The organism is Mesorhizobium sp. B1-1-5 (assembly GCF_006443065.1).
GTDB lineage: Bacteria > Pseudomonadota > Alphaproteobacteria > Rhizobiales > Rhizobiaceae > Mesorhizobium.
Genome location: NZ_VFWS01000016.1, coordinates 1 through 57671, shown reverse-complemented (window position 1 = coordinate 57671; position 57671 = coordinate 1). Strand labels below are relative to the sequence as shown.

Below are 57671 nucleotides of genomic sequence, written 5' to 3'. Positions count from 1 at the left end.
GCGGCCGAACTCCACCGTGCCGAACAGCACCAGCAAGAGCGGCAGCGAAAGCAGGGCGAATTCGACCGCATTGGCGCCGGACCGGTCGCGGATGAACGGGATCAAAGACTTCGCCGCAAAGCGCTCCAGGACGTGTCTCATTGCGGCTGCACCATGGCCCGGACGGTGATGTTGCCGCTGTTCACGACGTCGAAGCCGCCGAACAGCGGCGAGAAGGACCGGCTTGCGCTGATGGTGACGAACTTGCCGCCGATGCCGCCGGCCGGACAGGTCGAGCCGCAGGTCACCGCCGAACCCCAGGTGACGCTGGCCGCGCTGCCGGTCGGGCAATAGCAGAGATCGGCGTTGGATACGGTGCCGGTCTGGGTCGCTGTGCCGTTGCTCGTGTTGTAATTGACTGTGGCGCCGTTGTTGACGACGACCTGGACGCTGCCGCCGGCGTTGCCCAACCCGTTCGCCACCACCGCCAGGATGTTGCCGGCAAGCGTGCCGCCGCCGGCGGAGTTGACCTTGTCGGCGCCAAGCAGCGCGTAGTTGGAGCCGGCCGAGATCGCCGAGGAAAGGTCGAACTTCGCCTTCAGCGACGCGCCGATGTCGACCAGCCCGGCAAGGATCAGGATCAGCACCGGACTGATCAACGCGAACTCGACGGCCGATGCGCCGCTCGTCTCGCGGCGGAGAAAGCGGGCGAATGCTGGGCTGATTTTGAAACGTGGCATCACTGGACGAGGCTCACCTTGCTGCTCGTGGTAGCGCCGGTGGCGGCGACGCATTCCGACGTGGCCGCCGTGCCGCCTGACAGGGTGATCAGGGAACCGATCAGCTGCAGGCACTTGGTCGTATCGGTGTTCGAACCCAGGATGCTGGAGCCGCCATTCATGATGATCGGCCCGTAAGGGAAATAGAACGCGCCGGAGATCTGCGCGTTGGAACCGCCTTCGGCAAAGGTTGCGCCGGCCGTGACCGAGGTCGACGTCGGTCCGATCACGGCAAGCTTCGCCGTAGCGCCCGTCTGCGGCGCGGTCAGCACGATGTTGCTGTAGCCGGCGGCCACGCAGAAGATATAGCCATTGCAGCTTCCCGAGTTCGACTTGGTCTTGCCCGATAGCACCAGCGTTACGTTGTTGCCGCTGACGCTGATCGTCGAGCCGCCGCAGCTGGCGCTGCCGCCGCCGCTCCCGCCCAGCGCGAAGTAACCGTCGATCGTGTAGACGCCGGCGCCGAGCAGCACCGCGCCCGAGGCGATGAAGTTGCCCTCGATGTCGTGCTGGGCGGTGGCCGGGACGACGAAGCAGCTGCCGCCCCCGCCGCCGTTCACATCGCCGACGACCTGGAACACGCCCGAGCTGGTGGCGTCGGCCATGATCGTGATGGAGCCGCCGCCGAGCGTGATGGCATCGCCATTGCCGCCGGGACCGATCTTGTAGCTGTTGGAGGTGCCCGAGCCGAAAGTCAGCGTGGCGCCGCCGGCGTTGTTGATGCCGCCAGGCAGCTCGAATGTGCTGGGCCCGCCGAAGGAGAGCGTGCTGGTGTTGCAGAGGCTGACGCGCGCGATGCCGCCGCAGCTATTGTCGCTGATGCCGATCTTGAACGTGCCGGCGCCGAAGGCCGTGGTGCCGTAGCCGGTCGTCAGCCCCTTGCTGAAGTTGAAAGTGCCGGCACCGAATGCGGTAGTCCCGGTGGTTGTCACCTGCTTGCCGAAATTATAGGTGCCGGCGCCGAAGGTGGTGGTTCCGGCCGTGGTCAGCTTGCCCGCGAAATTGTAGGTGCCCGGTCCGAACTTGGTGGTGGCGCTGGTCGTGAGATCGCCGGAGATGTTGTAGACGGTCGTCGCCGCGCCCGTGGTGGCGAAGTTGAGGTTGATACCGCCGCCGATCGTGATGGTGCCCAGGTTGACCGTGGTCTTGCTGCCGCAATTCAGCGTCCAGGTTGATGACGACGATGCCCAACTGGCGGCGCAGCCCAGCGCATTCGCCTGGCCTTGGGTTGACCCCTGGGTCCAGCCGAAGTCGATATTGTTGCCGCTCGGGGTGGTCGGCGCTGCTGGCGCGGCGGTTGGCGAGAGCGCCGCCACGGTGGCAAAGCGGGCGACGGCGGCCGCGACCGCGGAATTGCCCGCCAGCGGATCGGGAGTCGACTTCTTGGTGATCACCGCCGCCGTCCCGTTTGGTCCGGTGATGCCGTTGCAAGGCTGGCTCGGGGCCGTGGCGGAATTGTAGTTGACGCCGATAGCCGAGATGCCGGTGCCGCACGGAACGGTGATCGTGTTATTCGACGAGACCGTGCATTTGGGGGCGTTGACGGCCGTGCCGCCTGACAGCGTGATGCCCGTCTGGGTGCCGTCCAGTGCCAGCATGCAACCCGGTGTCGACGGCTGCGCGCCGAGCTCGGCGACGGAATTGGCGTAGATCTGCAATTGCTGGCGATTGTCGAGGACGCGCGCAAGCAGCAGCTGCTTCTGCGTGCGGATCGATACGGAGACCGCGTTCACGCCGGTTGTCTTCGGCGAGGTGACCAGCGTCGCCGACACATCGGCTGCCGGAACGCCGTTGAGCGTGGCGACATTGATCGCCGCCGCGGTCATCCGGTCGGTCGACTGTGTCTTGTTATAGGCAAGCGCGCCGGCAAAGGCCGCGAGATCGGCGGTACGCTGGTTGCTGGCGCGCTCGACCAGCGCGCCGCCATATTCGGTGACCAGCGCCGCCATGCCTACGAGCAGCGGCAAAAGCAGCGCGGACATGATGAGGACGTTGCCGTCACGGTCACGCACGAACCGGTGGAAAATTTGCATCGATGAAGACCCCGACACCCCTAAACGCGCGAGCAATCAAGCACGCCCTATTCATCAGTAAGCGCGGATATCTTAAAAAATATTGTCCGACAAATGCCGCAACGATCGCGGGCGTTTAACCGAAGGCGCTGATTTTGTTGAGGAATTGCACAAAGTTTAGGCAGTCGGTTGAAGCTGTAGGGCAGGGTTGCCCATGGAGCAGCACGCTTGGCTAGAACATGATCCCGAACCGAAGGTCAGCGAATGCAAAAAGTGGGAACCGGCTTTCGGAGAAGATCATGCTCCAACTAGTTCCCCGACACAGGGATTTTGAAAGGTTGTCTTGGTGCAAGATCTTCCGTTCATTTCCGTGAAATCAGCGCAAACGCCGGGGATTGGCTGAAGCCGCCCCCACCTCGTCATTCTATGGCGGAGCAAGGAGCGCAGCGACGCGCGCAGACCATAGAATCCATTCCGTGACTTGGAAGCGCCGCCTCGGTGCAGAATTCTGCTCCGTTGCACGCCTTGGCGAAGGTAACGGCATGGATTCCAGGGTCTTCGCGACGGAGCTTCGCTCCTGCTCCGCCCTGGAATGACGATCGCGATGGGCGTTTCGGCCAATCTCCAAGGCATGCCGCCTGTCAACGCAAACAGAGCCGACCGGTCAAAATCCCTGTGCCACTAGAGCGCGATCCCGAAAGTGGGAACCGGTTTCGGAGAAGATCATGCTCCAACAGAGAGTTAGATCAGGATGGCGATTCAACGAAACGTCATCCTATCTACGCTCCTGGGCCGCGCAACGAGAAAGGGCGGCATCTCTGCCGCCCTTTCCGTGTGTTAGCCAAATCGGCTGGATTAGAGACCACTCAAGCCCGCTTGCGGGCTTGAGCAAGCTTATGGACTTCTTAGAAATCCATGCCGCCCATGCCACCCATGCCGCCGCCGCCCATGCCGCCAGGCATGCCGCCGCCAGCCGACTCCTTCTTCGGAGCTTCGGCGATCATGGCTTCGGTGGTGACGAGCAGGCCGGCGACCGAGGCCGCGTCCTGGAGAGCCGTGCGAACGACCTTGACCGGATCGACGATACCCATGGCGATCATGTCGCCATATTCGCCGGTCTGGGCGTTGTAGCCGAAGGTCGGGCCCTTGTTCTCAAGGATCTTGCCGGCAACGATCGATGCTTCCGCACCGGCGTTGGACGCGATCTGACGGGCCGGAGCCTGCAGGGCGCGACGCACGATGTTGATGCCAGCGGTCTGGTCGGAGTTGGCGCCGGTTGCCTTGATGTTCAGCGAAGCGCGCAGAAGCGCGACGCCGCCGCCGGGAACGATGCCTTCTTCGACGGCCGCACGGGTCGCGTTGAGAGCGTCATCGACGCGGTCCTTCTTTTCCTTGACCTCGATCTCGGTCGCGCCGCCGACGCGGATCACCGCGACGCCGCCGGCGAGCTTGGCCAGACGCTCCTGCAGCTTCTCCTTGTCGTAGTCCGAGGTGGTCTCCTCGATCTGCTGCTTGATCTGGGACACGCGGCCCTGGATCTCGGCCTTCTTGCCTGCCCCGTCGACAATGGTGGTGTTCTCCTTGGAGATCGACACCTTCTTGGCGCGGCCGAGCATGTTGAGGCCGACATTCTCGAGCTTGATGCCGAGGTCTTCCGAGATGACCTGGCCACCGGTGAGGATGGCGATGTCTTCCAGCATGGCCTTGCGGCGGTCGCCGAAGCCCGGCGCCTTGACGGCGGCGATCTTCAGGCCGCCGCGCAGCTTGTTGACGACGAGCGTGGCCAGGGCCTCGCCTTCGACATCTTCCGAGATGATGACCAGCGGCTTCGAGGTCTGCACGACAGCCTCGAGGATCGGCAGCATGGCCTGCAGGTTGGAGAGCTTCTTCTCGTGCAGAAGGATGTAGGCGTCTTCCAGGTCCGCAACCATTTTGTCGGCGTTGGTGACGAAGTAGGGCGACAGGTAGCCGCGGTCGAACTGCATGCCTTCGACGACTTCGAGCTCGGTCTCGGCGGTCTTGGCCTCCTCTACGGTGATGACGCCCTCATTGCCGACCTTCTGCATCGCTTCGGCGATCATCGAGCCGACCGAGGCATCGCCATTGCCGGCGATGGTGCCGACCTGGGCAACTTCTTCCGAGGTCTTGATCTTCTTGGCGTTCTTGATCAGCGTCGTGACGACGTCGCCAACGGCGAGGTCGATGCCGCGCTTCAGGTCCATCGGATTCATGCCGGCGGCAACCGCCTTGTGGCCTTCCTGGACGATCGACTGCGCCAGAACCGTTGCGGTCGTGGTGCCGTCGCCGGCGATGTCGTTGGTCTTCGAAGCAACTTCGCGGACCATCTGCGCGCCCATGTTCTCGAACTTGTCCTCAAGCTCGATTTCCTTGGCGACGGTAACGCCGTCCTTGGTGATGCGCGGGGCGCCGAACGACTTGTCGATGACGACGTTGCGGCCCTTGGGGCCGAGGGTGACCTTCACCGCGTCGGCGAGGATGTTGACACCGCGCAGCATGCGCTCACGGGCATCGCGGGAGAATTTTACGTCTTTGGCAGCCATGTTTTAGCTCCTGGCAGGGGCTCGGGAAGAGCCCGAAGATGAAGATTCAGGTGAGGCCGATGATCAGCCGATGATGCCCATGATGTCGGATTCCTTCATGATCAGAAGGTCTTCGCCATTGAGCTTGACTTCAGTGCCCGACCACTTGCCGAACAGGATGCGGTCGCCGGCCTTGACGTCCAGCGGCACGAGCTTGCCGCTTTCGTCGCGGGCGCCGGAGCCGACGGCGATGATCTCGCCTTCCTGCGGCTTTTCCTTCGCCGTATCCGGGATGATGATCCCGCCGGCGGTCTTGGATTCGGATTCGACCCGGCGAACGACCACGCGGTCATGAAGCGGGCGGAACTTGGACTTTGCCATGTTATCTTCCTCGAATGAGAACGGTGAGAACTGTTCCTCCATCCGGCGAGGCCGCCGGATATAAGTTAGCACTCACCAAAGGCGAGTGCTAACGTGGCGCTGAGATAGGCCGCTGGGTAGCCGGAGTCAAGGCGCGCGCAAGGGGGCGACGACGCGAAATTTTTCTCCTGCGAGACGCCAGGCCGAAATGCGCCGGCCATCGCGAGGCGCCGACGAGCAACCCCGCCCGTCAGTCCAGGCGCTTCGGCGAACGCAGCACCAGCAACGGGCAGCGTTCGAGCGCTGCACCCGTCATGTCTCGCCGCAGAGCCTGGTCAAGGGCGACGACACCATCCGCCGCGAGGCGGTGCCCGTGCCGGACGAGCTGCGCGCGCTGCGGCGCCAGCTTGGCTTCGATTACGGCAAGTTCGACTTCGTCATGCATGAGGGCAGGGCGGTGCTGCTCGATGCCAACAAGACCCCTGGGCGGGCCAGGAACCTGTCGAGCTTCATCGCCGCCGGCAATGCCAATCTTGCCGACGGCTTCGAAGGACTGATCCGGCAGGTCAAGTGACCGATCGCCTAGATATTCATGCCGCCCGACACCTCGATGCGCTGGGCGTTGACCCACCGATTGTCCTCGGACAGCAGCGCGGCGATCATCGGGCCGATGTCGTCGGCGACACCGGCGCGGCCGAGCGCCGTCATGCCGGCCACGACGCGATTGATCTCGGCGTCGTCGCGCACATGGCCGCCGTTGAAATCGGTGGCGATCGCGCCCGGCGCCACCGTGTTGGCGGTGATGCGCCGGGCTGCCAGTTCCTTGGCGAGGTAGCGCGTGAACACTTCGACGCCGCCCTTCATCATCGCATAGGCGGCGGAGCCCGGGACCGAGAAGCGCGCCAGGCCGCTCGAGACGTTGATGATACGGCCGCCATCGTTGATCAGCGGCAGCAGCGCCTGGGTGAGGAAGAACACGCCCTTGAGATGGATGTTCATCAACGTGTCGAACTCCTCTTGCGTCGTCTCGGCGATCGGCTTGCGCAGACCGGTGCCGGCATTGTTGAGGAGATAATCGAAACGGTCGCGTTGCCAGGTCTCGTGAAGCGTCTTCTTCAACGCTTCAACGAAAGCCGGAAAGCTGGCGACGACCCCGGCGTCGAGCTCAAGCGCGGCAGCCCGGCCGCCGGCCGCCTCGATCTCGGCGATTGCCGTCTTCGCCTCGTCGGCGCGCGAGCGATAGGTGAGGACGACGTCGACGCCCTTGCGGGCGAGGTTGAGCGCGGTGTTGCGGCCGAGGCCGCGGCTACCGCCGGTGATGAGAGCGATGGGGCGGGTGGTCATGGCGAAATCTCCTTCTATCTGGATGGAGATGCATATACTCGCCCGGTGGGCCGATATAATCGGCCATGGATTGCCAACACTATTCAGAATGTGCGAACAATCAGCGATGGACCGATTCGACAGCATGCGGCTCTTCACCCGCGTCGTGGAACGGCGAAGCTTCACTGCGGCCGCCGCCGATCTTGCCCTGCCGCGCTCCAGCGCCACCGCCGCGATCAAGCAGCTCGAAGAACGGCTCGGCGTGCAATTGCTGCGCCGCACCACGCGCCACGTCACGACGACGCTCGACGGTGAAGCCTATTACCAGCGCTGCATCGGCATCCTGGCCGACATCGAGGATGCCGAAGGCGGCTTCGGCGCGCACGAGGTGCGGGGAAGGCTCAGCGTCGACGTCAACGGCCACATGGCGCGCACCTTCCTGCTGCCGGAATTGCCGGCGCTGCTCACCAGATATCCGGGCCTGACCGTGCATATCGGCGAAGGCGACCGCCTCGTCGATCTCGTGCGCGAGGGCGTCGATTGCGTCATCAGGGCCGGCATGCTGCCCGACAGCGACATGATCGTGCGGCGGCTCGGCATCGCCCGCGAAATCACCGTCGCGAGCCCCGCCTATCTCGAACGCCACGGTGTGCCGCGCACGCCGGACGATCTGGCCGGCCATATGATGATAGGCTTCGTGTCTTCGCGCACGAGACAGGTGATGCCGCTGGAATTCACCGTCGACGGCAAGGTTCGCGAAATCACCCTGCCGTCGCGGGTCACCGTCGCGAACTCAGACACAAGTGCCGCGCTGGTCCGGCTGGGGTTCGGGCTGTTCCAGGCGCCAAGGCTCCGCTATGCGGACGATATCGCTGCCGGCCGGCTGGTCGAGGTGCTTCCCGATTTTCCGCCGACGCCGACGCCGATCTCCGTGCTCTATCCGCCGAGCCGCCAGTTGTCGCCACGGGTGAGGGTGTTTGTTGATTGGCTGGTGGAAATCCTGGGGCCGAAGCTGGATCCCTGATCGCGCTCAGAGAAACAAGCGCAACTGCGTGTGGATGATCGAACGATAATCTTCGATCGTGCGCCGGCCCTCCGCCTCGTCCTGCGTCAGCGCCAGCCGCACGACGCCGCCGGCGAGCTGGAAGATCAGGAACACGACACGTCCGAACGCCTCGCGCTGCTCCGCTTGGAGCATCGGCCCGACCTTGTCGCAGAACATATTCGCCTGTTGCCTCGTCTCGGCGATGTCGAGATGCTGCAGCGCCTTGTCGGCCTGGATGGCGTTCTGCAGGTCCTGGATGGCCGGGTCTGCGGCGACACGGGCATGATAATCGTCGAGCAGGCGGTCGGCCGCGGCGGTCACGTCATCCAGCCGGCCTATCCCGGCGATGATCGCGCCGAATCTTGCACGGCTTTCCTCGGAGAACCGCTCATAAAGCATCGCCAGGATCGCCGACTTGCTGGGGAAGTAATGATAGACGGTAGCGATCGGCCCGCCGGCCAGCGCGCCGACTTCCTTCATCGTCACCGCGTCGATGCCTTTCTCGCCGATCAGCCGCATGGTCGTGGCGAGGATCGCGTCGATGCGCTCGCGGCTGCGCTCCTGCTTCGGCCTGCGCCGCGGTTCCGTCGCCGTTCGCCTTGTCTGCGTCATGCGCCAAATCTCGTGAAAGCCGCGAATTCGCGGTTGACAAGAAACATGATCAAGTATCAGTTCCGTCAAATGCTGACAACTTGTCAGTTTTTCGATCGGGCTGCAAGGGAGAGCGCCTCGTGACTGCATCGCAAGCCGCGCAAGCGGAAAATGGCGATTGGCTTGTCGGCAACCCGACGGGCCTGCAGCTGGCCTCGGCGCTGTGGATCGGCTCGGTCGGTCTCCTCATCCTCGGACTGCAGCCGGTGCTGCTCGGTGCGCTCTACAGCGAAGGTCACGTCACCGGCGACGAGCTGGCGCTGGTCGCCACCGCCGAGATGATCGCGATAGCCATCGGCTCGGGCGTGGTGGCGATGCTCTTGCCGGCGCGCAACATGCGCTGGAAGAGCACGGTGCTGCTCGTGCTGCTCGCGCTCGCCAATGTCTGGACCGCCTATGCCGGCAGCCCCAATGCGCTGATCGGCGCGCGCACGCTGGCCGGCCTCGCGGAGGGCGGGCTTGTCGCCGTCGCGACCGAGCTGATCGCCCGCTCGCGCCGGGCCGAGCGCATCGGCGGCTATTTCGTCACGCTGCAGACCTTGGCGCAATGCGCGCTGGCGCTGATCCTCGCACTCTTTGCCGTGCCGAGGGCGGGCTCCGCCGGCGGCTTCATCGCGCTCGGCATCGTCTGCCTGCTTTCGCTCGTCGTGGCCTGGACCGTGCCGGACGACTATGCCGACCTGCCCAAGCAAGAACAGTCCGCCAACGTGGCGACCGTGCCGGCGATCGCCGCGCTGCTGTCGATCTTCTGCTATTTCATGTTCTTCGGCGCCGTCTGGGCTTTTCTCGAGCCCATCGGCGCGCAGTTCGGCATCGATGGCCGCACCGTCGGCTTGATGGTTTCGGCGAGCCTTGCCGCGCAGGTGCTCGGCGCGATGACCGCGACAAGCTTCGAGGCGCGCATCGACTATCGTTTTGCCATCACCGTCATCGGCATCGTCGCGGCGATCAGCTCGCTACTGCTTGCGTCCGGTCCGGGTCTTTCGATGTTCTGGGCCGTGGCGCTGGTGATGGGCTTCATCCTGCTCTTCATCGTGCCTTACCAGATCCGGCTGGCGATCACCGCCGACGAGACGCGCACCGCGGTGCTGCTGGTACCGGCCGCCCAACTCTTCGGCCTCGCCATCGGCCCGGTCGCCGCCTCGCTGCTGATCGACGGCGCGGACTTCCGGCCTGTGCCCGAATTCGCCGCTGCCGCCGCTTTCGCGAGCGTGCTTTTGCTCGGCATTTTCGTGCTGGTCGCGCGACAGCGCGGCCGGGTCTGAGCAAAGGGGTGAAGATGGCAAATCCCTGGAGCAACTGGTCCGGCTTCGTCACGGCTTCCCCGAAATTGATCGCGACACCGGCCGATGCCGGCGAGCTGGCCGACCTAGTGCGCTCGGCGGCCGGTCCGCTGCGCGTCGTCGGCGCCGGCCATTCCTTCACGCCGCTGGTGCAGTCCGACGGCACCATCGTCTCGCTGGAGAAGATCGAGGGGCTGGTCTCGCACGATGCCGCGAACAACCGGGCGCGGATGAGGGCAGGCACGCGGCTCGGCGCCCTGATGCGTATCCTGCAAGACATCGGCCAGGGCCTGCCCAACATGGGCGACATCGACCGCCAGGCGATCGGCGGCGCATTGGGCACGGCAACGCATGGCTCCGGCCCGACGCTCGGCGCCTATCACACGCAATTGGAGGCGCTGCAGCTCGTCGATGGGCAAGGCGAGCTGCGCGAGTTCAGCCGGGCAAACGACCTGGACATGATCCATGCCACGGGCGTCGCGCTAGGCGCCTTCGGCGTGCTGACCGAAGTGGCGATGAACAACATCGCCACCTACCGGCTGCGCCGCCGCAAATGGGTGCTGCCAATCGGCGACATGCTCAAAAATTTCGAGACGATGATGGCCGCGCATCGCTCGGCCGAGTTCTACTACATTCCATTTGCCGGATATGCCCAGTTCATCGCCAGCGATCTCAGCGATGCGGCGCCGACGACGCGGCCGACCGAAGACGACGAGGAAGGACTGGCGACTTTGCGCAAGCTGCGGACAGCGTTGCGTTGGCTGCCGTCGTTGCGCCGGGCGCTGATCAGGGGGGCGGTGAAGAAGGTGCCGGCGGAAGACTATGTGCAGGACTGGCTCAACGTCTACGCCAGCGAGCGTCGCACCAAATTCAACGAGATGGAGTATCACCTGCCTTACGAGGAAGGTCCCAAGGCATTGGCCGAGATCATTGCGCTTACGGAAAAGCATTTCCCGGAAGTCTATTTCCCGATGGAGGTGCGCTCGGTGGCGGCCGACGAATTCTGGCTTTCGCCATTCTACAAAAGGCTGACCTGCTCGATCGCCATCCACCATGATGCGGCGAATGATCCACTGCCTTTCATGCGCGCCGCCGAGCCGATCTTCCGCAAGTATGGCGGCAGGCCGCATTGGGGCAAGATGCACAGCTTGACGGCGGCGGACTTCAAGAAGCTTTATCCGCGCTGGGACGATGCGATGGCGGTGCGGCGCGACATCGATCCGCAAAACCGTTTCGTGTCGCCCTACATGGCCGGCCTGTTCGGCATCCAACAATGAGCGCCTATTTCGCCGGCCTGTCCGACGCATTGATGGCCGCCGAGATTTTCCGGCCCTGCCTTGTCCTCGATCGCGACCGGCTGGACAGCAACATCGCGCTGGTGAAGCAAAGGCTGGCACCGGGCCTTGGCGTGCGGTTGGTCGACAAATCGCTGCCTTGCATGCCGCTGCTCTCGCATATCGCCAAGGCGCTTGGCACCAACCGCTTCATGACCTTCCATCCGCCGGTGACGCAGGCCGTGCTTGACGCGTTTCCCGAGGGCGATCTGCTCTACGGCAAGCCGATTCCGGTGGGTGCCGCCAAGGCCGCGCTGACCAGGGGCGGCGCCGGCTGGTGGTCGCGCGTCTGCTGGCTGATCGACACGCCGGAACGGCTGGCGGAATACGGGGCGCTCGCTGCTGCGCTCGACACCGAATTGCGCTTCGCTTTCGAGGTCGACGTCGGCCTGCATCGCGGCGGTTTTCGTGATCCCGCCGAAATTAACGCGCTCAGAATTCCAAAAGGTCTGCTCTGCGACGGCATCATGGCCTATGAGGCGCATGCGCCGGAGATACCGGGCCTGTTCGGCGGCGTGGCCAAGGCGCTGAAGCAGGCCTCTGCCAAAGCCGCCGATTTTGGCGCCGCCCTCGATCCGGACCAGCGCCGCATTCTCAACATCGGCGGCTCCAAGACCGCGCTGCTGCATGGCGGCGGCGTGGCCAACGAAGTGTCGATCGGCTCGGCCTTCGTGCTGCCAAAGGATTTCGACACGCCCGGCTTGGAGAGCTTCCAGCCGGCGGCCTTCATCGCCACCCCGATCCTCAAGGCGCTCGATCCGATGCTGCCCGGTCCGCCAGCCGTTTCGCGCACGCTGCAGGCGCTTGGCCTCTTCCCGCGCAAGGGCTGCTATCTCTACGGCGGCAAGTGGATGGCCGAGCCGGTGTTTCCCGCAGGGATGAAGCCGAACGGGCTGATCGGCCTGTCATCCAACCAGCAGTTCATGGGGCTGCCCGCAGGGACGAATGTCAAGCCTGGCACCTATGCCTTCCTGCGGCCGACGCAGAGCGAGGCGGTGCTGCAGCATTTCGGCGCGATCGCGGTATTCGCCGGTGGGCGGATCGTGGAGTTCTGGCCGGTGCTGCCGATGGGGTGACCGCGTTATCCGGCGGCAGTCTCTTTTCCATCGTTCGCTAGATGGTACGGATGAATGAGGACTTCCGCGGGGATATGCCACTCGCGGTTGATCTTGAATGCCATGTCCATCGTGAGCGCGCGTTTGCGGGTCAGGATCTCGGAGGCGCGCGACGCTGAGCCCAAGAGTCGCACGAGCGCTGCCCGATCGAGATTGGCCATTTCCATATGGGCGACGATCGCATCCACGGGGTCGGTTTCTTCGATGGGATAGTGTTTGGCTTCGTAGGCCTCGATCAGGGCAGCCAGCACATCGAAGCGGTCGGCCTCCGGGCTGCCCACAGCGGGCTCATCGTCGAAATAGCGAGTGATTTCGGCAATGGCCCAATCGTAATCAGCCTCGGTCTTAATGGGTCGAATGTTTTCCATCACACCTTCTCCACGTCTATCTTGTCATATTCGGCGTGGGTGCCGACGAATTTGATCAGCAACCGCTTGAATGTGTAGCTCACATGCACGACCAGCCGGTACTTGTTGCCGGCTATGTCAAACACGACGCGATTGTCGGCGACAAAATCCACGGTCGTGCCGAACTGGGCCTTGATGTCCGCCGAGGTCTTCCATTCGACCTTGCTCGACGCGTTGAACCAGGCGGTAAGCGGCGCTTTAGCCTGTGGATGCTTGGTCCAAAACGTTACGAGCGTTTTCTTGCTGACGATCTGCATGACCACATATAGCGTATTCCCATCTTGGGAACAAGCGAGATTTCCCAATTCGGGAATACCATGCCCGAGATGCACCCACCGTAACGGCTCGACCTATCGCGAGATCATCAATTGCCGTATTTATTGACTCAGTCAACTAAATGGTTGATCCTGTCCATGACAGGAGGATTTCCCATGACCGTCCACAATCACCCCGGCAAGGACCGTATCGATGCGGTGCGCGCCTTCAACCGCTTCTACACCCGCCAGCTCGGCCTGCTCGAAGAGGGCCTGCTGAAAAGTCCGTTCTCGCTGACCGAGGCGCGGGTGCTTTACGAGCTCGCCCATCGCGATGGGCTGGTCGCAAGCGACCTGGTGCACGACCTCGGCCTCGACCCCGGCTATGTCAGCCGGCTCTTGAAGAAATTCGAGGAGCGCGGCCTGGTCGGACGCGAAGCCAGTGAGACCGACGCGCGCCGCGCCTCGATCGCGCTGACGCCAGCCGGCAGGGAAGCCTTCGCGCCTCTCAACCAGGATTCGCATGACCAGGTGCGCGCGCTGCTCGATCGCCTGGCGCCGGCCCACCAGGAGCGGCTGGTCAAGGCTATGCGCACCGTCCAAGACTTGCTCGGCGACAGACCTGAAGCCAAGGTTCCCTATATCCTGCGGCCGCTGCAGGTCGGCGACATCGGCTGGATCACGCACCGCCAGGGCATGCTCTATGCGCAGGAATACGGTTGGGACGAGACCTACGAGGCTCTGGTCGCAGAGATCCTCGGTGAATTCGTCAAGAACTTCGTCCCGCAATGGGAGCGCAACTGGATCGCCGAGCGCGAAGGCGAGGTGGTCGGCTCGGTCTTCGTCATGCGCAAATCGCCCAAGGTCGCGAAGCTCAGGCTGCTCTACGTCGAACCGTCGGCGCGCGGCCTTGGCATCGGCAGGCGGTTGGTCGACGAATGCATTACCTTCGCGCGCGCCAAGGGCTACAAGACGCTGACGCTCTGGACCAATGACATCCTTGGTTCGGCCCGCCGCATCTACCAGGCTGCCGGCTTCAAGCTGGTCGAGGAAGAACGCCATCATTCCTTCGGCAAGGATCTTGTCGGGCAAACGTGGAATCTCGAGCTTTAGCGCTTTTCCTTCTCCCCTTATGGGGTGAGAAGAGGTCCGCGTAGCGGACGAAGAAAGCCAATTGCTTGGCTTTTCGAACTTCGAACGCCCTGAGCCAGCGAAGGGCCGGGTGGTGTCGCCGAAGGCGACGGATGAGGGGTGCTCCAGGGAAAACCGGCGTCTCACTCCGCTGGAACACCCCTCTTCCGTCTCGGCGCTGCGCGCCGATCCACCTTCTCCCACAAGGGGAGAAGCGAAAGCGCTCATCCTTTGACCGGCACCCAGATCTCCAGCCCGCCATTGCCGGTGCGGGCATCGAACTCGGGCCCGTAGCGCTCGAACTCGGGCGCGTCGGCGATCTCGTGTCCGGAGACCGGCAGCCACTTGTTCCAGATCGTGTTGACGGTCCGGCGGATGGTCGAGATGTGCTCGCGATGCGAGAACACCGCATATTTCTGCGCCGGCACCCGCACGCGTTGGAAATCCTTCGGCAGGTCGGAGAAGTCCAAAACCTCGACGCCGACGACATAGTCGAAATTGCCGGCATCGTCGCCATTCGTGCACACGCCGTAGAAGACGCCGGGCACCTCGCCCGGAATGTTGCCGATATAGGGGGCGAAGCGCTGCCACTGCATCGGAATGCCGGCGCTGGTCTCGCAGCTGTAGCGCTCGCCGAGCCCGGCGACGAGGAAGGGGCGGCTGGTCTCGAAGCGCGGCGGCTCGAGCGCGGTGAGAAGCGAACTGTCCATCAGCATGGGCTCCACAAGATCGAGGTTTTCGGTCGAGCCTTGCGCGCGCACCAACTCCGGCGTGGTGCCGAACTCATCGCGAAAGGCCCGCGTGAACGCCTCATGCGAGCCGTAGCCGGCATCGAGCGCGACCGAGAGAATGTCGCGCGCGCCGCCGGCCAGCTTGCGCGCCGCTTCGCTCAAGCGGCGTGCCCGCATATAGCCCATGACCGACCGTCCCGTGGCCGCGCCGAAGGCGCGCGTCACATGGAAGCGCGACACGCCGCTGCTTGCCGCTATCTCGTCAAGGTCGATGGCGTCGGGCAGGTGGCTTTCGACGAACCACAGCGCTTTCTCGGTCGGGTTCATGGCTCCTCGCATTTGGCTCGGCGACACTAGCCTCCGCGCCGCCGGCCAGTTTGATCGAAATTGCGCTTTGAGCGAAGTCGAGCGGGTTGACAAGCCAAGGCAATGTATTCTAGCTGGTAATGTTATTACATATCAGAAGGAAATAAACGACTTGTGGCAACGACCCGACGATCCCGCCATGTCTTTCGCACGAGGGGCGGACGAAGGCCCGTTGCGACTCGCACGCGGACAACCTACGATAGCTGCGTCATGGTCCCCGAGCCGCAAGGCGAGGGGTGAAAAGGGAACACGGTGAGGCTCATCCGAGTCGAGGCCGTGGCTGCCCCCGCAACTGTGAGCGGCGAGCTCCATCCGAAACGCCACTGGCCGGCAAGGCTGGGAAGGCGGATGGCGTAACGACCCGCGAGCCAGGAGACCTGCCATCGACACGAGTTGACCGGACGGGGTGTGCCGGGAGGAGACGCGGACACCGGTCTTGTCGGCCGGTTCGTCCGGCATCCTTCCGCCGCCATTTTTGGAAAGTGACGGAAATGCTGGACGTCTTTAGCCATCGCATCATCGTCTGTTCGCTGTGCCGCGATACCGTGACCGGGCGTAGGTCCGGCGGGGATTTGTGCGCCGACCTTCGCTCAAGGCTTGCCGAGACTTTGGCGTCGTCATTTGCTGTCGAAACCGTCGACTGCATGGCCGGCTGCTCGCGCCCGCTGACTGTCGCCTTCAACGCGCAAGGCAAGGCCAGCTATCTCTTCGGTTCCATCGACAGCGGCACCGACGCCGGCGCGCTGGTCGAATTTGCCAGGCTCTATGCCTCGCTGCCCGACGGCTGGTGCAATTCCGGCCAGCGCCCGGCAAGGCTCGCCGGCAAGATACTGGCGCGCATCCCCGCCGCGGGCAAGGCCAGGGAGCAGGTCCGGTGAGCGCGCTCCTGCTCGAAGCCCGCGATTTGCGCGCCACGGCAAATGGCCGGATGTTGGTCGAGGATGTCAGCCTGTCGCTGGCAGCGGGCGAGCGGCTCGCCATCATCGGCCCCAATGGCGCCGGCAAGACGACTCTGCTGCGCATGTTATGCGGGGCGTTGTCGCCGAGCCGCGGCGAGGTTCGCCTTGCCGGACGCCGGCTGGACAGGATCACCGCCGCCGAACGGGCGCTCAGCATCGCCGTCGTCGGTCAGACGGACCAGCCGGATCAACGCCTCGCGCTCATCGACTATGTCGAGCTTGGCCGTGTCCCGCACGCCGGTCTGAGGCGCCGGCACGACGATCGCGACATCGTCGTCGAGGCGCTGCGCCGGACTGGGCTGTTGCCGTTGCTCGCGCGCACCGTCGGCTCGCTCTCCGGCGGCGAGCGCCAGCGCGCGCAGCTCGCCCGCGCCATCGCGCAGGAGCCGAAAATCCTGTTTCTCGACGAGCCGACCAACCATCTTGACCCGCGCGCCCGCGGCGAGCTGCTCGAGCTGGTAGCCGAATTCAACATGGCCGTGGTCGCCGTGCTGCACGATCTTGCGCTTGTGGCGCCCTTCGCCACCAGCGTCGCGGTGATGAGCAACGCCCGGCTGCACGCCCTGGCTCCGCCGCGCGAGGCGCTGGCGCAGCCGCTTGTCCGCGAGGTGTTCGGCATCGACGTGCTGCGCCTCCGGCACCCGACCGAGGACCGCGAGCTCACCGTCTTCGAGCTTCCCATGCGCGCTTCCTCGCCGTCCTGAACCTGCACAACCCCAACAAGGAGCATCATCTCGTGAAACGCCTTGCCTTGTCGCTGGCCCTGTCGCTCGTCGCCTCGGCCGCCTTCGCTTTCCCGGTCACCGTCGACAGCTGCGGCAAACCGCTCACCTTCGATGCACCGCCGAAACGCGCCGTCATCCAGGATCTCAATATGGCCGAGATGGCTTTCGCGCTGAAGCTGCAGCCGTCGATCGTCGGGCTCACCGGCATCACCGGCTGGTATAAGGTCGGCCCTGAGTTCAAGGCCGAGCAGGGCGCCATCCCGGAGCTGGCGCCAAAATATCCGACGCTCGAAAACCTCGTCGCCGTGCAGCCGGATTTCTTCTTCGCCGGCTGGTATTATGGCATGAAGCCGGGCGGCGAGGTGACGCCCGACACGCTTGCCCCGCATGGCATCAAGACGCTGGTGCTGACCGAGAGCTGCGTCCATCTCGACAAGAACCGGCCCGCCGCCTCGATGGACCTGCTTTATGGCGACGTCGAGAAGCTGGGCAAGATCTTCGGCAAGCAAGCGGAGGCCGAAAAGCTGGTCGACGGCTGGAAGGCCGAGCTCGCCGGCATCATGGCGAAGGTGGGTGGCCGCAAGGGCACGCGCGTCTTCCTCTACGATTCCGGCGAGGACAAGCCCTTCACCGCCGGCAGGTTCGCCATTCCCAACGCCATTATCGCCGCCGCCGGCGGCGAAAACATCATGGCCGACATGGAGACGAGCTGGGGCAACACCGACTGGGAGACGGTCGCCTCGCGCAATCCCGAGTTCCTCATCCTGCTCGATTACCAGGATGGCGGCGGCTACAGGAAACTGCTCGATTTCCTTAAAGTCCATCCGGCGATGAAGGAGACGGACGCGGTCAGGAACGAGCGCTTCGTGGCGCTGCGCTACGCCGAGCTGACGCCCGGACCCGCCAACATCGAGGCGATCGGCAAGATCGCCAGGGCCATGCATCCGGAGGCGTTTTAGGTCTGAGGCACGGATGAGCTGGGACTGTTGCCGTTGATGGATAGCCTGCCTTGGAGAATGGCGAAAACGCCCCTCACTTCGTCATCCACGGGCGGAGCAAGGAGCGAAGCGACGCGGCGCAGACCCGAGGATCCATTCCGTGGCTTTCGAGCGTTGCAACCGTGCGGAATTCTACGCGGTCGATCTCCGCGCGCCAGGTCACGGAATGGATTCCAGGGTCTCCGCGACGGCGCTTCGCGCCTGCTTCGCCCTGGAATGACGAAGTCGCGGAGACCTCGGCCAATCTCGAACGTCGGCGCGGCGATAGTAGGTCCGACGACGTGAACTTGCGTTATACCCCGTTCATCCTGGCGATGGCGCTGGGCGCTATCCTGCTGGTTGCGCTCGCGCTGCTTTCGATCGCCTATGGCTCGACGCTGATATCCTTGCGCGAGGTCGTCGGCGCGCTGGCGCATGCGGCCGGGCTCGACAGCCGCGGCCCATCGGGCCCGGTCGGCAGCATCGTCGTCGACCTGAGGTTGCCGCGCACGCTGCTGGCGATCGCCGTCGGCGCCGGCCTCGGCGTCGTCGGCGCGCTGCTGCAGACCGTCACCCGCAATGACCTCGCCGACCCGTTCCTGTTCGGCCTCTCCTCGGGCGCGGCAGCCGGCGCCGTTTCGGTCATCACCGTCTTCGGCGACAGTTTCGGCATCTGGACGCTCCCGCTCGCCGCCTTCACAGGCGGCATGCTGGCGGCGGCGATCGTGCTTCTGTTGGTGTCGCGGGTGAGGGGTCAGGGGCCGGAGCGGCTGATCCTTGCCGGCCTCGCCGTCTCGTTCATGTTCACCGCGCTGACCAACTACCTCGTCTTCGCCGGCGACCAGCGCGCCGCGCATTCGGTGTTGTTCTGGACCATGGGCGGACTTGGTCTCGCTCGATGGGACAATATCGGCCTGGCGGCGCTGGGCGCCGGCATCATCCTCGCCTACGGCCTGTGGAACCACCGCCGCTTCGATGCCTTTCTCGCCGGCGAAAGCGCCGCCGAGAGCCTTGGCGTGCCGGTGGCGAGGATGCGCCGCTCGACATTCCTCGTCGCCGCGCTGGCGACCGCCAGTCTCGTTGCCGTAGCCGGCGTCATCGGCTTCGTCGGCCTGATGATCCCGCATCTCGGCCGGCCGCTGGCCGGCTCGCTGCACCGGCCCATGATAGCGATCTGCGCGCTGTTCGGCTCGATCCTGCTTTTGGCCAGCGATCTGCTCGCCCGCACGCTTTTGCCGCCGCAGGAACTGCCGATCGGCATCATCACGAGCTCGCTCGGCGCCTTCTTCGTCGTCACCATGCTGATGCGCAATCGGCCATGATCTCCCGGCCTTGGGATCGGCCTGCCGGCACCGACCCCTGCACGTTCATCGATCGCTAACCGTAAGGGAGCTTGCCTTGCTGCAACGTCGATTTGCCGGCTTCTGGAGCAAAGCTGCCTCTTGAATAGTGAGCACGCTTATTATATGTACCGCTCATGGTTTCCGACGGTATCGACAGATTGGGATTTTTGATCCACGACGTGCAGCGCTTGATGCGCAAGCGTTTCGAGGCGCGCGCCAGCGGGTTGGGTCTTTCCTCGGCGCAATGGCGGCTGCTCGTGCGCGTTGCCAAGGAGGCCGGCGTGGCGCAGGCGCGGCTTGCCGAGCTCCTCGAAATCGAGCCGATCAGCGTTTCGCGCCTGGTCGACCGCATGGAGGAGGGCGGCTGGATCGAGCGCCGCCAGGACGCGACCGACCGGCGTGTGCGCATGATCTTCCCGACCGAGAAGGCGGACGCGGCCTATGCCGACGTCAAGAGCCTTGCCGGCGAGGTCTATGAGGAATCGCTGACCGGCGTGTCGGCGGAAGAACGCCGCGTCCTGATCCGAGTGCTGGACGCCATCGTGCAGAATTTGACGGACGCCGAGACGTCCCTGGAAAAGATGAAGAATACGGAAGGGGCAGCAGCATGAACGCGGCAGCCAAGATAGAAGACGATAACGTCACCAAGCTTGCGCCGGCGCAGCCGGTCGCGGAAGCACCGGCCCAGCCGGCGGCCGCTCCGGTTGCGGCGGCTCCCGAGCCGCGGCTCGCTCCGGCGCCGAAGAAGAAGCGCCGCCCCGGGCGCTTCCTGTTGATGGTCGCCCTGCCGCTGGCCCTGCTTGCCGGCGGCGCGTATGTCTGGATCACGGGCGGCCGCTATCAGGAAACCGAGAACGCCAACCTGCAGCAGGCCAGGATTTCGGTCGCCTCCGACACGGCCGGCCGTATCGTCCAGGTCGGCATAGCCGACAACCAGTTGGTCAAGCAGGGCGACCTTCTCTTCGTCATCGACCCCGAGCCTTACAAGATCGCGCTCGCCCAGGCCGACGCGGCGGTCGCCGCCGCGCGCCTCAATGTCGAGCAGCTGCGCGCCGCTTATAGCCAGGCGATGGCGCAGGAAAAGTCCGCCTCCAGCGAGGTCGACTATGCGCAGTCGCAATATGGCCGCGCCGCCGATCTCGCGCAGAAGGGCATCAATGCCAAGTCGTCGCTCGACGAGGCGCGCAACGACCTGGACAAGGCCAAGCAACAGCTCGCCGTCGCTCAGCAGGGCATCGTCAGCGCCAAGGCAGCGCTCGGCGGCAATCCGGACATCGAGACCGACAAGCATCCGACCGTGATGGCGGCGCTCGCCGCGCGCGCCAAGGCCGCCTACGATCTGGCGCAGACGACAGTCAAGGCGCCGGCGGACGGCGTCGTCTACCAGGCCGCGTCGTTCAAGGTCGGCCAGTATGTCGGCGTCGGCACGCCGCTATTCGCCCTGGTCGAGACGGGCGACACCTGGATCGACGCCAATTTCAAGGAGACCCAGCTTACCAACATGAAGCCGGGCCAGAAGGCCGAGATCGTCGTCGACACCTATCCGGGCCGCACCTTCGAGGCGACCGTGAAAGCGATCGGCGCCGGCACGGGCGCGGAGTTTTCGCTGCTGCCCGCGCAAAACGCCACCGGCAACTGGGTCAAGGTCACGCAGCGCATACCCGTGCGCCTGGAATTGACCGACCCCGACGCCAAGATGGCGTTGCGCACCGGCATGAGCGCCACCGTCACCGTGGACACCGGCGTGGCGCGCGGCCTGCCGTCGATCTTCGGTCACGCCACCGCAGGGGAGCAGGCGCGGTAAGACAGCGAGCCCGTCGCGATCCGGCGGGCATTGAGGGGATCGGTCTGGTGGAGACGTGGCAAGGATCAGCAAGGCAAGCCGCATGGCGGCTCGTTCGAAAGCTGGCCACGGACCCGTTGGTCCTCAGGTTTCCGGGCGGCAGGCATCCGCTCCAACAGAGACTTTCAGTCGATGTAACCCCCACATCGATAGTCGCGTCCCACCGCGATGAAGGTCTCTCAACGAAGGCTTTGCCGCCCGGAAACCTAGAGCCGGATGATTTCGGGTCTGTTCGACCTGAAATCCGAATCCGCCTCTAAGTCAAAGAGCATGATACTTTTCGGCATCATACTCTAACGTACATGTTTTTGTTATCTGCTGGAAGTTCAGCATCATGAGCACGCCCGAACCTTTCAAGGAAGTGCCGCACCGCGGACTGATCACAGTCGCGCTGATGCTGGCGACGATCATGCAGGCGCTCGACACCACGATCGCCAACGTCGCGCTGCCGACCATGACCGGCGACCTCGGCGCCTCGCCCGACAACATCAACTGGGTGCTGACCTCCTATATCGTGGCGGCGGCGATCATGACGCCGGTTACCGGCTGGCTCGCCGACAGGCTCGGCCGCAAGGAGCTATTCCTCACCGCCGTCGTCGGCTTCACCATCTTCTCCATGCTCTGCGGTCTTGCCTGGAGCCTCGAGACCATAGTGCTCTTCCGCCTGCTGCAGGGCGTGTTCGGCGCGGCCATCGTGCCGCTGTCGCAGACCTTCCTGCTCGACATCAACCCGAAGGAGCGCCATGGCCAGGCAATGGCGATCTGGGGCGCCGGCATCATGCTCGGGCCGATCCTGGGGCCGACGCTCGGCGGCTGGCTGACGGAAAACTTCAACTGGCGCTGGGTGTTCTTCATCAACCTGCCGGTCGGCATCCTCGCCTTCCTCGGCATGGCCGCCTACCTGCCCGTCATCGCCAAGCGCGTGCGCGGCTTCGACTTCTTCGGCTTCGCCATGCTGTCGCTCGGTGTCGGCGCGCTGCAGCTTCTGCTCGACCGCGGCGGCGAGGTCGACTGGTTCAACTCGGCCGAAATCTGGATCGAGCTCGCGCTGTCGCTCACCGGCTTCTGGGTGTTCATCATCCATACGGTGACGGCCGAGCATCCCTTCATCGATCCGAAGATATTCCTCGACCGCAATTTCGTGACCGGGCTTGGCTTCATCTTCGTCATGGGCGTGCTGATACTGGCCTCGATGTCGCTGTTGCCGCCGATGCTGGCAAACATCTTCGGCTATCCGACCGTGACCATCGGCGTCGTGCTGGGTCCGCGCGGCATCGGCACGATGATTTCGATGCTGGTCGTCGGCCGCATCATGCACAGGATCGATGCCAGGATCCTCGTCGCCATCGGCTTCCTGCTCACCGCACAGTCGCTCTATACGATGGCGAGCTTCACGCCGCAGATGGACAATTGGCTGATCATCTCCTCGGGCGTCATCCAGGGCCTGGGCATGGGCATGGTGTTCGTGCCGCTGTCGACGGTCGCGTTCGCCACGCTCGACGCGCGCTACCGCACCGACGCCACCTCGCTGTTCAGCCTGGTGCGCAATCTGGGCTCCTCCATCGGCGTATCGGTGGTCGCGGCGCTGATGGTGCGCAACACCCAGATCAACCACACCGAGCTGTCGGCCTTCATCAATCCGTACAACCCGAATCTGTGGGCCGCTTCTCCGGCGGCCGCCGCCGGCAATCCCCTAGCACTTTCGCAGGTCGACCGCGCGGTGAATGCCCAGGCGATGATGATTTCCTATATCAACGACTTCAAGATCCTGATGGTGATGACGCTGGCCGCCATTCCTTTCGTCATTCTGCTGCGCAAGCCCAGGGCCGCGCCCGTAGGCGGGGCGCCGGCCGCGCATATGGATTGACAAAGTCGCTGCTCTCAGCCGGCCGCCTTTTCAGCGGCCCAGCACCAGCGCCCAATAGCGCAACGCCGGATCGCGGCCGTCCCGCACATAGGCCAGCCCGAAGCGGCTGAAGTCCTGATCGAGCATGTTGCGGCGATGGCCTGACGAATGCATCCAGATGTCGAACAGCTTCTCAAGGTCGAAGCGGCCCTCGGCGATGTTTTCGGCGGCGGCGCCGCGCACGCCATTGTCCTTCATGCGCGAGGCGAAATCCTTGCCCCAGGCGGTGGTGTGGCTCATGCGCTCGCGCGAGGCCATATAGCCGGCCTGCTGCAGCGCCGCCTGTTCGAGCTGCGCATCCGGCGTCAGCGTCGGCAGACCGGCGGAGCTGCGGATACCGGCCAACGTCGCTGTCGCGGACGAAGAGACGCCCGCGCCTTCGCCCGTCGGCACAGAGACGGTGCTGCAGGCGGCGATGCCGGCAAGCGCCGCTAGGCCGGCGGCTGCAAGCAACGTGCGGCGCTTGAAATCGGGGGGGACGGTGATCGAGCTGGTCATGCCGCCTCTGATACCGGCGATCGTGGCTTTTGCCGGGCAAGGCGATGAAAATCGCATGAAGCGCGACATTCCCCGGAAGATCGGTTATGATCCCGGCGTTCTTGAAAGTGGCAGCCACGGGCGGCCACCCAGGCGGTGACCGCCCCCGGTGTAAAACGGAGGACGGTTATGGCTGGTTTTCATGTCATGGCGGACGCGCGCGGGATGCATGTGCAGCCCACGGTGCGCCACATCACCACGTCGGATCTGTGGGATGCGTTGAGGCTCGGCGCCGAGGATTTCTGGGCCAAGCCGTCGCACTACGTGTTCCTGTGCCTGATCTATCCGATCGTCGGCCTGATCCTGACGCGGTGGAGCTCCGGCTCCAACGCCATCCAGCTCGTCTATCCGCTGATGTCGGGCTTCGCGCTGATCGGGCCCTTCGCGGCCATCGGCCTCTATGAGATCAGCCGCCGGCGCGAGCTCGGCATGAGCAGCCGCTGGCATCATGCGCTCGACGTGCGCCGCTCGCCGGCGCTGCCGTCGATCGCCGTCATCGGCGTCCTGCTCTTCGCGCTGTTCTTGTTGTGGCTGTTCGCCGCGCAGTCGCTCTACACCAGCCTGTTCGGCGCCGAGCCGCCCGCTTCGGTCGGCGCCTTTTTGCGCGACGTGCTGACGACCGGCAAGGGCTGGACGTTGATCCTCGTCGGCAACGCCGTCGGCTTCGTTTTCGCCGCCGTCGTTTTGGCCACCACCGTCATTGCCTTTCCGCTGCTGCTTGACCGCGATGTCGGCGCCGTCTCGGCAATTGAAACCTCGGCCCGCGCCGTCATGGCCAATCCGCTGACGATGGCGCTTTGGGGACTTACGGTCGCCGTGTTGCTGGTGGTCGGCTCGATCCCGCTGTTTGCCGGGCTTGCCGTCGTCATGCCGATTCTCGGCCACGCGACCTGGCATCTCTACCGCAAGGTGGTCGAGCCGGAGCAGATCCGGCCTGTACGCCGGCCGATGTAGATCTGATGGCTCGCCCTTAGGGTGCGTTGAGATTCAGGTCAGGCCGAGTCGAGAATGATGGCTGTCGAGAACCGGAGCGGAGCGTACTGCAGTACGTGAGCACCGGAAGCGCAGACAGCCGTCATTCGCAGGCCGGTCTCACCTGAATATCAATGTGCCCTAGCGCTGCGCCTCGGTCGCCATCCTCAACGCCAGCGCCGTCAGCACCGTGCCCATCATCCAGCGCTGCACGACCAGCCAGGACGGCCGTCCGGCGAGGAAATTCGCGATCGACCCGGCCGTCACCGCGATGATGGCATTGACGGTGAGGCTGATCGAGATCTGCGTCACGCCGAGCACCAGAAGCTGCGACAGAACATGGCCCTTGGCCGGATTGATGAACTGCGGCAGCAGCGACAGGTAGAGCACGGCCACTTTCGGATTGAGCAGGTTGGTCATCAGCCCCATGACGAAGAGCTTGCGCGGCCTGTCCCTCGGCAACTCGCGGACCTGGAAGGGCGAGCGCCCGCCGGGCTTCAGCGCCTGCCAGGCGAGCCACAACAGATAGGACGCGCCGGCGAAGCGAAGCGCGTCGTAAGCGTATGGCACGGCGAAGATGAGCGCGGTGATGCCGAGGGCTGCCGAGACCACATAAAACAGGAAGCCCAGCGCCACGCCGCCGAGCGAGATCAGCCCGGCTTTCGGCCCTTGCGACAGCGAGCGCGAGATCAGGTAGATCATGTTCGGCCCGGGCGTGAGCACCATGCCGAGGCAGATCAGCGCGAAAGTGAGATGATTGGCGGCGTCGGGCATCGGAGTCTCCGGTGGCGACGTAACAATCATCACGCGCCGCGCCGTTCGCAAGAGCATGATTGCGGGAGCTTTTGCGCCAGTGCGGACAATTGGCGAAAGCGACGCTGCTTCGGCGCTGGCGCCCCCGCTACCCAACCACGCGCAAATTCGACAACTCGTTGGCAATCTCCTTGAAGTTGTCGGAGAGCGTCGCCCCAGTGGCGTTCCAGAACAGCTTGGCCGGTTTGCTGGGATCGGTCGGATCCTTGCGGAAGCGGGAATCGGAAGAGCAGGCCTTCAGCGCGGCCATCGCCTTCTGGTCGCTTGAACTGATAGACGACATGTCGAGCGCCACCGTCATCACCATGATGTTGGCCGCCTTGGCATTGTCGCACAGCTTCGCCATCTGCTCGTTCATCGCCGCGGTGTAGTTGCTCGACGAATAGTTGAACTGGCCGATGGCGCTCGACGTGCCGCCGAACAGGCGGGTGACCGAGGTGCCGTTATAGCCGACGCCGGTATAGCCGTAGGCGGCATAGGTCGACTTGTTGCCGGCCGGGTCGGAACTGACCGTCGAATAGGTGTTCTCGCCGTCGGTGAGAACGATGACGACCTTGTCGTTGCCGCGCTCGGATTCCGGACGGCCTTCCGTGAAAGGTTCGGCGCTCGAAACCGTGCGCCAGCCCCAGGCCATGCCTTCGGGCACATTGGTGTTGCCGTTCGGCTGCATCAGGTCGATCGCCGCCTTGATGGCGGCAAGCCCATCTGTTTGGGTGACGTCGGTGAGCGGCGTGATCGGTGTGGTGGTGCAGCTGTAATTCGGCCCGGCGCCCGAGCTCAATACCGGAGCATTGATCGGCCGTGGCATGAAGTACTTGGCCATATTGGACTGCCTGGTCTTGCCGGTGGTGCTCGACGGATCGTCGTTCCACCAGCTGTTGGCGGCGCCATAGGTCACCGGCCTCGGTTCGTCAGGATCTTGTGTGACATACCAATGGTTGCCGGGCTCGTCCGGCGCGAACATCGGCACGAACATGGTCGCCGGATCGCCGACGCCGATGCCCGTGTTGTTAGGCCCGCCGGAGGCCGGCGTGTCGTTGATATTGTAGGGGTAGGGCCGCACTTCCACGCAACCCTGCCAACTGGCGAACGGGCCATAGGTGTCGTTGTAGTCATATTCGTTGTGGCTGCGCTCGCAGGTATGGTTGTCGCGATATTCGTCGCAGACGACGCGCTTGCTGCCGGCGATACGTTCGTGGCTGGTGACGACCTTCATATCCCGATAGAGCTCGAAACGGGTCAGTATCTGCCCTTCCTCCGCGCCCCAACCGGTACCCTTTTTATACCAGATGCCGTTGATTTTCTGAGCGTATTTGGTGGGAGCATTCAGCGTCGACCAATCGAAATTCTCGTTGGCGATTGGCGACAGCCCGTAAGTGTCCATCCAGGAGGCGTTGTCGTTGTTCGGCCCGACATTGACCGACGCCGCGAACGGCACGAGGCTGAACTGGACCGGCTTGTCGATCTGCTTGATCTGCGCTGCCTGCTGCCCCAACGTGTCGACGAGCTGCTTGGCCGCCTGCTTGAGCAGGTCGATGCGCTTCTGTCCCGTGCCTGTGCCGGGCGTTGTCATGGAGCCCGAATTGTCGAGCACCATCGCCACTTCCAGCGTGTTCTTCAGCCGCACCTGCGAGTCCATGGCAAGGTTGATCGACTTGTTCGCATCGACCGTGGATGCGCCGACGAGCAGCGAGGAGGACGGGTAGAAGTAAGGGTGGTAATTCAACCTCGCGCTCATCGTGAGCAGACCGCCGCCGGCCTGGCTGGTGGGCAGCGTGATGTTGAGCGAGATGTCGGCGGGGTCGATGTTGTTCAGGTTGGCGTTGAAGAAGTCGACCGCGTAGGCTCTGATCTGGTCGTCCGTGGCGCCTTCGGCAAGCCGCCGCGCCGCGGCGAAATTGGCGGCGTCGAGCGCGTTGAGCACCATCTGCTTCTGGCGGTTGAGCTCGCTGAAATCGACGGCCATCGCCACCGCCCCCATCAGCGGCACCATGGCGATAGCGGTCATAAGCGCATAGTTGCCGCGGCGGTCACGGCAGAATTGATGCCAGAATTTGCGCATTGTACTTAAAGCGGCCCCCCGCCGGCGGATTCTCTGTCGGGCCACACTTCCACAAAACGCTGAAGGACCGGTTTGGCAAACCGCTCGATTGCTTAACGGCGACTTCACCAACCGCTAACCAAATCATTGCCTGCGGCGTGCCAGACGATCAGCTGACGATGCGCAAGTTCGACAGCTCGCTGCCGATTGACTTGAAGTCGTCAGACAGCGTCGCGCCGGTCGAGTTCCAGAACAGCTTCGCCGGCTTGCTCGGGTCGGTCGGGTCCCTCCGGAAACGCGAGTCCGACGAACAGGTCTTCAAGGCTGCCATCTGCGCCGCCTCGTCCGTGTTGGCGGAATCGAGGTCGAGCGCGATGGTCATGACGATGATGTTGGCCGCCTTGGCGTTGTCGCACAGCGTTGCCAGATGCTCGCTCATGGCCTTGGTGTAGTTCGCTTTCGTGTATGTCGTCTTATCAAAGTTTGCATCGGTGTTCATGTAAAGGCGGGTAGTGCTGGTGCCGTTGTAGCCGACGCCCGTGTATCCATACGCGGAATAGCTCGACCTGTTCAGAGGATAGTCGTTGGCGCCGAAAAAACTGGGTGGGTAATAGGTGTTCGCTCCGTCGGTGAGGACGATCACGACCTTATCGTTGCCTTTTTCCGTTTCGGGTCGGCCCCCGGTAAAGGGAGCTGTGCTGGACAGGGTTCTCCAGCCCCAGGCCATGCCTTCGGTTACATTGGTAGCGCCGACTGCGACCATGGCATCGATAGCGTTTTTGACAGTGGTCAAGCCGGTGGCGTTCGAGACGTCCGTGAGCGGGGTGATCGCCGTTGTGGTGCAGCTATAGTTCGGTCCGCCGTCGATTGGCGCAGGCAAGGGAGCTTTGTTAAGCGGGGCCGGGGCGAAGTACTTCGTCATGTTCTTCTGCCTGGCCAATTGTGCGGCCTGGCCGGTGGAGGTGGTCGCATCCTTGTCATCCCACCAGCTGTTGATCATGCCGAAGGTTTTGACGTAACCGTTTGAAAGCGTCCACTGGTTGCCAGGCTCATCCGGTGCGAACATCGGCACGAACATCGTGGCCGGTGTTGCCGACGTGGCGGGGGCATCGTTGATGTTGTAGGGATAAGGTCGCGCCTCAACACACCCTCCCCAGCTCGCGACTTTGCCATAGGTGAATGTCGCGTTAGCCGTGCAGTTGCCGCTCGAATCCTTTGCACTACATGCGGTAACGCGCGTCATCTGATCAAACACTGAAAAGCGCGTTAGCGGCAGGTCTTGCTGTGCCCCCCATTGCGAACCGCGCGCATACCAAACGCCGCCAACCTGCTCCGCCCACCTGTTGGCATTGAGCGCCTTGGTCATGGTAGCCCAGTTGAAATTCTCATGCTGGATGGGTGAAATACCAGACGGATCAAGCCATGCCGCGCCTTGGTAGGCGGGGCCGACATTAACCGAGGCGGCGAACGGCACGAGGCTGAACTGCACTGGATTGGCGATCTGTCTCATCATCTGCGCCTGGCCGGCCAACTGGTCGACGAGCTGCTTGGCGGCACTCTTGAGCAGATCGAACCGCACCTTATTCGAGACGCTGATATCGTTCATCGAGCCGGAATTATCCAGCACCAGCGACACTTCCAGCGTGTTCTTGAGGCGGATTTCAGATCTGGCCGAGAAGTTGACGTTCGTCTGACCCGGCGTTCCGCCAAGCAATGCGACCGCGGCCGGCAGGAAGTAGGGCTGGTACTTCAAGGCCGCCTCGAGCACCAGCGTGCCGCCGCCCGCGTTGTTGTTCGGCAAGGTCACCGTCAGCGTCGTGTTCGCCGGAAGGACGTGCCTGAGATTGGCCTCGAAGAATGTCTTGGCAAAGGCCTTGGCTTCGGCGTCGGTGGCGCCGCCGACGATCTGCTGTGCCGTCGCAATGCCGGCGGCGTCCAGCGCGTTCAGCGTCTCCTGCCGCTCCCTTATGAGCTCGGCATAGTCGACCGCAAGCGCCACGCCGCCCATCAGCGGTATCATGGTGACGGCCGTCATCAAGGCATAGTTGCCTCGCCTGTCGTGTAGGAATTTGCGGATCAATGCCCTTAGCCCCCGCCAGGATCCTATAGTTTCTCGTTTAGCATGATCATGAATCGTTAAATTTTAGCTCTCTCGAAAGCGTCAAGGTCGCACGGTCATTTGACTGGGCATTAACCCTGTTCACCGACGCGCGTCGAAGGCCGATGCCGGAAAGCTGGTGACAGGATGAAGCGCTTCGGTTATGCGGGACCGGCCGTGGCGTCCGCTGAACTGAAGAATGGCTGTCGCGGTCTTGTCAGGGATCGAAACCAGGGAAACGGCATGGCGGATTCGCCTGACATCATCGCTTCGCTCGACGATCTTGCGGGGCGCTACGCCGCCATCCTGTGCGACGTATGGGGCGTCGTGCACAATGGCGAATGGCACTTTCCGGCCGCTGCCGCGGCGCTTGCAAGGGCGCGCGCGGCCAATGTGCCTGTCGTGCTCATCACCAATTCGCCGCGTCGCAGCGCCGACGTCGTCGCCCAGATGAAGATCATCGGGGTGCCGGCCGAGGCCTTTGACCGGGTCGTCACATCAGGTGATGTGACCCGCGACCTGATCGCCGAAGGACCGAGGAAGATCTTTCACATCGGTCCCGAGCGCGATTTCACCCTTTATGATGGGCTCGACGTCGATCTCGTCGAGGAATTCGAGGCCTCGGGCATCGTCTGCACCGGCCTCTATGACGACGAGGTCGAGAAGCCCGCCGACTATGCGGAAATGCTGCAGCGGCTGCGTGCCCGCAATCTGCCGTTCATTTGCGCCAATCCCGATATCCTGGTGGAGCGCGGCGAGCGCACCATCTGGTGCGCCGGCGCGCTCGCGCGAGATTACGCGCAGCTTGGCGGCCGTACGCTGATTGCCGGCAAGCCCTTCGCGCCGATCTACGATGTCGCCATGAAGCAGGTCGCCGGCCTTCTTGGCCGCGCCGTCGAGCGCAGCGAGGTCCTCGCCATCGGCGACGGCATGATGACCGACGTCAAGGGCGCGGCCGACAACGGCTTTGACGTGCTCTATGTCTCGGGCGGCATCCACGCTCGCGACTATGGCGATCCGCTCAGCCCCGATCCGGAAAGGCTGGCCGGCTTCCTTGAAAAGCACGGCTACCGGCCGGTCGCCGTCATTGCGCGTCTGCAATAGTTTGGAGGTCTGGCCATGACGGGCGCCTCGACATGAACCAAGCCTTCCAACGTCTTTCGGCGGTCGCGCCGCTGCCCGCGCATCTGCGCGGCGGCGTCGTGGCGATCGGTAATTTCGACGGTGTCCATCGCGGCCATCAGTCCGTCCTGGAGCGCGCGCTGACCGAAGCCAGCCGCAATGGCGTGCCCGCTTTGGTGCTCACCTTCGAGCCGCATCCGCGCAAGGTGTTCCGGCCACAGGTGCCGCTCTTCGTGCTGACGCCGCCGCCGATGAAGGCGCGGCTGCTCGCCGGACTTGGCTTTGCCGCTTTGGTCGAGCAGCCGTTCACGCGCGATTTTGCCTCGCTCTCGCCCGAGGCTTTCGTGACCGACGTGCTGGAGAAAAACCTCGGCATCCGCCACGCCGTCACCGGTTTCGACTTCCATTTCGGCAAGGACCGCCAGGGCGGGCCGGCCTTTCTGATGGCGGCCGGCGAACGGCACGGCTTCGGCGTCACGCTGGTCGACGCCTTCCGCGATGAAGGCGCGGAGGTGGTTTCGTCGAGCCGCATCCGGGACCTGCTCGCCGAAGGCAAGGTGGAGGAGGCCGCCGGCCTGCTCGGCTACCGTTTCACCCTCGAGACCGAGGTGATCGGCGGCCAGCGGCTTGGCCGCACCCTCGGCTTCCCGACCGCCAATATGCGGCTTTCGCCGGAAGCGGGTTTGAAGGAGGGGATTTATGCCGTCCGCTTCCGTCGCGCCGACGGCGCGCTTCATGACGGGGTCGCCAGCTTCGGCCGGCGTCCCACCGTCGATGACAATGGCGCGCCGCTGCTCGAAACCTACGTCTTCGATTTTTCCGGCGATCTTTATGGCGAGACCTGCCAAGTGTCGTTCTTCGGCTTCCTGCGCCCGGAGCTCAAATTCGACGGCCTCGATGCGCTGGTAGCGCAGATGAAAAAGGACGAGGCCGAGGCGAGAGCGCTGCTCAAGGGCGTGCGCCCGCTCTCGCAGCTGGACGCCGAAATCGCGTTCTAGGCTGCGTTGATATTCAGGTGATGCCGGCCTGCGAACGACGGTTTCCTGCGCTTCCGGTGCTCACGTACGAAAAGTACGCTCCGCTCCGGTTCTCGGAAACCACCGTTCTCGGCTCGGCCTGACCTGAATCTCAACACATCCTAAATCGCCGCTTTCTGCTACCGCTTCAGCGCCAGCCCGATGGCGATGAAGCTCCATCCCTGGAATACCAGGTCGATCGCCAGGAAGATGCCCAGCACCCAAAGGCCTGTTCACCGGCCAGCCCATGGCGATCATCAGGCCGAGCAGAATGGTGATGATGCCGGCCGCCAGCAGCCATCCCCAGCCTTGCTGCGGCCGGTGATTGAAGGCCACCCAGGACCGCAAAAGCCCCGAAGCGACGAGCGCGACGGCCAGCAGCAGCGTCAGCACGGCCGAGGCGAGCAACGGGTTGTCGAAGGCGAAGAAGCCGGCAACGGCGTAGAGCAGGCCGCTCAGCAGCCAGTAGAAGAAACGTCCCCAGGTCTTGACCCCGAAGGCGTGGATGATCTCGATGACACCCGCCATCAGCATCAGCCAGCCGACGACATAGACGGAGGCGACGGTAGCGATGAACAGATTGCCGAAAGCGATGCCGCCGAAGATCAGCAGCAACACGCCGAGCGCCACGAACCATCCCCATTTGTCCCGCGTCTGGCCGATCGCGTCTTTCAGAGCATCGCCTTGCAAGGTCATGATCTTTCCCTCCGATGTCGCCGCGCCGCTTGCGGGTGAAAGGAAGGTAGTCCCGATGAACTTAAGCGTCCAGCGAGCAGCACGGCGTGCGAAGCGCCGCCTTCGTCAGCCCGCCATTTGCCGACGACCCGACTTGGCCGGCGTCGGCCGGATGACAGCGATCGACGGGCATGCAGAGATCGTCAACCTGGCGGCGGCTGGACTTCGTCCGGGAAGGGCGCCAGCGTCGCCTCCAGCGTCTCCCGGCCGGCCTGCCCCCAGCTTCGCGCCACGAAATCTGCGGCCTTCGCCTCGTACGGAGCACGGGCCGCGGGCGAAGTGATCCACTCCCGCATCGCGTTTTTCCAACCTTCGACGTCGAGCGGATCAAGGCAGAGTCCCGACGAACCGACCACTTCGGCGATGGCTCCGCCCGTCGAGGCGATCAGCGCCTTGCCGTAGGCCAGCGCCTCGACGGGCGGCAGCCCATATCCCTCGTAGAGCGACGGGTACACGCAGAACGCGCTGTTGCGGTAAAGAAGGGACAGCGTTCCGTCATCGACGTTGTCGAGATGAACGAGGCTCTTGCCGTAGGCAGGATGGCCGTGAAGCTTGGCCAGGATGCCGTCGACCAGCCAGCCGCCGCGGCCGACGAAAACCAGCTTCATGCCGCTACGCGCGACTGTTCCGTCCACGACGAGGCGCATCCAGACATCCATGAGCAGCGAATGGTTCTTGCGCGGTTCGATGGTGGAAACGAAGAGGATGTAGCGATCCGTCTCGAGCCCATCCGGCAGGCGGCCGTCCGCCTTCGATTTGCGGGCGCTGTCGCAGCCGAGAGGGACATGCTCCAGCTGCGGCAGGCGGATGCCGCGCTTGGCGGCATATTCCTCGACATCGGTGGTGACACGCCTCGAAGTCAGGATGAAACGGTCTGCCAGCCTCATCGCCAGATCCACATAGTCCGTGAATCTCTCGACGTCGTGCGGCTTGTACCATTCGGGAAACTGGATCGGAATGATGTCGTTCAACAGCACGATCAGCTTTGCGCCGACCAGACGCGCCTCGCGCGAAATGACCTCGATATCGGTATGGGCCCAGTCGTTGTTCATCAAGAGCAGATGGTCGCCGGGCGAAAGATCGTATTTGTCGCCGGCCACGGTCCTGAGCGGGACGATCCGGGCGCGTGAACCGCCCACGCCAGCGACCTGCCGCCGCTCGGTTTCCTTCATCAGCCTGTTTTCGATCCGGTCGAGAAAACGAAGGAAAGGGCTGCCGGGATTGCGCCGGCCGAACGCGCCGATTTCCGCTATCAGGATTCGGCGCGGTCTGATGATCGCCATCAGCAACCGCCGCGCCCAGTTCGGCCAGCGATCGTAAAAACGCGTCTTGAAGCGGGCAGGATCCGGGTAAAAGGTCATGTCGCACGAAATGTCGCCGGCGATGATCTCCGCCGCTATGTTCGGCGAAACCTGTCTGAGCACCCGCTCGATCGGGTCGAACACCGTGAATGCCACCTCGCAGCCCTTGAATGCGGCCGCCACGGCTGCGTAGTGGCGTTGCACGCGGACCAGGCCGACCGGGGGGCCGAGCCAGCGCACCATGCTCGAGAGATCGACGACAAGCCGCATCAGCTGGGCCGAATTCGTGCAGGACGCGCGATCATCCTGCGCCAGGCCAATCGCGGTCCGAGCGCGAGCGTCCTGAACGAAGGGGCGCCGACAGCCGCAAGGAACAGCAGCTTGCAAGTGACGGCCATGGGTATGCCCGCGGTTCGCAACAGCAACTCGATGTCGCGTCTTTCCAGGCTGGAGATGCCGGCCCCTGTGGCGGCGCGCGATGCCAGAAAGCTCGCGATGGCCTGCGCGGGTTGGCCGTTGGCGTCGAACGGCTCGGCGCGATTTCGACGCAGCAACGCCGACTGCCTGGCCAATGCCGCTGCCGCCTTTTGCTGATCCTGCTTCATGCGCGATATCTGTCCCGGATGCGATCTCAGCTTCACGAGCCGCTCATCCATGTTGGCCAGTTTTCCCGTCTCGGAAAGCCGCAGCCAAAGATCGTAGTCCTCGGCATAGGTGAACGCCCGACGATAGCCTCCCGCGCGCCGAACAGCCTCGGTCCGGAACATCACCGTCGGATGCAGCATCGGATTGTACCCGGCAAGCGCATCCCGCAACTGGTCGTTGCCGGCGGGAACGTCAATCGGCCTCAACGGGTTTCCGTCCCGGTCGATCTGAAATCCCGCCGTGCCGAGCAACTGCAAATCGGCGTCGGCCTGGAAACACGCCACCTGCAGGCGCAACCTGTCGGACAGCGAGACATCGTCGCAATCCATGCGCGCCGTAAGCGGGGCCCGCGCGAGCGAAATCCCCATGTTCAGCGCATCGACGATCCCCTTGCCGCGGTTGGCGACAACTTTGACGCGGCCATCGCGGCCGCCGATCGATGTCGCGATCGCGGCGCTGTCGTCGCAAGATCCGTCGTCGACGACGATGACTTCGATATCCGCCAGATCCTGGTCCAGGATGCTTTGCAGGGCCTCGCCGACATATTGCGCGCCGTCTCGCACCGGCATGATGACGCTTACTGTCGGCAATGGAACTTTCCTTGCGATGATCGGTCGCGACCGAATGGCCGTTGAATTCTCGAATGTCGGCAGCCTGGCTTCAAAATTCCAAATTCCAAAGTTTCCTCGGTCTGTCGACCGTCAATTTCCTTATCGCGCCGATCCGAGCGGGATCTCAAGCGCGGGCGCGAGCAGCCGCAGGACCGCCTCGCGTTTTTTCGCCTTCAACGAGAGGTCGCCATCGAGGCCGACTTCATGAAGCCAGCTGCCCCGCCATTCGCAATAGGCCCGTCTGAGCTCAACCCCAGGCAAGGCCGCGAATGCGGTTATCGGCCGTTGCGGAACCGTGTTCGGATCCACATCCCGATAGAGCGCCTCCCAGTTGGCTCCGCCGGTGTCGAGGCCGGCGAACCAGTCGAGCCCGAAATCGAGAGGCTTGCGGCCGACGGCGTCGAATTGGAAGAAGCAGTAGCCAGCCCACAAATACCATCGCGAGCCTGCCGTGCGGAGGTCGCCGTGAAACGGCGCATCTTCAAGAGGCTCAAAAGGATCGCATGGCTGCGTCGGGAAAAGATCCTGGTCCAGGAATCCGAACGCGGCCGGCGCGGCCGGCTTCAGAATATTGTGCCACATCCAGTTGAGCGCCGCGCCGTGGGACCGGCTCGGGTTTCTTGCGGTCCACGGATTGGTCGGCAGCCTGACATAAGCGGCGCCATGGGCTGCGCATATCTGCCTGTTGTCGCCTGCGGAAGCTTCGCCGATGCTGTTGTCGGCAACGATGTGGAGATCATGGCGAACAAGTCGTCTCGTCAGCCGCAACTGCAGATCCAGGCACTGAGCATCGCCGAAAGCGACGGTAATCAGGACATGGCGACCCCGGGCGGCGGCACGGATGTCCTGGATATCGCCATCCTTGAGCGGCTGACGCAGAAATCTCCGGTCGATTTTCCGGTAACGGGCAGTCTTGATGGCATGCGTCAGCGGCTGCAGCCTCAACCATTGCTGCAAGTCATATTCGCGCAGGGCCTTTGGCACGGCTGCCGCGGCTTTCAGTCGAGGCCGGCTCGGCGGCCACGATCGCCCCGTGGAATTTTCATGCGCGCTCCAATTGAGTTTTTTTGAAAAAGCTTGAATGCAACAGCATCCAGGTCTCTTGATAACGGACTATATACAGCATATGCCTGTTTTCAACACGACCAACATTTGAGCGCCCGGCGTGTTTGTTTGAATGGGGAAGTCTGGGGCGCACCCGGGGTCTCTCTCCGATCTGACTTGGGGGTGGGGCGGCGCTCCGGATAACGCGATGAGAATCTGCTGCGCAATCTCTACCCTCTTCATGAATGGGGGTCTGCAGAGGGATTGTCTCAATATCAGCGAACGACTGGTCGGGCGCGGCCATAGCGTGACGATCCTGACGACGCGCCAGGTCGGTCATGTCGAGAGTTCGGCTACGATAAAGATCCAGCCGGCAAGGGTTCTCTCCAACCCGGGCACCGAATATGCGCTGGGAAGGTCGGTGCTGACGGCCAGGCGCGACTTCGACTGCGTGGTCGGTTTCAACAAGATGGCGGGTCTGGACATCTACTATGCCGGCGATCCGCCCTATTTTGTGTCGAAGCTCGGATGGTGGCGGCCGTTTTCGCCCCGCTTCATGCGCCAGCAGAATCTCGAATCGATGATCTTTGCCCCTGGCAACGCCGTGCAGATCATTGCGCTCAGCGAAAACCAGGCAGCGCTTTACCGCGACTTCTGGCGAACCGAGGAATCGCGCATTCACGTCGTCGGCCCGACGCTCGATCCGAAACGCCGCAGGCCGGAACTGCTCACTGTCGACCGCAATGAGATCCGCGATCGTTTTGGGCTTCCCCGCAAATCCGTCATTGCCTTGACCATCGCCAACAGATTGAAGGTGAAGGGTCTCGATCGGGCGGTAAAGGGCCTTCAGCCGTTCCCGGATATCCATTGGCTGATCGCCGGTCTTCGAAAAGGCAGCGAGGAAGAAACGCGACTTCGCGCCCTGATTGCCAAATCCGGCATGTCGGAACGGGTTACCCTGCTGGGCATCCAGGAAGACATTCCGGCGATTGTGGTTGCAAGCGATTTCATGCTGCATCCGGCTCGCCTTGAAAATACAGGCACGGTAATCCTCGAGGCACTCGCAAACGGCTTGCCTGTCATCGCATCGGACGCCTGCGGATATGCAAAATATGTCGAAGCCAGCGGAGCGGGGCTGGTTGTGGCCAACCGCGACGATCCTGAAATCTGGCGGCAGGCAATCCTGAAGGCCGGCAACCCGGCGGTCCCCGCGCAATGGCACAAGGCGGCTCTTGCCTACGGGGCATCAAACCCGCTTACCGGCGGACTGGAAGCGGCCTGCGATCTGATAGAGACGTCTCGCCGCACCCGGCGTGTCGCCTAATTCGTCCGTCGATTCCGCCGGCTCCGACGTTACGACTTTAAGCCAAATTTTACCGAACGCGCGGCATGGCTTGAGCGCTGGCAGGTGGTGCTGCCGGCGCGTTTCGCATAAGGGGTGACGATGCGTATTGTCGGGACGATTCCGCTGGCCGTTGCCATGGGCCTGTCCACCGCGCCCGTCGCCCAAGCGGGCGAGGGCAGCTGGATATCCGGCGACTGGTATCTGACGCTCGGCGCCACAGCGCTGGTTGCGCCGAATTTCGAGGGCGGCAAGAAATACATGCTCAGCGCCCAGCCGATCATTTCGCTCGGCAAGGTCGGTCCGGAGGCGCGTTTCACCTCGCGCAACGACAACATCTCGCTGGCGCTGATCGATGACGGTTCCATTCGCGCCGGCTTGACCGGCAAGTTCATATTCTCGCGCGAGAGCAAGGATGAGCTCAAGGGCCTCGATCCGGTGCGCTTCGGCGGCGAGGCGGGCGGCTTCTTCGAATTTTATCCGCTGGACTGGCTGCGCGCGCGGGCCGAGCTGCGGCATGGCATCCGCTCCCACAACGGCTTCGTCGCCGATATCGCGGCCGACGCCTTCTACGACATCACGCCGACCGTTCGCATCTCCGGCGGTCCGCGCGTTTCCTTCGCCTCGTCGGACTATTTCGACGCCTATTACGGCGTCAATGCCAAGGAAGCGGCGGCTTCGGGCTTGAGCGAGTACCATCCGGGCGGCGGCGTGAAATCGACCGGCCTCGGCGGCGCGATCACCTGGAAAGTGACCGAGCCGATGACGGCGAGCGTCTTCACCGAGTATTCGCGCCTGATGGGGCCGGCGGCCGATTCCAGCCTTGTCAAGGAGCGCGGCGACCGCAACCAGTGGATGTTCGGTGTCTCGACCACTTACCGCTTCAATTTCACGATGTAGGTCGCGAAAGCGGCCTCATGCCTTGAAATCCGCGCTTTATTCCTGCCGCGCCATCCGCTAAAAGCCACGCCATGACGAGCTTTTCGCGCCTTTTCGCGATCGCGATACGAATTACGGGCCCGGTGTTCCGGGCGGCCTGAGCGCCGCTGGAGCCGCCGGGTGTTTTCGCGCGCGCCCCTCGCGTTTTTTCATGAACATCAACGCATATCGCCCGAAGGTGGCTTCGTTTTTGGGAAAACGATATGCGTCAAAGCAAGACTTGAACACCCGGCTTTTTGTCGTCGGGTACCCTGAGATGGCAGATCAATGACCGACACTGTTGAGACGATCGACTATTCCAAAACGCTTTATTTGCCGCAGACGGATTTCCCCATGCGCGCCGGCCTGCCCGAGAAGGAGCCTGGCCTGGTCAAGCGCTGGCAGGACATGGACCTTTACAGAAAGCTGCGCGAGGAGGCCGCCGGCCGCGAGAAATTCGTGCTGCATGACGGTCCGCCCTACGCCAACGGCAACATCCATATCGGCCATGCGCTGAACAAGATCCTCAAGGACGTCATCAACCGCTCCTTCCAGATGCGCGGCTATGACGCCAACTACGTGCCGGGTTGGGACTGCCACGGCCTGCCGATCGAATGGAAGATCGAGGAGCAGTATCGCGCCAAGGGCAAGAACAAGGACGAGGTGCCGGTCAACGAGTTCCGCAAGGAATGCCGCGACTTCGCGGCTCATTGGATCAAGGTGCAGGGCGAAGAGTTCCAGCGCCTCGGCGTCGTCGGCGATTTCGACAATCCCTATACGACCATGGCCTACCATGCCGAGTCGCGCATTGCCGGCGAACTGTTGAAATTCGCCATGTCCGGCCAGCTCTACCGCGGCTCGAAGCCGGTGATGTGGAGCGTGGTCGAGCGTACCGCGCTCGCCGAGGCCGAGGTCGAGTACCAGGACTATGAGAGCGACACAATCTGGGTGAAATTCCCGGTCGCGAGCCTCGCCCAGCCGGTCGCCGGCGCCGCGCCGGCGCTGGACGAGGCCGCGCTCGATCTGGTCGAGGCGCATGTCGTCATCTGGACGACCACGCCCTGGACGATCCCCGGCAACCGCGCCGTGAGCTATTCGCCGCGCATCGCCTATGGCCTCTATGATGTGACGGCGGCCGAGAACGCATTCGGCCCGCAGCCCGGCGAGAAGCTGATCTTTGCCGACGCGCTGGCCGAGGACTGTGCCGCCAAGGCCAAGATCGCACTGAACCGGCTTCATAGCGTCTCGGCCGAACAGCTTGGGATGCTTACGCTTTCGCATCCTTTCAAGGGGCTAGGCGGTGGCTATGACTTCCCGGTGCCGATGGTTGCCGGCGAGCATGTCACCGACGATGCCGGTACCGGCTTCGTGCACACCGCGCCCGGCCATGGCCGCGAGGACTTCGATGCCTGGATGGAAGCCGCGAGCGAGCTCAGGGCGCGCGGCGTCGATACCGTGATCCCCTTCACGGTCGACGATGCCGGCTTCTTCACCAAGGACGCGCCGGGCTTCGGCCCCGGGCGCGAGGGCGGTGCGGCGCGCGTCATCGATGACAACGGCAAGAAGGGCAATGCCAATCAGGCGGTCATCGACGAGTTGATCAAGCGCAACGCGCTCTTCGCGCGCGGCCGGCTGAAGCACAGCTATCCGCACTCCTGGCGCTCCAAGAAGCCGGTGATCTTCCGCAACACGCCGCAATGGTTCGTCTATATGGACAAGGACCTTGGCGACGGCACGACGCTGCGCAGTCGCGCGCTGAAGGCGATCGACGACACCCGCTTCGTGCCGGCGGCGGGCCAGAACCGCATCCGCGCCATGATCGAGGAGCGCCCGGACTGGGTGCTGTCGCGCCAGCGCGCTTGGGGCGTGCCGATCGCCGTCTTCGCCGACGAGGACGGCAATGTGCTGAAGGACGAGGCCGTCAACCGGCGCATCATGGACGCTTTCGAGAAGGAAGGCGCCGACGCCTGGTTCGCCGAGGGCGCCAAGGCGCGCTTCCTCGGCAATCACGATGCCTCGAAATGGCACCAGGTGATGGACATCCTCGACGTCTGGTTCGATTCCGGCTCGACGCATGTCTTCACGCTGGAAGACCGTCCGGATCTCAAATGGCCGGCCGACGTCTATCTCGAGGGCTCGGATCAGCATCGCGGCTGGTTCCATTCCTCGCTGCTCGAAAGCTGCGGCACCAGGGGCAGGGCGCCTTACGACACGGTCATCACCCATGGCTTCACCATGGACGAGGAAGGCCGCAAGATGTCGAAGTCGCTCGGCAACACCGTCGTGCCGCAGGACGTCATCAAGCAGTCCGGCGCCGATATCCTGCGTCTCTGGGTGGTGACGACCGATTATTGGGAAGACCAGCGCCTCGGCAAGAACGTGCTGCAGACCAATATCGACGCCTACCGCAAGCTCAGGAACACCATCCGCTGGATGCTCGGCACGCTCGCCCATGACGACGGCCATGACGTGCCGGTCGAGACGATGCCGGAACTGGAACGGCTGATGCTGCATCGGCTGTCCGAGTTGGACGAGGTGGTGCGCCAGGGCTACGATGCGTTCGAGTTCAAGCGCATCACCCGCGCGCTGCTCGATTTCATGGTGGTGGAGCTTTCGGCCTTCTATTTCGACATCCGCAAGGACGCGCTCTACTGCGACGGACCGTCGAGCCTGCGCCGCAAGGCGGCCGTGCAGGTGGTGCGCCACCTCTTCGAATGCCTGGTGAAGTGGCTGGCGCCGATGCTGCCCTTCACCACCGAAGAAGCCTGGCTCGACCGCCATCCGCAAGCCGTGTCGGTGCATCTCGACCAGTTCCCGGCGATCCCGCAGAACTGGCGCAACGAGGCGCTGGCCGAGAAATGGCGCAAGGTAAGGCAGGTGCGCCGTGTCGTCACCGGCGCGCTGGAGATCGCGCGCGCCGAGAAGCTGATCGGTTCGTCGCTCGAGGCGGTGCCGGTGGTGACGCTCGACGATGCGGTGCTGGAAGCAGCGATCGCCGATGTCGACATGGCCGAGATGGCGATCACCAGCGATCTCGTCGTTAAGCATGGCAAGGCCCCGGAAGGCGCCTTCACGCTCGATGACGTCAAGTGCGTGGCGGTGGTGGTGGAGAAAGCCGAGGATCGCGGTCTGGTCAAATGCGCGCGCTCCTGGCGCTACACCGCCGATGTCGGCCAGGATCCGGAATTCCCGGACGTTTCGGCCCGCGATGCGGCCGTGCTGCACGAGCTGAAGGCGCTTGGGCGTTTATAAGCCGGTGCAAAAGCAGCGCGCCGGGTGGCCCGAAACCGCCCGTGCGTTGCCCTTAACGAGCGGTTGAGGTAAACACGCGACACTCCGGCAGACAAATTGTCGCCGGATTTCCATCGCAAATGCGGGGAAGCAGGGGACCGTGCCCTTGGCCGGTGGCGACCGAAAGGCTGTTAGAGTGGGACTTTATGGCATGACCGACAGAACGTTTGCGCGCGCCGCGCTGCTGGCGCCGCTTGTGGTATCGGCCGTCGCAATGTCCGGCTGCATGAGCTCGCCCACCTACGGAACCGACAAGACGGCCGCCGCGCAGCTCTTCGACGACGTTTCCGGCGCCGCCGCGATCACGCCGAAGCGTCGCGATCCGATCGACTACAAGCCGCGTCCTGAGCTGGTGAAGCCGGCCCCGGGGCAGAAGGAAAACCTGCCGCCGCCGCAGCAGAGCATCGAGACGGCGAGCGCCGACTGGCCCGAATCGCCCGAGGCGCGCCGTGCCCGTATCCGCGCCGACGCCACCGCCCATCAGAACGATCCGAACTACCAGGCCGAAGCGGCCGAGGATGTCCAGACCGATCCCGAAGCGGTTAAGAAGGCGATGGCGGAGTCGGGTTCAAGCCACCCCCCGCGCTGGTCGCCGGATGATTCCAGCGCCACGCGCCGCGCCGAGGTTCAGCGCCGGCTGGCCGAACAGAAGCAGGGCGATCCGACCACTCGCAGATATCTGAGCGAGCCCCCGCTTGCCTATCGCCAGGCGGCCGCCACCGCGCCGCAGAACGAGCTCGGCGAGGACGAGTACAAGAAGGAGCGCCGACTCAAGGCGCAGGCCGAAGGCAAGAAGGGCGGCTGGTTCGACTGGCTAGGGCTGTGAACAGTCAGTAGTCAGTAGTCAGTAGTCAGTAGTCAGTAGTCAGTAGTCAGTAGTCAGTAGTCAGTAGTCAGTAGTGACTACTCACTACTCACTACTCACTACTCACTAACCACTACTCACTAACCACTACTCACTTCACCTCACCCGCCATCCCGTCTCTCGCGAAAAAAATCCTTGAGGATGAGGGCGGCGTCGCTTTCGCCGATCCCCGCATAGATGTCCGGCGTGTGGTGGCAGGTGGGCGAGGCGAAGAAGCGCACGCCGTTGACCACCGCGCCGCCTTTCTCGTCGGCGGCGCCGAAATAGAGCCGCCGCAGCCGAGCGAAGGAGATCGCGCCGGCGCACATCGCGCAGGGCTCCAGCGTCACATAGAGGTCGTGGCCGGTGAGACGCTCGCTTGCGAGCTTCCGGCAGGCCTCGCGGATCGCCAGCATCTCGGCATGCGCTGTCGGGTCCGCCAACTCGCGCGTGCGGTTGCCGGCTTTCGCGACCACCGTGCCGCCATTGGCGATCACGGCGCCGACCGGCACTTCGCCGCGGCCGGCGGCCGCTTCGGCCTCTTCAAGCGCCAGGGCCATGAAATCCGGTCGTTTCAAGCGGTCTCCATTCCGATTACTCCTCGCCACCCGACAGCGATCCTGTTATCTAGCGCGAGACCTTGAAAACCGGAATCGGTTTTTGCCGCGCTGGCATATGCGCAATAATCAAGATGACACCGCCTGCGCTGGGCGTCCGAAAGGGCGTGCTGCGCTGTAGCAGGTGAAGACGAGCGAAGTAATGAACGACGACAAGAAATCTTCACGCGGGCCGCGCAAAGCCGGCTCGAAACCGGCGGGCCTGCGAGACGGCAAGCCGGCCTACGGCGCCAAGAAGCCGTTCGCCAAGCGCGAGCGGCCCGCGGCTGCCGAAGGCGAGCGCCGCTATGTCGAGCGTAGCTATAAGCCACGCGAAACGGGCGAGGGCGCTGGGCGTGCCGAAAAGCCGTTCCGCAAGGGTCCGCGCCCTGACGGCAAGCCCTTCGAGAAGCGCGATGGCCGCAAGCCTTACACGCCGCGCGGCGACCGGCCGATGGCGGCCGAAGGCGAGCGCCCGGCCCGCGACTTCAAGCGCAGCTACAAGCCGCGTGAAACGGGGGAAGGCGGGGAGCGTGGCGACAGGCCGTTCCTCAAAGGTCCGCCGCGCGACGGCAAGCCCTTCGACAAGCGTGAGAACCCCAAGCCCTATACGCCGCGTGGCGACCGGACGGTGGCGGCCGAAGGCGAGCGGGGCGAACGACGTTTCGACCGCCCCAAGCGCGCGTTCGACGACCGTCCCAAACGCGATTTCGCCGATCGGCCGAAGCGAGACTTCAGCGATCGTCCACAGCGCGATGGCACCGCAAGAAAACCGGAAGGCGGCTTCAAGCCGCGGCCGCGGCCCTCGGAAGCCGCGCCGGAAAGCGGCGAGCGCATCGCCAAGCGGCTGGCGCGCGCCGGCATCGCCTCGCGCCGCGACGCCGAAGAGCTGATCGCGGCCGGCCGCGTCAAGGTCAACGGCAAGGTGCTGGACTCGCCGGCCTTCAATGTAAGCGCCGACGACATCATTTATCTCGACGGCACCGAGATTCCGCCGATCGAGCGCACGCGTCTCTTCCTGTTCCACAAGCCGGCGGGCGTCGTCACGACCAACCGCGATCCGGAAGGCCGCAGGACCGTCTTCGACGTGCTGCCGCCCGACCTGCCGCGGCTGATGACGATCGGCCGGCTCGACATCAACACCGAGGGCCTGCTGCTGTTGACCAATGACGGCGGGCTGTCGCGCGTGCTCGAATTGCCGGCGACCGGCTGGCTGCGGCGTTATCGTGCGCGCGTCCACGGCAAAGTCGAGGAGAGCGCGCTCGCCGGCCTGCGCGAAGGCATCGCCGTCGACGGCGTCTTCTACGGCTCGATCGAAGCTTCGCTCGATCGCGAGCAGGGCTCCAATGCGTGGCTGACGCTCGGCCTGCGCGAAGGCAAGAACCGCGAGGTGAAGAACATCCTCGGCGCGCTTGGCCTCGACGTGACGCGGCTGATCCGCATCTCCTACGGGCCGTTCCAGCTCGAGGACCTGCCGGAGGGCCATGTGCTCGAGATCAAGGGCCGCGTGTTGCGCGAACAGCTTGGCGAGCGGCTGATCGAGGAATCCGGCGCCAATTTCGATGCCGAGATCCAAAAGCCGTTCTCCAACAAGCCGGTGCGCGGCGGCGGGCCTCGCCGTGAAGAGACCGACCGGCCGAAATTCACGCGCGACGGCGACCACCGGCCGATCGGCGAGGGCGGGCTGATCAAGGCGCGCAAGCGCCGCGAAGGCAGCCGCGACGAGGCGCTGAGCAAGCTCTCGACAAAGCCGGACAGGGCATTTGGGCCGGACAGGGCGTTCGGCGAGCGCGGCCCGAAATCCGACCGCGGCGGTTTTGGCGACAAGCCGCGCGGCGGCTTCGGCGACAAGCCGCGGTTTGGGGGCAAGAAATCCGAGCGCGAGCAGCGGCCGATCGAGCCGCCGGGCCAGCGCAAGGCCAATGTCTGGATGGCGCCGGGCGCCCGGCCGATCGGCAAGGGCAGGGCGGAGGCCGATGCCGCGAAGGCTGCCGAGGCCAAGGCGCGCAAGGCATCCTACAAACCGGGCGGCAAGGGCAAGCCGGGCGCGAAGCCGTTCGGCAAGCCTCGCGGCGAGCGCCCTGAAGGCGATGGCGGCGACAGGCCGCGCGGTCCGAAGAGGGGCGGCGATGCGGATCGTCGGCGGTGAATTCCGCGGGCGTCCGCTGGCGACGCCGAAAAGCAACGCAATCCGCCCGACCACCGACCGCACCCGCGAGGCGGTGTTCAACGTTCTGGCGCATCGCTACGCGGAAAAGCTCGAGGGCGGCCGCGTGCTCGACCTCTTCGCCGGCACCGGCGCGCTCGGACTTGAGGCACTGTCGCGCGGCGCCTCCTACTGCGTCTTCATCGAGGAATCGACCGAAGGGCGAGGCCTGATTCGCGAGAATGTCGAGGCCTATGGACTCACCGGCCGCACCAAGATTTTTCGTCGTGACGCCGCTCATTTGGGCGAAGCCGGCACGATCTCGCCCTTCGGGCTGGTCTTCGCCGACCCGCCCTATGGCAAGGGGCTCGGCGAGCGCGCGCTGCGCTCGGCCAAAGCCGGCGGCTGGCTTCTGCCTGGCGCGCTCTGCGTCGTCGAGGAGGCTGCCTCGGCGGCGTTCGAACCGGGCGCCGGCTTTTCTGTGATGGACGAGCGCAATTACGGCGAAACGGTCATCCGCTTCATCGAGGCCAACTAGCCTCGCCTCGAAAATGCCGAACAAATCACTTTGCCTCACCAGCGAACCTTGCCTATCGTCGCGCAACCGCGACCGGAGAACTTGATGAAACAAACAGGGATTGGGCTGCGCGCAACGCTTCTGGCCGGCGCGCTGGCGCTTGCCGCGGCCGCTCCGGCCCGCGCGGCCGATGTCGGCGCGGTCAAGGATTTCCTGCTCGACAACGGCATGGAGGTGGTCGTCATCCCGGACCATCGCGCCCCGATCGTCACCCACATGGTCTGGTACAAGATCGGCAGCGCCGACGAGCCGCCCGGCAAATCCGGCATTGCGCATTTCTTCGAGCATCTGATGTTCAAGGCCACGACCAAGCACGCCGCCGGCGAGTTCGACCGCGCCGTGTCCGAGATCGGCGGCTCCAACAACGCCTTCACCTCTTACGACTACACCGCCTTCCACGAGACGGTGCCGCCTTCGGCGCTCGAGCAGATGATGGGCTTCGAGGCCGATCGCATGCGTAACCTCATCCTGACCGACGATGTCATCAAGACCGAGCGCGACGTGATCCTGGAGGAGCGCCGCTCGCGCATCGACGGCAACCCGCAGGCGGTGCTCGACGAGGAGGTCGATGCGACGCTCTGGCAGAACCAGCCATACCGTATTCCGGTGATCGGCTGGATGCAGGAGATGGAGCAGTTGAACCGTCCGGACGCGAAAGCCTTCTACGACGCCTACTATCGGCCGAACAACGCCGTGCTGGTGGTGGTGGGCGATGTTGATCCCAACGCGGTGAAGGCGATGGCCGAAAGGACCTACGGCAAGGTCGCCCGCGGCCCGGACCTGCGGCCGCGCATCCGTCCCGTCGAGCCCGAGCAGAACACGAAGCGCACGGTGACGCTGACCGACGCGCGCGTCTCGGTGCCGAGTTTTTCGACGCAATGGGTGGTGCCATCCTATCACACGGCCAAGCCCGGCGAAGCCGAGGCGCTCGACCTGCTTGCCGAGATCCTCGGCGGCGACAACCGCAGCAGGTTGTACCAGCAGCTCGTCGTCAAGCAGGGTATCGCTTCCGAGGCCGGCGCCTACTTCCAGGGCACCATGCTCGACGCCACCAACTTCACCGTCTATGGCGCCCCGCGCGGCGATGCCAAGCTTGTCGATATCGAGGCGGCGGTCGATGCCGAGATCGCCCGCATCGTCAAGGACGGCGTGAGCGACGATGAGCTGGAGCGGGCCAAGACCCGCTATGTGCGCTCCATGATCTTTGCGCGCGACAAGCAGGACGACATGGCCAACATGTACGGCTCGACGCTTGCCACGGGCGGCAATGTCAAGGACGTCCAGGAATGGCCCGACCGCATCCGCAAGGTAACCGCCGATGAGGTCAAGGCGGTCGCCGCCCGCTATCTGGTGCTCGATCGCTCAACCAGTGGCTATCTCTTGCCGCAGCAGCAGGCGGGGAATTGATGATGAGCATGGTTCTTGGCCGCACGAGCACCTTTCCTTCTCCCCGCCAGGCTTCCCCTTCTCCCCTCGTGGGGTCCGAAGGGCGGGGCGAGACCCGTGGCTCGACCCCGGGCGGTGGCCGAGCGAAGCTCGGTCGGATGAGGGGTGTTCCAGCTTGGCAAGGACGGCGATCCTTCCAACACCCCTCAACCGTCTCGGCGCTGCGCGCCAATCCACCTTCTCCCGTAAGGGGAGAAGGTGGGCGCGTCTATCGCGCCGTCGCCATCCTTTGCTTCGCCCTGTTCTTCCTGCTTTTGCCGGCGCTTGCCGCGCGCGCCGAAATGAACATCCAGGAGGTGAAGTCGAAGAAGGGCGTCACCGCCTGGCTGGTGGAAGACCATTCGATCCCGCTGGTTGCGATCCGTTTCGTCTTTGACGGCGGCACGGCGCAGGATCCGGCCGGCAAGGAAGGCCTGGTCAACCTGATGACCGGGCTGTTCGACGAGGGCGCCGGCGACCTCGACAGCGAGGGCTTCCAGGTGAAGCTCGACGATGCCGGCGCCGAGATGAGTTTTCAGGCCGCCCGCGATGGCATCTATGGTTCGATGCGCATGTTGTCCGACCAGAAGGACGAGGCTTTCGGCTTGCTGAAGCTGGCGGTGAACCGCCCGCGCTTCGACCAGGCACCGATCGACCGCATCCGCGCCCAGATACTGTCCGGCATCCTCGCCAATGAGCGGGATCCCAATACGATCGGCCAGCAGCGTTGGCTGCGCGCGATCTATGGCCAGCATCCCTATGCGCGGCCGGACGAGGGCAACAAAGACAGCCTCGCCACCATCACTGCCGACGACCTCAGGACCTTTCACAAAGCAAATTTCGCCCGCGGCGGCCTGCATGTGGCGGTGGTGGGCGATATCGACGCCGCCACGTTGAGCGGCAGGCTCGACGAGGTGTTCGGCGACCTACCGGACAAGCAGGCGCTGGCGCCGATTGTCGACGTCACGCCCAAGCTCGGCCAGCAGCTCGAAGTGAATTACGACTTGCCGCAGACCTCCCTGCAGCTTGCCTGGCCGGGCGTGAAGCGAAGCGATCCCGATTTCTACGCCGCCGCGCTGATGAACGAGATACTTGGCGGCTCGACATTCACCTCGCGCCTCTACGAAGAGGTGCGCGAGAAGCGCGGCCTTGCCTATAGCGTCAGCTCCGATCTCGTCGATCACGAGCATTCCAACGCGCTGCTGGTGACGACGGCGACGCGTTCCGACCGCGCGGCCCAAACGCTTGCGATCGTGCGGCAGGTGGTGAGGGACATGGCCGACAACGGCCCCTCGGAGGAGGAGCTCGCGGCGACCAAGAAATACATGGTCGGCGCCTACGCCATCAGCAATCTGGATTCGTCCAGCTCTATCGCCGCGACGCTGGTGGAGCTGCAGATCGATGATCTCGGCATCGATTATATTAAGCGGCGGGCGGCTCTCATCAACGCGGTGACGCTGGCTGACGTCAAGGCAGCGGCGAAGAAGCTCCTGTCGTCCGACCCGGCGGTGATGGTCATCGGGCCGCCGCTGGTTCAGGTGGCGGGAGGCCGCAAGGGATGAGCCCGACCTTCGGGGTGGCCTTCGGCGGCGGCGGCGCGCGCGGTCTTGCGCATATCCATATCATCGAGGCTCTCGACGAGCTTGGCATCAAGCCGGCGGCGATCGCCGGCTCGTCGATCGGCGCCATCATGGGCGCCGGCATGGCCGCGGGCATGACTGGAGCGCAAATCCACGATTATTCCCGTTCGATCCTCGGCAGCCGCGCTGAAATGGCGGCGCGCATGTGGCGGTCGCGGCCGGGCACCATAGCCGAGGCCATGCAGGGCGGCATCCGCGTCGGCCAGTTCAATATCGAGCGCATCCTGAAGGCGTTCCTGCCTCAGGACATCCCCGCCACTTTCGAGGAGCTGAAGATTCCGCTCAAGGTGACGGCGACCGACTATTTCGGCCACAAGCTCGCCGTGTTCGCCGAAGGTGAATTGCATTCGGCGCTCGCGGCCTCGGCCGCCATTCCGGCGGTGTTCCGCCCTGTGGTGCGCAATGATTGCCTGCTGATCGACGGCGGCATCTACAATCCCGTCCCCTTCGATCTCCTCGAAAAGGATGCCGATATCATCATCGCAATCGACGTGGTCGGTGCGCCGAGCGACGCCGAGCGCAAGCATCCGACCACGGTCGACCTGATGTATGGCGCCTCGCAGTTGATGATGCAGTCGATCATCGCCAACAAGCTGCAGCAGTCCAGCCCCGACATACTGATCCGCCCAAAAGTCTCGAAGTACCGCGTGCTCGATTTTCTCAAGATCGAGGCGCTGATGGCCGAGACGGCGGAGATCAAGGACGAGCTGAAGCGCGCCGTGGAGAAGGCCGCGGAAGCGTATGGCGGCAGGCAGGGCAAGAAGAAAGCGGTCTGAGAGCATCCTCCAGCCGCATCGCTTCAGGTGCATATGGCTGCGACCGAGGTCTGACACCGAAGTCTGAAACGTCGCCGCAAAGGTCCCTTATAAAGTAAGACCTAAGGATAGAGCGAAGTATTCTTTATACTGAATGGCCGAATTCGCGCCCGGATTTGAGTGTTGTCATTAACTCTTCATCGAATTGCCCGTTGACGCACGCTGCGGTAGAGTTAATAATATCCTAATATAGTAGCGTGAACAAATCTCGAGACCGGCAACAACGAGATACTGTGCTACTGGGGTAGGGGAAACGCAGCGCGGCATCCGCAGCCGCTTTTAGCCGTCACTATCGAACCGCCACCCGCCATGAGACACCATGTTGTATTTGGTGCGCTCGGGCCGGGGACGGGCAGGTGCGGCGCGCCGGGCGCTAGGCGGATCCTCCTCCCCGGACGGAATTTGGACGCCGATCTTGGCGTCGTTGCATGGGGTAGTTAGCCGCCGTGGCGGCCAAAAAAGGCGCGCGAGCGTCTGTGGAGGAAATGACGATGAGTGACATTGGCGATGGTGTGCTTCTCGAGGCCACGTCGATTGGTTCCGGCACAGGTAACTACGATTCCTTCTTCCGCTTGCAGGCGACAGGTGTCGAGCAAGGCTTCAACACCGATCAGAATGGCAAAGTCCTCGACGACAAGGCCTCGTTCACACACAGCCTGCAATGGGGCAATCTGCAGCCGATCACCGTCAATGGCATCCAATATATCGAGTTCCGGCTGGACCTTAACGAAAACGTCAATGCCAACATCACGCTGACCGATCTCAGGGTCTATATTTCCAACCACGACGCGACCATCACAGACTATGATGCCGGCTTCTCCGGCTTCGTCTCGGTCTTCGACATGCCCGGCACGCAGCTGCTGACGGACTCCAATAGCGGTTCCGGCACGGACGATTACCGCGTGCTTGTCCCGGTCAGCTCCTTCCTCAGTGCCGGCGCGACGTCCAGCTCCTACGTCACGCTCTACTCGAGCTTCTCAGGTTCGGATGGCGGCTTCGAGGAGTGGCGCACCACGACAGCCCCAAGCGTTTCGACCCAACCCGGAATCGCCATCGACAAGCAGACGGTCGACGGCGCGGTCTCCGGAGACGGACTGAACGTCCTTGCAGGCGATTCGATTTCCTGGAAGTATACGGTCACCAATACCGGCAACGTTGCATTGTCGAACGTCGTCGTGACCGACGACCACAACGTCGTCGTCTCACCGGTGCTCAGCGGCGGCTTCAATGTCGGCGATACCAACCACGACAACAAGCTCGACACGACCGAGACCTGGATTTTCACCGGGTCCGGGACGGCGATCTCCGGGAATTATTCCAATATCGGTACTGTGACGGCTTCAACGGGCACAGGCACGGTAACCGATTTCGATCCTTCGAATTACTTCGGCGCCAGCCCGGCGATTACCATCGACAAGGTGACGGTGGACGACACGGCGTCTGGCGACGGCCACACCATCCTGGCCAACGAGGCCATCTCCTGGAAGTACACTGTCACCAACACCGGCAACGTGGCGCTGTCCGACGTGACGGTGAGCGACAGCGATGCCGGCGTTACCCCGGTCGCGGTGCTTGCCGATGCCACCCACAACATCGGCGATACCGATCTGGACGGCGTGTTCGATATCGGCGAATCCTGGGTCTTCACGGCCAGCGGCACCTCGCAAGCCGGTGCCTACGAGAACACCGGCACGGCCACGAGTTCCTATCAGGACGATGCCGGTCACAGCGTGCCGGTTACCGCCCATGACGGTTCCAGCTACTTCGGCGCCGATCCTAAGATCACCATCGACAAGGTGACGGTGGACGACACGGCGTCGGGCGATGGCCTGAACATCCTGTCGGGAGAGGCCATCTCCTGGAAGTACACGGTCACCAACACCGGCAACGTGGCGCTGTCCGGTGTGGCGGTGAGCGATAGCGATGCCGGCGTTACCCCGGTCGCGGTGCTTGCCGATGCCACCCACAACATCGGCGATACCGATCTGGACGGCGTGTTCGGTATCGGCGAGTCCTGGGTCTTCACGGCCAGCGGCACCTCGCAAGCCGGTGCCTACGAGAACACCGGCACGGCCACGAGTTCCTATCAGGACGATGCCGGTCACAGCGTGCCGGTTACCGCCCATGACGATTCCAGCTATTTCGGCGCCGATCCGCACATCACGCTCGACAAGAAGACGAACGGCGTCGACCACGGCCTCGACATCTTCCAAGGTCAGGCGGTCACCTGGACGTACGATGTGACCAATGACGGCAATGTCGCGCTCACCAACGTGGTTGTGAAGGATGACAATGGTACTCCGCTCAATCCTAGCGACGACTTCAATGCGACGGCGATCACCAGCAGCGGGTTCAACACCGGCGACGGCAATTTGAACGGCGTCTTCGACATCGGCGAAACCTGGCACTACCAAGCCACGGGCACGGCGCAGGTGGGTAGCTATGTCAACAACGCGACGGCCACGACCGACGCATATACAGACACCGCCGAACATTCGCGCACGCCGAGCGCCACGGATAGCAGCGACTATGAGGGCTTCTCCAACAAGGCGCTGACGCAAGGGTTCTGGGGCAGCCACACGGATGTTTGGGACAACGTCGGCGGCAACGAAGGTAATCCATCCAAGAGCGCATACGCTTCGGGCGTGTTGTCCAGCCTCGATGTGAATCCGAGTAAGGACGACCTGACCACAGCGAAGATCGACGAGAGCAAATATCTTCTGCTTGGCGACACCAACTCCGACGGCATAGCCAACGACACGCACGATCTGTGGATCTCAATCTCGCTGGCGAAGTCGATCGAATCCGCCTCGGCTGGCGGTGACGCGCGGCTAATCATGCTGCAGCAAGCGATTGCAACCCAGCTCAACATCAACAACGGCGTCGCTCAGCCCGATAATCTGATCGACGAAGCGGTGATGTGGCTTAAGAGCCAAGGCGCCTGGTCTACGGCTGGCGCTAACCTTGACGCCAACAATGACGGCTTCATCGACACCAACGGCGCCGGCACAGCGTTACTGGGCAACGCGCTCAAGACTAACACCAATGCTTGGACCAAATATGTCGACGTGACTGATCCTGCCGGCATCACCGACTGGAACGGGGGCAAGGAAGCCGACGGCGAAGGCTTGAAGAACGCCCTGATGTGGTTCAACCAGGGCCAGTTGGTGACCTCCGGCCCCGGCCCCGGCGGTCATGTTGCCTGGTTCAACGGCACCAGCATCGTCGACGACCACCCGAATACGCTCGACCAGTTCTGGGTGACGCTGCACGAGGTTGTGGGGCTGACGGGCATCAGCTGAGCGGTGTGATCTAATCGGGCCTAGTGAAAAACCGCCATGGCAACAACTGGCATGCTCGGCACAGGGCAGGCGAGGACGACGCTGGCAGGCCTCGTCCTTCTCATCTTTGGCGTGGCGATTGTTGCGCGCGGATCGCTCTCAGGGGGCACGGTGTTGGGCGCAACAGCGGTCGCCGCCTTCGGCGGTCTGGTTCTGTTTCGCGCGCGCTCTGACGACGTCAGTGGGCGCGCGACAGTCGCAAACATCGGCGCCAGCGCTCGCCCGGCAGCAAAACCCGCCAGGCGCCCTCAGCGCTCGGAACTTGCCGAAGCGCTTCGCGCCTGCCGCTCCGCCTTCCTCGCAGTAGGACTGTTCAGCGGCGTGCTCAACGTTCTGATGCTCGCCGGCTCGCTCTATATGCTTGAGGTCTATGATCGCGTGCTGCCGAGCCGCAGCCTGCCGACGCTGGTTGGCCTCTCCATCCTGCTCCTCATTCTCTATAGCGGACAGGGAGTGCTCGAATTCGTGCGCGGACGCGTGCTCGTCCGCATCGGCGGGGCGCTTGACGAAGCGCTCGGCGGCCGAGTCTATCAATCAATCCTGCGTCTGCCCCTCAGGACGGGCCGCGACAGCGACAGCTTGCAGCCGATGCGCGACCTCGACAGCGTCCGCGTCTTCCTGTCGGGCAGCGGGCCAACGGCGCTTTTCGACCTGCCATGGCTGCCGCTCTATCTGTTTATCATCTTCATGTTCCACTGGCTGCTCGGCGTGACGGCGCTGCTCGGCGCGATCGTGCTGGTCGCGCTCACGATCATGGCCGAACGGCTGACGCGAAAGCCGGTTTCGTCCGGAACATCCAGCGGCATCCGCCGCAACGGCCTGGTCAGCGCCGCTAATCGCAACGCCGAAGTCGTTGCCGCCATGGGGATGGCCGGCGGTCTTACCGCGCGGTGGGAAGATGCCAACCTCGATTACATCGCCGAACAGCGCAAGGTGAGCGATGTGGCAGGCGGCTTCGGCGCGATATCGAAGGTCCTGCGCATGCTGCTGCAGTCGTCCATGCTCGGTCTCGGCGCCTGGCTGGTCATCGAGGGGCAGGCGACGGCGGGCATCATCATCACCGCCTCGATCCTCAGCGGTCGCGCATTGGCTCCGGTCGATCTTGCGATCGCCAACTGGAAGGGCTTCGTCACCGCGCGCCAGGGCTGGCAGCGGCTGAACAGGGTGCTGGCGGCGCTGCCGGCTGAAACCGAGCCGATGTTGCTGCCGCCGCCGAGCGCGAATATCGGCATGCAAAACGTCTCGGTCGGCGCCCCGGGCTCGCAGAGACTGCTGGTCCACGACGCAAGCTTCGCTCTGGAGGCGGGCCACGGCGTTGGCATCATCGGACCGAGCGGGTCGGGAAAGTCCACGCTGGTGCGCGCGCTTGTCGGCGCCTGGCGACCGCTCGCCGGCCGCATCAAGCTGGATGGCGCCGACCTCGATCAATGGTCGCAGGCGGAGCGCGGCCGCCATATCGGATACCTGCCGCAAGATGTCGAGCTCTTCGCCGGCACCGTGGCCGAGAACATCGCGCGCTTCGAGCCGGACTCCGACTCCGGCGCCATCATCGCCGCGGCGAAGGCGGCGGGCGCGCACGAGCTGATCGTCGGTTTCCGCGAAGGCTACGAGACCGAGATCGGCGAGCATGGCGAGGCGGTCTCGGCCGGCCAGCGCCAGCGCATCGCGCTGGCGCGTGCGCTCTATCGCGATCCGTTCCTCGTGGTCCTGGACGAGCCGAATTCCAACCTCGACATGGATGGCGAGCAGGCCCTGATCAAGGCGATGTTGGGCGTCCGCGAACGGGGCGGGGTTGTCGTGATCGTCGCGCACCGGCCGAACGTGCTGGCGGCCGTCGATTTCGTGCTGGCGATGAACCAGGGACGCGTCCATGCCTTCGGCCCGAAGGACGAGGTTTTCGCCAAGATGTTCCCGACATTGCGGCCGGTGCCGGCCGGCGCCCCGCAACTGAGAGTGGCTTCCGACGGTCCCCATCTGGCCGTTGCCGACGGAACCGAGGCAGGGCGCTGACATGGCTACATCAGGCGCCTCGCATTTATCCATCCGCTTCTACACGCGGCTTGGCGTCGGCGTGGTGAGCCTGCTTGCGGGCGGCGTCGGTGGCTGGGCATCGGTCACCGAGATCGCCGGCGCGGTCATCGCCCCCGGCACCCTCGTCGTCGATTCCCACGTCAAGGACGTACAGCATTCCACCGGCGGCATCGTTGCGGAGATCGACGCCCGGGACGGCGACCACGTGAAAGCGGGAGATCTTCTGGTCCGTCTCGACCGCACTGTGCCGGCAGCCAACCTTGGCGTGGTGAGCAAGGCGCTCGACCAGCTCGCCGCGCGCAAGGCGCGCCTCGATTCGGAGCGCCGCGGCAGCGACGCCATCATCTTTCCGAACGAGCTTTTGGACCGCATTGCCGATCCTGACGTCGCCGAGGCGGTGGCCGGCGAGAAGCAGCATTTCGAGACACGGCGCACATCCCGCGCCGGTCAGAAGAGCCAGCTTGGGGAACGCATCGCCCAGCTCGAGAAGGAGATCGCCGGCGACACGGCGCAGGCTGAGGCCAAGAGCAAGGAGATAGAGCTGGTGCAGAAGGAGCTTGCCTCGGTGCGTACGCTCTGGGCCAAGAAGCTCATCTCCATCGACCGGCTGACCCAGACCGAGCGAGAGGCCACGCGCCTCGACGGCGAGCGCGGCCAGCTTATTGCGGCCCAGGCCCAGGCGCAGGGGCGGATCGCCGAGATCAAGCTGCAGATCATCCAGATCGATCTCGACCTCAGCACCGAAGTGAACAAGGACCTGCGCGATGTCGACGGCCGGATGGGCGAGCTTCTGGAACGCAAGGTCGCCGCCGAGGACCAGTTGAAGCGGGTCGACATCCGCGCGCCGCAGGACGGCGTCGTGCAGCAGTCGATCGCCTATACGATCGGCGGCGTGGTGAAGCCGGGCGAGACGATCATGCAGGTCGTGCCCGACAATGACAGCCTTGCGGTGGAAGCCAAGATCGCGCCGAGCGACATCGACCAGCTATGGGTCGGCCAGCCCGCTTCGCTGCGCTTCTCGGCCTTCAACCAGCGCACCACGCCCCAGATCGACGGCGTGGTCGAACGGACCTCGCCCGACATCACCACCGACCAACGCACCGGCGTCAGCTACTACACTGTGCGCATCACCACGACCGCCGCGGAGGTCGCGCGGCTCGGCGAGGTCAAGCTGGTTCCCGGCATGCCGGTGGAGTCCTTCATCAGGACCGAGGATCGCTCGGTGATGTCTTATCTGGTCAAGCCGCTGCAGGACCAGATCAGCCGGGCATTTAGACAGTAGGCCACCAGTACGTTTCACCGTTTCACGGAAACGGCGAAACGCCCTATCTCTTTGTTTTGACGCAATTCCGGACGGAAAACCGCCCCTCTAGTCTAAGCTTTCGCGACCGCCCTATATTCCATCGCCACCACGCCATTGCTGAACGGCACGGCCGAGACAAGCTCGAGCGCTGTCGGTTTGTCCGAAGGAAAAAGCCGTTCGCCCTGGCCTGCGGCTGCCGGATAAACGAGCAGTCTGAGGGTATCGACAAGGCCAACGCCGAGCAGTTGCCGGGCGAGATTCACGCTGCCATGCACATAGATGTTGCCGCCGCTTTGTTGCTTCAGCCGGGTGACCGCATCGGTAAGGGGGCCTTCGAGCAATTCGGCCGGATGCCAATCGACCGCTTTCAAGGTCGTCGAGGCGACATATTTCGGCAGTGCGTTGAAGCGGTCGGCGAAGTCGCCTTTTTCGGCAGGCCAGTGGCCGGCAAAGATTTTGTAGGTCACGCGTCCGAGAAGCATGGCGCCGCTGTCGGCAAGCTCATTCTCCTTGAATGCCTGCATCTCATCGTTCCAAGCTATTTCTGGCAGTTTCTCGTGCTCGGCGACGCCGTCGATGGTGATGAATTCGGTGACGATGAGCTTTCTCATGGCATCCTCTATTGGTTAAAGCATGTCTCCCGAAAGTGGCCCCGGTTTCGGGACAAAGACATGCTTAAAATCGGAAACTTAAAGCAGGTCGTGTGAATCCTTTTTCACGCGATCTGCTTTAGGTCTCGCACCATAGGACGGCCACGCCGGCGCGTTCCCGACAAAACAAAAGCCCGCCGGAATGACCGGCGGGCTCTTTCGCTTTGGCTGGAGGCCTTGGCTTAGTTGAACTTGTACTTGGCGTCGATCCGCACGGTGTGGAAGGACGGCGTCGCCATCGCGAGACCGCTCGGGATCGGTAATGCATCCGAGAAGTCTTCCTTCTCGAATTGCGAGTAACGGTATTCGATGCCGACGGTCATCTTGTCCGACAGGGCCGTTTCCAGGCCCGCGCCGACCGAGAAGCCGCTGGAGCCCCAGTCGACGTCGAGCGGTGCCGGAGCATCGAGCTTGAAGTGCTGCCAGCTGTAGCCTGCGAGGGCATAAGCCAGGGTCGCCTCGTTGACCTTCATGCCGATACGGCCGAGCACGTCGAAACCATAGTCGGTATTGAGGCTGATCGAGTCGACACCGCCCAGGATGCCACCCAGATCAAGCTTCGACTTGATGCCGGAGAGACGCGCGTCGACCAGGCCGCCGACCACCCAGCTGCCCATGTCCTGGTCGTAGCCGATGCTGGCCTCGCCGAACACGCCTTCGCCGCCGAGGCCATTGAACTTGGCGCCGGCGAGCGGCGGAATCTCGATCTGGTGCACGACCGCGCCGGCACCGAGCCCACCGCCGACATAGAAGC

Annotated in this window: 50 protein-coding genes, 1 pseudogene and 1 riboswitch (1 of these 52 running past the window's edge); of the genes and pseudogenes, 30 read left to right on the top strand and 21 right to left on the bottom strand. The window is 63.9% G+C overall.

The genetic code is table 11. From position 1 onward, the window contains the following. The 5 genes from FJ980_RS08750 to groES form a co-directional block, all read right to left on the bottom strand. Positions 1-141, bottom strand: partial view of a TadE/TadG family type IV pilus assembly protein gene (locus FJ980_RS08750; RefSeq protein ID WP_140542513.1) — the 5' portion only. The gene continues 327 nt to the left of window position 1, outside the view; 141 of the gene's 468 nt are visible here — the first part of the coding sequence; the start codon lies at positions 139-141; its stop codon lies beyond the left edge, outside the window. Beyond that, positions 138-719 (bottom strand): TadE/TadG family type IV pilus assembly protein, encoded by a 582-nt coding sequence (locus FJ980_RS08745; protein WP_140542512.1) that lies wholly within the window; start codon positions 717-719, stop codon positions 138-140. Before FJ980_RS08745 ends, FJ980_RS08750 begins: the two co-directional genes overlap by 4 nt. Continuing rightward, positions 719-2791 (bottom strand): TadE/TadG family type IV pilus assembly protein, encoded by a 2073-nt coding sequence (locus FJ980_RS08740; RefSeq protein WP_246676363.1) that lies wholly within the window; start codon positions 2789-2791, stop codon positions 719-721. Before FJ980_RS08740 ends, FJ980_RS08745 begins: the two co-directional genes overlap by 1 nt. A gap of 884 nt (positions 2792-3675) precedes the next feature. Further along, the gene (gene groL / locus FJ980_RS08735) at positions 3676-5331 is read right to left on the bottom strand and encodes a chaperonin GroEL (RefSeq protein ID WP_140542511.1); all 1656 of its coding nucleotides are present in this window, start codon (positions 5329-5331) and stop codon (positions 3676-3678) included. Positions 5332-5394: 63 nt separating this feature from the next. After that, positions 5395-5691 (bottom strand): co-chaperone GroES, encoded by a 297-nt coding sequence (gene groES, locus FJ980_RS08730; RefSeq protein ID WP_010915433.1) that lies wholly within the window; start codon positions 5689-5691, stop codon positions 5395-5397. A gap of 187 nt (positions 5692-5878) precedes the next feature. On the opposite strand from groES, the gene FJ980_RS08725 reads away from it, so the two are divergent. Further along, positions 5879-6244 (top strand): hypothetical protein, encoded by a 366-nt coding sequence (locus FJ980_RS08725; RefSeq protein WP_246676362.1) that lies wholly within the window; start codon positions 5879-5881, stop codon positions 6242-6244. An 8-nt stretch (positions 6245-6252) separates the two neighbouring features. Here the strand turns inward: FJ980_RS08725 and FJ980_RS08720 are convergent, their stop codons facing one another. Beyond that, positions 6253-7014: an SDR family oxidoreductase gene (locus FJ980_RS08720; RefSeq protein WP_140542510.1), complete on the bottom strand. Its 762-nt coding sequence runs from the start codon at positions 7012-7014 to the stop codon at positions 6253-6255. A 106-nt stretch (positions 7015-7120) separates the two neighbouring features. Between FJ980_RS08720 and FJ980_RS08715 the strand changes: the two genes are divergently transcribed. Further along, the gene (locus FJ980_RS08715; RefSeq protein ID WP_140542509.1) at positions 7121-8017 is read left to right on the top strand and encodes a LysR family transcriptional regulator; all 897 of its coding nucleotides are present in this window, start codon (positions 7121-7123) and stop codon (positions 8015-8017) included. 6 nt (positions 8018-8023) lie between these two features. On the opposite strand, the gene FJ980_RS08710 is transcribed toward FJ980_RS08715, so the two are convergent. Beyond that, positions 8024-8650 carry a TetR/AcrR family transcriptional regulator gene (locus FJ980_RS08710; RefSeq protein ID WP_140542508.1) on the bottom strand — a complete coding sequence of 209 codons (627 nt, stop codon included), beginning with the start codon at positions 8648-8650 and terminating at the stop codon, positions 8024-8026. Between the two features lie 119 nt (positions 8651-8769). Here FJ980_RS08710 and FJ980_RS08705 point away from each other — a divergent pair, with 119 nt between their 5' ends. Genes FJ980_RS08705 through FJ980_RS08695 form a run of 3 tightly spaced genes read left to right on the top strand, consistent with a single transcriptional unit; the run spans position 8770 to position 12382 of the window. Continuing rightward, the gene (locus tag FJ980_RS08705; RefSeq protein ID WP_140542507.1) at positions 8770-9954 is read left to right on the top strand and encodes an MFS transporter; all 1185 of its coding nucleotides are present in this window, start codon (positions 8770-8772) and stop codon (positions 9952-9954) included. A 14-nt stretch (positions 9955-9968) separates the two neighbouring features. Beyond that, positions 9969-11249 carry a D-arabinono-1,4-lactone oxidase gene (locus FJ980_RS08700; RefSeq protein ID WP_140542506.1) on the top strand — a complete coding sequence of 427 codons (1281 nt, stop codon included), beginning with the start codon at positions 9969-9971 and terminating at the stop codon, positions 11247-11249. Continuing rightward, positions 11246-12382: an alanine racemase gene (locus FJ980_RS08695; RefSeq protein WP_140542505.1), complete on the top strand. Its 1137-nt coding sequence runs from the start codon at positions 11246-11248 to the stop codon at positions 12380-12382. The genes FJ980_RS08700 and FJ980_RS08695 overlap by 4 nt, the downstream gene beginning before the upstream one ends. A gap of 5 nt (positions 12383-12387) precedes the next feature. On the opposite strand, the gene FJ980_RS08690 is transcribed toward FJ980_RS08695, so the two are convergent. Together FJ980_RS08690 and FJ980_RS08685 are read right to left on the bottom strand one after the other, a co-directional pair. Further along, entirely contained in the window at positions 12388-12789 is a 402-nt protein-coding gene (locus tag FJ980_RS08690) for an XRE family transcriptional regulator (RefSeq protein ID WP_140542504.1), read from the bottom strand. Beyond that, on the bottom strand, positions 12789-13085 hold the full coding sequence (locus FJ980_RS08685; protein WP_140542535.1) for a type II toxin-antitoxin system HigB family toxin: 297 nt from the start codon (positions 13083-13085) through the stop codon (positions 12789-12791). Before FJ980_RS08685 ends, FJ980_RS08690 begins: the two co-directional genes overlap by 1 nt. A 174-nt stretch (positions 13086-13259) precedes the next feature. On the opposite strand from FJ980_RS08685, the gene FJ980_RS08680 reads away from it, so the two are divergent. Then, positions 13260-14195 (top strand): helix-turn-helix domain-containing GNAT family N-acetyltransferase, encoded by a 936-nt coding sequence (locus FJ980_RS08680; RefSeq protein ID WP_140542503.1) that lies wholly within the window; start codon positions 13260-13262, stop codon positions 14193-14195. Positions 14196-14437: 242 nt separating this feature from the next. Here FJ980_RS08680 and FJ980_RS08675 read toward each other — a convergent pair whose 3' ends face one another. Continuing rightward, the gene (locus tag FJ980_RS08675; protein ID WP_140542502.1) at positions 14438-15271 is read right to left on the bottom strand and encodes an AraC family transcriptional regulator; all 834 of its coding nucleotides are present in this window, start codon (positions 15269-15271) and stop codon (positions 14438-14440) included. Positions 15272-15504: 233 nt separating this feature from the next. Beyond that, a riboswitch (cobalamin riboswitch) is annotated at positions 15505-15710 on the top strand. Between the two features lie 91 nt (positions 15711-15801). Here FJ980_RS08675 and FJ980_RS08670 point away from each other — a divergent pair. The 7 genes from FJ980_RS08670 to FJ980_RS08640 all read left to right on the top strand — a co-directional run bounded on the left by FJ980_RS08670 (position 15802) and on the right by FJ980_RS08640 (position 23024). Continuing rightward, the gene (locus tag FJ980_RS08670) at positions 15802-16188 is read left to right on the top strand and encodes a DUF1636 family protein (RefSeq protein WP_140542501.1); all 387 of its coding nucleotides are present in this window, start codon (positions 15802-15804) and stop codon (positions 16186-16188) included. After that, positions 16185-16973 carry an ABC transporter ATP-binding protein gene (locus FJ980_RS08665; RefSeq protein WP_140542500.1) on the top strand — a complete coding sequence of 263 codons (789 nt, stop codon included), beginning with the start codon at positions 16185-16187 and terminating at the stop codon, positions 16971-16973. Before FJ980_RS08670 ends, FJ980_RS08665 begins: the two co-directional genes overlap by 4 nt. A gap of 32 nt (positions 16974-17005) precedes the next feature. Next, the gene (locus FJ980_RS08660) at positions 17006-17953 is read left to right on the top strand and encodes an ABC transporter substrate-binding protein (RefSeq protein ID WP_140542499.1); all 948 of its coding nucleotides are present in this window, start codon (positions 17006-17008) and stop codon (positions 17951-17953) included. A gap of 353 nt (positions 17954-18306) precedes the next feature. Continuing rightward, the gene (locus tag FJ980_RS08655; protein WP_140542534.1) at positions 18307-19293 is read left to right on the top strand and encodes an iron ABC transporter permease; all 987 of its coding nucleotides are present in this window, start codon (positions 18307-18309) and stop codon (positions 19291-19293) included. A gap of 155 nt (positions 19294-19448) precedes the next feature. Then, positions 19449-19925: a MarR family transcriptional regulator gene (locus tag FJ980_RS08650; RefSeq protein ID WP_140542498.1), complete on the top strand. Its 477-nt coding sequence runs from the start codon at positions 19449-19451 to the stop codon at positions 19923-19925. After that, entirely contained in the window at positions 19922-21118 is a 1197-nt protein-coding gene (locus FJ980_RS08645; protein ID WP_140542497.1) for an HlyD family secretion protein, read from the top strand. Before FJ980_RS08650 ends, FJ980_RS08645 begins: the two co-directional genes overlap by 4 nt. 373 nt (positions 21119-21491) lie before the next feature. Next, positions 21492-23024, top strand: coding sequence for a DHA2 family efflux MFS transporter permease subunit (locus FJ980_RS08640; protein ID WP_140542496.1), 1533 nt, complete (start codon positions 21492-21494; stop codon positions 23022-23024). A gap of 30 nt (positions 23025-23054) precedes the next feature. Here the strand turns inward: FJ980_RS08640 and FJ980_RS08635 are convergent, their stop codons facing one another. Then, positions 23055-23561, bottom strand: coding sequence for a CAP domain-containing protein (locus FJ980_RS08635; protein ID WP_140542495.1), 507 nt, complete (start codon positions 23559-23561; stop codon positions 23055-23057). Between FJ980_RS08635 and FJ980_RS34650 the strand changes: the two genes are divergently transcribed. Together FJ980_RS34650 and FJ980_RS08630 are read left to right on the top strand one after the other, a co-directional pair. Beyond that, entirely contained in the window at positions 23545-23700 is a 156-nt protein-coding gene (locus tag FJ980_RS34650) for a hypothetical protein (RefSeq protein ID WP_181181150.1), read from the top strand. The genes FJ980_RS08635 and FJ980_RS34650 overlap by 17 nt on opposite strands. Before the next feature lie 29 nt (positions 23701-23729). Continuing rightward, complete coding sequence (locus FJ980_RS08630) at positions 23730-24554, top strand: DUF2189 domain-containing protein (protein WP_140542494.1); 825 nt, start codon at positions 23730-23732, stop codon at positions 24552-24554. A gap of 159 nt (positions 24555-24713) precedes the next feature. Here FJ980_RS08630 and FJ980_RS08625 read toward each other — a convergent pair whose 3' ends face one another. From FJ980_RS08625 to FJ980_RS08615, 3 genes are all read right to left on the bottom strand, one after another. After that, positions 24714-25346 carry a LysE family translocator gene (locus FJ980_RS08625; protein WP_140542493.1) on the bottom strand — a complete coding sequence of 211 codons (633 nt, stop codon included), beginning with the start codon at positions 25344-25346 and terminating at the stop codon, positions 24714-24716. 127 nt (positions 25347-25473) lie between these two features. Continuing rightward, a complete protein-coding gene (locus FJ980_RS08620) occupies positions 25474-27447 on the bottom strand; it encodes a pilus assembly protein (RefSeq protein ID WP_181181149.1) in 1974 nt (657 codons plus the stop codon). A gap of 148 nt (positions 27448-27595) precedes the next feature. Further along, positions 27596-29506 (bottom strand): pilus assembly protein, encoded by a 1911-nt coding sequence (locus FJ980_RS08615; RefSeq protein ID WP_281406324.1) that lies wholly within the window; start codon positions 29504-29506, stop codon positions 27596-27598. Positions 29507-29767: 261 nt separating this feature from the next. On the opposite strand from FJ980_RS08615, the gene FJ980_RS08610 reads away from it, so the two are divergent. Further along, positions 29768-30628, top strand: a complete 861-nt coding sequence (locus FJ980_RS08610) for a TIGR01459 family HAD-type hydrolase (protein ID WP_140542490.1) — start codon at positions 29768-29770, stop codon at positions 30626-30628. Positions 30629-30660: 32 nt separating this feature from the next. Further along, positions 30661-31644 (top strand): bifunctional riboflavin kinase/FAD synthetase, encoded by a 984-nt coding sequence (locus FJ980_RS08605; RefSeq protein WP_140542489.1) that lies wholly within the window; start codon positions 30661-30663, stop codon positions 31642-31644. A gap of 158 nt (positions 31645-31802) precedes the next feature. Here the strand turns inward: FJ980_RS08605 and FJ980_RS08600 are convergent. The 4 genes and pseudogenes from FJ980_RS08600 to FJ980_RS08585 all read right to left on the bottom strand — a co-directional run bounded on the left by FJ980_RS08600 (position 31803) and on the right by FJ980_RS08585 (position 35386). Further along, a pseudogene (locus tag FJ980_RS08600) lies at positions 31803-32358 on the bottom strand (HdeD family acid-resistance protein). Positions 32359-32540: 182 nt separating this feature from the next. Beyond that, positions 32541-33968, bottom strand: coding sequence for a glycosyltransferase family 1 protein (locus FJ980_RS08595; RefSeq protein ID WP_140542488.1), 1428 nt, complete (start codon positions 33966-33968; stop codon positions 32541-32543). Next, complete coding sequence (locus FJ980_RS08590; RefSeq protein ID WP_140542487.1) at positions 33968-34933, bottom strand: glycosyltransferase; 966 nt, start codon at positions 34931-34933, stop codon at positions 33968-33970. The genes FJ980_RS08595 and FJ980_RS08590 overlap by 1 nt, the downstream gene beginning before the upstream one ends. Positions 34934-35053: 120 nt before the next feature. Next, complete coding sequence (locus tag FJ980_RS08585; RefSeq protein WP_140542486.1) at positions 35054-35386, bottom strand: hypothetical protein; 333 nt, start codon at positions 35384-35386, stop codon at positions 35054-35056. A gap of 33 nt (positions 35387-35419) precedes the next feature. Between FJ980_RS08585 and FJ980_RS08580 the strand changes: the two genes are divergently transcribed. From FJ980_RS08580 to FJ980_RS08560, 5 genes are all read left to right on the top strand, one after another. After that, positions 35420-36025 carry a hypothetical protein gene (locus tag FJ980_RS08580; protein WP_140542485.1) on the top strand — a complete coding sequence of 202 codons (606 nt, stop codon included), beginning with the start codon at positions 35420-35422 and terminating at the stop codon, positions 36023-36025. A gap of 106 nt (positions 36026-36131) precedes the next feature. Beyond that, entirely contained in the window at positions 36132-37322 is a 1191-nt protein-coding gene (locus tag FJ980_RS08575) for a glycosyltransferase family 4 protein (RefSeq protein ID WP_140542484.1), read from the top strand. A 120-nt stretch (positions 37323-37442) separates the two neighbouring features. Next, a complete protein-coding gene (locus FJ980_RS08570) occupies positions 37443-38240 on the top strand; it encodes a MipA/OmpV family protein (RefSeq protein WP_140542483.1) in 798 nt (265 codons plus the stop codon). Positions 38241-38546: 306 nt separating this feature from the next. Then, positions 38547-41510, top strand: a complete 2964-nt coding sequence (gene ileS, locus FJ980_RS08565) for an isoleucine--tRNA ligase (RefSeq protein WP_140542482.1) — start codon at positions 38547-38549, stop codon at positions 41508-41510. Positions 41511-41700: 190 nt separating this feature from the next. Then, complete coding sequence (locus FJ980_RS08560; protein WP_140542481.1) at positions 41701-42375, top strand: hypothetical protein; 675 nt, start codon at positions 41701-41703, stop codon at positions 42373-42375. Positions 42376-42515: 140 nt separating this feature from the next. Here the strand turns inward: FJ980_RS08560 and FJ980_RS08555 are convergent, their stop codons facing one another. Then, positions 42516-42971 (bottom strand): nucleoside deaminase, encoded by a 456-nt coding sequence (locus tag FJ980_RS08555; RefSeq protein ID WP_140542480.1) that lies wholly within the window; start codon positions 42969-42971, stop codon positions 42516-42518. A gap of 181 nt (positions 42972-43152) precedes the next feature. On the opposite strand from FJ980_RS08555, the gene FJ980_RS08550 reads away from it, so the two are divergent. The 8 genes from FJ980_RS08550 (at position 43153) to FJ980_RS08515 (ending at position 56246) form a co-directional block, all read left to right on the top strand. Further along, positions 43153-45138: a pseudouridine synthase gene (locus FJ980_RS08550; protein WP_140542479.1), complete on the top strand. Its 1986-nt coding sequence runs from the start codon at positions 43153-43155 to the stop codon at positions 45136-45138. After that, positions 45119-45673 carry a 16S rRNA (guanine(966)-N(2))-methyltransferase RsmD gene (rsmD, locus tag FJ980_RS08545; RefSeq protein WP_140542478.1) on the top strand — a complete coding sequence of 185 codons (555 nt, stop codon included), beginning with the start codon at positions 45119-45121 and terminating at the stop codon, positions 45671-45673. The genes FJ980_RS08550 and rsmD overlap by 20 nt, the downstream gene beginning before the upstream one ends. 84 nt (positions 45674-45757) lie before the next feature. Then, a complete protein-coding gene (locus FJ980_RS08540) occupies positions 45758-47119 on the top strand; it encodes a pitrilysin family protein (RefSeq protein WP_140542477.1) in 1362 nt (453 codons plus the stop codon). 137 nt (positions 47120-47256) lie between these two features. Then, positions 47257-48699: a pitrilysin family protein gene (locus FJ980_RS08535; RefSeq protein ID WP_140542476.1), complete on the top strand. Its 1443-nt coding sequence runs from the start codon at positions 47257-47259 to the stop codon at positions 48697-48699. Beyond that, positions 48696-49553 carry a patatin-like phospholipase family protein gene (locus FJ980_RS08530; protein ID WP_140542475.1) on the top strand — a complete coding sequence of 286 codons (858 nt, stop codon included), beginning with the start codon at positions 48696-48698 and terminating at the stop codon, positions 49551-49553. Before FJ980_RS08535 ends, FJ980_RS08530 begins: the two co-directional genes overlap by 4 nt. Positions 49554-50083: 530 nt before the next feature. Further along, positions 50084-52894 carry a hypothetical protein gene (locus FJ980_RS08525; RefSeq protein WP_181181147.1) on the top strand — a complete coding sequence of 937 codons (2811 nt, stop codon included), beginning with the start codon at positions 50084-50086 and terminating at the stop codon, positions 52892-52894. A 36-nt stretch (positions 52895-52930) separates the two neighbouring features. Next, complete coding sequence (locus FJ980_RS08520) at positions 52931-54943, top strand: type I secretion system permease/ATPase (protein WP_246676360.1); 2013 nt, start codon at positions 52931-52933, stop codon at positions 54941-54943. Between the two features lies 1 nt (position 54944). Next, positions 54945-56246 (top strand): HlyD family type I secretion periplasmic adaptor subunit, encoded by a 1302-nt coding sequence (locus FJ980_RS08515; protein ID WP_140542473.1) that lies wholly within the window; start codon positions 54945-54947, stop codon positions 56244-56246. Between the two features lie 92 nt (positions 56247-56338). Here the strand turns inward: FJ980_RS08515 and FJ980_RS08510 are convergent, their stop codons facing one another. Beyond that, the gene (locus FJ980_RS08510; protein ID WP_140542472.1) at positions 56339-56878 is read right to left on the bottom strand and encodes a dihydrofolate reductase family protein; all 540 of its coding nucleotides are present in this window, start codon (positions 56876-56878) and stop codon (positions 56339-56341) included. Positions 56879-57099: 221 nt separating this feature from the next. After that, positions 57100-57671, bottom strand: a 572-nt coding sequence (locus FJ980_RS08505) for an outer membrane beta-barrel protein (RefSeq protein ID WP_140542471.1), incomplete at its 5' end; no start/stop codon positions are given.

Coding starts and splice junctions, on each gene's coding strand:
- FJ980_RS08745 (WP_140542512.1), bottom strand. CDS start 719: ATGCCACGTTTCAAAATCAGCCCAGCATTCGCCCGCTTTCTCCGCCGC.
- FJ980_RS08740 (WP_246676363.1), bottom strand. CDS start 2,791: ATGCAAATTTTCCACCGGTTCGTGCGTGACCGTGACGGCAACGTCCTC.
- groL (WP_140542511.1), bottom strand. CDS start 5,331: ATGGCTGCCAAAGACGTAAAATTCTCCCGCGATGCCCGTGAGCGCATG.
- groES (WP_010915433.1), bottom strand. CDS start 5,691: ATGGCAAAGTCCAAGTTCCGCCCGCTTCATGACCGCGTGGTCGTTCGC.
- FJ980_RS08725 (WP_246676362.1), top strand. CDS start 5,879: ATGCGCCGGCCATCGCGAGGCGCCGACGAGCAACCCCGCCCGTCAGTC.
- FJ980_RS08720 (WP_140542510.1), bottom strand. CDS start 7,014: ATGACCACCCGCCCCATCGCTCTCATCACCGGCGGTAGCCGCGGCCTC.
- FJ980_RS08715 (WP_140542509.1), top strand. CDS start 7,121: ATGGACCGATTCGACAGCATGCGGCTCTTCACCCGCGTCGTGGAACGG.
- FJ980_RS08710 (WP_140542508.1), bottom strand. CDS start 8,650: ATGACGCAGACAAGGCGAACGGCGACGGAACCGCGGCGCAGGCCGAAG.
- FJ980_RS08700 (WP_140542506.1), top strand. CDS start 9,969: ATGGCAAATCCCTGGAGCAACTGGTCCGGCTTCGTCACGGCTTCCCCG.
- FJ980_RS08695 (WP_140542505.1), top strand. CDS start 11,246: ATGAGCGCCTATTTCGCCGGCCTGTCCGACGCATTGATGGCCGCCGAG.
- FJ980_RS08690 (WP_140542504.1), bottom strand. CDS start 12,789: ATGGAAAACATTCGACCCATTAAGACCGAGGCTGATTACGATTGGGCC.
- FJ980_RS08685 (WP_140542535.1), bottom strand. CDS start 13,085: ATGCAGATCGTCAGCAAGAAAACGCTCGTAACGTTTTGGACCAAGCAT.
- FJ980_RS08680 (WP_140542503.1), top strand. CDS start 13,260: ATGACCGTCCACAATCACCCCGGCAAGGACCGTATCGATGCGGTGCGC.
- FJ980_RS08675 (WP_140542502.1), bottom strand. CDS start 15,271: ATGAACCCGACCGAGAAAGCGCTGTGGTTCGTCGAAAGCCACCTGCCC.
- FJ980_RS08670 (WP_140542501.1), top strand. CDS start 15,802: ATGCTGGACGTCTTTAGCCATCGCATCATCGTCTGTTCGCTGTGCCGC.
- FJ980_RS08655 (WP_140542534.1), top strand. CDS start 18,307: ATGGCGCTGGGCGCTATCCTGCTGGTTGCGCTCGCGCTGCTTTCGATC.
- FJ980_RS08650 (WP_140542498.1), top strand. CDS start 19,449: ATGGTTTCCGACGGTATCGACAGATTGGGATTTTTGATCCACGACGTG.
- FJ980_RS08645 (WP_140542497.1), top strand. CDS start 19,922: ATGAACGCGGCAGCCAAGATAGAAGACGATAACGTCACCAAGCTTGCG.
- FJ980_RS08640 (WP_140542496.1), top strand. CDS start 21,492: ATGAGCACGCCCGAACCTTTCAAGGAAGTGCCGCACCGCGGACTGATC.
- FJ980_RS08635 (WP_140542495.1), bottom strand. CDS start 23,561: ATGACCAGCTCGATCACCGTCCCCCCCGATTTCAAGCGCCGCACGTTG.
- FJ980_RS08630 (WP_140542494.1), top strand. CDS start 23,730: ATGGCTGGTTTTCATGTCATGGCGGACGCGCGCGGGATGCATGTGCAG.
- FJ980_RS08625 (WP_140542493.1), bottom strand. CDS start 25,346: ATGCCCGACGCCGCCAATCATCTCACTTTCGCGCTGATCTGCCTCGGC.
- FJ980_RS08620 (WP_181181149.1), bottom strand. CDS start 27,447: ATGCGCAAATTCTGGCATCAATTCTGCCGTGACCGCCGCGGCAACTAT.
- FJ980_RS08610 (WP_140542490.1), top strand. CDS start 29,768: ATGGCGGATTCGCCTGACATCATCGCTTCGCTCGACGATCTTGCGGGG.
- FJ980_RS08605 (WP_140542489.1), top strand. CDS start 30,661: ATGAACCAAGCCTTCCAACGTCTTTCGGCGGTCGCGCCGCTGCCCGCG.
- FJ980_RS08595 (WP_140542488.1), bottom strand. CDS start 33,968: ATGCGGCTTGTCGTCGATCTCTCGAGCATGGTGCGCTGGCTCGGCCCC.
- FJ980_RS08575 (WP_140542484.1), top strand. CDS start 36,132: ATGGGGAAGTCTGGGGCGCACCCGGGGTCTCTCTCCGATCTGACTTGG.
- FJ980_RS08570 (WP_140542483.1), top strand. CDS start 37,443: ATGCGTATTGTCGGGACGATTCCGCTGGCCGTTGCCATGGGCCTGTCC.
- ileS (WP_140542482.1), top strand. CDS start 38,547: ATGACCGACACTGTTGAGACGATCGACTATTCCAAAACGCTTTATTTG.
- FJ980_RS08560 (WP_140542481.1), top strand. CDS start 41,701: ATGACCGACAGAACGTTTGCGCGCGCCGCGCTGCTGGCGCCGCTTGTG.
- FJ980_RS08550 (WP_140542479.1), top strand. CDS start 43,153: ATGAACGACGACAAGAAATCTTCACGCGGGCCGCGCAAAGCCGGCTCG.
- rsmD (WP_140542478.1), top strand. CDS start 45,119: ATGCGGATCGTCGGCGGTGAATTCCGCGGGCGTCCGCTGGCGACGCCG.
- FJ980_RS08540 (WP_140542477.1), top strand. CDS start 45,758: ATGAAACAAACAGGGATTGGGCTGCGCGCAACGCTTCTGGCCGGCGCG.
- FJ980_RS08535 (WP_140542476.1), top strand. CDS start 47,257: ATGAGGGGTGTTCCAGCTTGGCAAGGACGGCGATCCTTCCAACACCCC.
- FJ980_RS08530 (WP_140542475.1), top strand. CDS start 48,696: ATGAGCCCGACCTTCGGGGTGGCCTTCGGCGGCGGCGGCGCGCGCGGT.
- FJ980_RS08525 (WP_181181147.1), top strand. CDS start 50,084: ATGAGTGACATTGGCGATGGTGTGCTTCTCGAGGCCACGTCGATTGGT.
- FJ980_RS08520 (WP_246676360.1), top strand. CDS start 52,931: ATGGCAACAACTGGCATGCTCGGCACAGGGCAGGCGAGGACGACGCTG.
- FJ980_RS08515 (WP_140542473.1), top strand. CDS start 54,945: ATGGCTACATCAGGCGCCTCGCATTTATCCATCCGCTTCTACACGCGG.
- FJ980_RS08510 (WP_140542472.1), bottom strand. CDS start 56,878: ATGAGAAAGCTCATCGTCACCGAATTCATCACCATCGACGGCGTCGCC.